Source organism: Pedobacter polysacchareus (genome assembly GCF_019802255.1).
Lineage (GTDB): Bacteria > Bacteroidota > Bacteroidia > Sphingobacteriales > Sphingobacteriaceae > Pedobacter > Pedobacter polysacchareus.
This window is the reverse complement of sequence record NZ_JAHYSS010000003.1, coordinates 634,387-692,057: the sequence shown is the minus strand read 5'-3', so window position 1 is coordinate 692,057 and position 57,671 is coordinate 634,387. Positions and strand designations below refer to the sequence as shown.

General features: G+C 38.3%; 53 protein-coding genes (2 of these 53 only partly in view). 27 read left to right on the top strand and 26 right to left on the bottom strand.

Features of this window, described 5'->3' with window-relative positions; all coding sequences use genetic code 11:
* Window positions 1-180: the final stretch of a phospholipase D-like domain-containing protein gene (locus tag K7X70_RS10580; protein ID WP_222537029.1), read on the top strand. 1,782 nt of this gene lie to the left of the window's left edge; only the last 180 of its 1,962 coding nucleotides appear in the window; the start codon falls outside the window, past its left edge; the stop codon is at window positions 178-180.
* Window positions 170-3,163: a helicase-related protein gene (locus K7X70_RS10575; RefSeq protein ID WP_222537028.1), complete on the top strand. Its 2,994-nt coding sequence runs from the start codon at window positions 170-172 to the stop codon at window positions 3,161-3,163. Before K7X70_RS10580 ends, K7X70_RS10575 begins: the two co-directional genes overlap by 11 nt.
* Window positions 3,164-3,214: 51 nt before the next feature.
* Here K7X70_RS10575 and K7X70_RS10570 read toward each other — a convergent pair whose 3' ends face one another.
* The gene (locus K7X70_RS10570; RefSeq protein ID WP_222537027.1) at window positions 3,215-3,460 is read right to left on the bottom strand and encodes an HAD family hydrolase; all 246 of its coding nucleotides are present in this window, start codon (window positions 3,458-3,460) and stop codon (window positions 3,215-3,217) included.
* 482 nt (window positions 3,461-3,942) lie between these two features.
* On the opposite strand from K7X70_RS10570, the gene K7X70_RS10565 reads away from it, so the two are divergent.
* The 5 genes from K7X70_RS10565 to K7X70_RS10545 all read left to right on the top strand — a co-directional run bounded on the left by K7X70_RS10565 (window position 3,943) and on the right by K7X70_RS10545 (window position 10,245).
* Window positions 3,943-5,211: an AAA family ATPase gene (locus tag K7X70_RS10565; RefSeq protein WP_255607073.1), complete on the top strand. Its 1,269-nt coding sequence runs from the start codon at window positions 3,943-3,945 to the stop codon at window positions 5,209-5,211.
* Window positions 5,192-6,061, top strand: a complete 870-nt coding sequence (locus K7X70_RS10560; protein ID WP_222537025.1) for an HNH endonuclease — start codon at window positions 5,192-5,194, stop codon at window positions 6,059-6,061. Before K7X70_RS10565 ends, K7X70_RS10560 begins: the two co-directional genes overlap by 20 nt.
* Before the next feature lie 239 nt (window positions 6,062-6,300).
* Window positions 6,301-7,485 (top strand): AAA family ATPase, encoded by a 1,185-nt coding sequence (locus K7X70_RS10555; protein WP_222537024.1) that lies wholly within the window; start codon window positions 6,301-6,303, stop codon window positions 7,483-7,485.
* Window positions 7,486-7,491: 6 nt separating this feature from the next.
* A complete protein-coding gene (locus K7X70_RS10550; protein ID WP_222537023.1) occupies window positions 7,492-9,978 on the top strand; it encodes a S8 family peptidase in 2,487 nt (828 codons plus the stop codon).
* 21 nt (window positions 9,979-9,999) lie between these two features.
* Complete coding sequence (locus K7X70_RS10545) at window positions 10,000-10,245, top strand: DUF2188 domain-containing protein (protein WP_222537022.1); 246 nt, start codon at window positions 10,000-10,002, stop codon at window positions 10,243-10,245.
* Between the two features lie 76 nt (window positions 10,246-10,321).
* On the opposite strand, the gene K7X70_RS10540 is transcribed toward K7X70_RS10545, so the two are convergent.
* Entirely contained in the window at window positions 10,322-16,759 is a 6,438-nt protein-coding gene (locus K7X70_RS10540) for an NACHT domain-containing protein (protein ID WP_222537021.1), read from the bottom strand.
* A gap of 793 nt (window positions 16,760-17,552) precedes the next feature.
* On the opposite strand from K7X70_RS10540, the gene K7X70_RS10535 reads away from it, so the two are divergent.
* Window positions 17,553-18,752, top strand: a complete 1,200-nt coding sequence (locus tag K7X70_RS10535; protein ID WP_222537020.1) for a hypothetical protein — start codon at window positions 17,553-17,555, stop codon at window positions 18,750-18,752.
* Window positions 18,753-18,964: 212 nt separating this feature from the next.
* Here the strand turns inward: K7X70_RS10535 and K7X70_RS10530 are convergent, their stop codons facing one another.
* Complete coding sequence (locus K7X70_RS10530) at window positions 18,965-20,227, bottom strand: TonB-dependent siderophore receptor (protein ID WP_222537185.1); 1,263 nt, start codon at window positions 20,225-20,227, stop codon at window positions 18,965-18,967.
* Between the two features lie 75 nt (window positions 20,228-20,302).
* Window positions 20,303-21,439, bottom strand: coding sequence for a hypothetical protein (locus tag K7X70_RS10525; protein ID WP_222537019.1), 1,137 nt, complete (start codon window positions 21,437-21,439; stop codon window positions 20,303-20,305).
* 613 nt (window positions 21,440-22,052) lie between these two features.
* Here K7X70_RS10525 and K7X70_RS10520 point away from each other — a divergent pair.
* The 6 genes from K7X70_RS10520 to K7X70_RS10495 all read left to right on the top strand — a co-directional run bounded on the left by K7X70_RS10520 (window position 22,053) and on the right by K7X70_RS10495 (window position 25,808).
* Window positions 22,053-22,652: a hypothetical protein gene (locus tag K7X70_RS10520; protein ID WP_222537018.1), complete on the top strand. Its 600-nt coding sequence runs from the start codon at window positions 22,053-22,055 to the stop codon at window positions 22,650-22,652.
* Window positions 22,653-22,824: 172 nt separating this feature from the next.
* Entirely contained in the window at window positions 22,825-23,043 is a 219-nt protein-coding gene (locus K7X70_RS10515; RefSeq protein WP_222537017.1) for a hypothetical protein, read from the top strand.
* Entirely contained in the window at window positions 23,040-23,501 is a 462-nt protein-coding gene (locus K7X70_RS10510; RefSeq protein ID WP_222537016.1) for a hypothetical protein, read from the top strand. The genes K7X70_RS10515 and K7X70_RS10510 overlap by 4 nt, the downstream gene beginning before the upstream one ends.
* A gap of 442 nt (window positions 23,502-23,943) precedes the next feature.
* Window positions 23,944-24,327, top strand: coding sequence for an RNA recognition motif domain-containing protein (locus tag K7X70_RS10505; protein WP_222537015.1), 384 nt, complete (start codon window positions 23,944-23,946; stop codon window positions 24,325-24,327).
* 779 nt (window positions 24,328-25,106) lie between these two features.
* Window positions 25,107-25,535, top strand: a complete 429-nt coding sequence (locus K7X70_RS10500) for a hypothetical protein (protein ID WP_222537014.1) — start codon at window positions 25,107-25,109, stop codon at window positions 25,533-25,535.
* 120 nt (window positions 25,536-25,655) lie between these two features.
* Window positions 25,656-25,808, top strand: coding sequence for a hypothetical protein (locus K7X70_RS10495; RefSeq protein WP_222537013.1), 153 nt, complete (start codon window positions 25,656-25,658; stop codon window positions 25,806-25,808).
* 315 nt (window positions 25,809-26,123) lie between these two features.
* Here the strand turns inward: K7X70_RS10495 and K7X70_RS10490 are convergent, their stop codons facing one another.
* Entirely contained in the window at window positions 26,124-26,741 is a 618-nt protein-coding gene (locus tag K7X70_RS10490) for a MarR family winged helix-turn-helix transcriptional regulator (RefSeq protein WP_222537012.1), read from the bottom strand.
* Between the two features lie 164 nt (window positions 26,742-26,905).
* Here K7X70_RS10490 and K7X70_RS10485 point away from each other — a divergent pair, with 164 nt between their 5' ends.
* Window positions 26,906-27,859 (top strand): fasciclin domain-containing protein, encoded by a 954-nt coding sequence (locus K7X70_RS10485; protein WP_222537011.1) that lies wholly within the window; start codon window positions 26,906-26,908, stop codon window positions 27,857-27,859.
* Between the two features lie 230 nt (window positions 27,860-28,089).
* Here K7X70_RS10485 and uraH read toward each other — a convergent pair whose 3' ends face one another.
* From uraH to K7X70_RS10470, 3 genes are all read right to left on the bottom strand, one after another.
* On the bottom strand, window positions 28,090-28,497 hold the full coding sequence (gene uraH, locus K7X70_RS10480) for a hydroxyisourate hydrolase (protein ID WP_222537010.1): 408 nt from the start codon (window positions 28,495-28,497) through the stop codon (window positions 28,090-28,092).
* Window positions 28,498-28,541: 44 nt separating this feature from the next.
* The gene (locus tag K7X70_RS10475; RefSeq protein WP_222537009.1) at window positions 28,542-28,943 is read right to left on the bottom strand and encodes a heme-binding protein; all 402 of its coding nucleotides are present in this window, start codon (window positions 28,941-28,943) and stop codon (window positions 28,542-28,544) included.
* 201 nt (window positions 28,944-29,144) lie between these two features.
* The gene (locus K7X70_RS10470) at window positions 29,145-29,714 is read right to left on the bottom strand and encodes a Crp/Fnr family transcriptional regulator (protein WP_222537008.1); all 570 of its coding nucleotides are present in this window, start codon (window positions 29,712-29,714) and stop codon (window positions 29,145-29,147) included.
* A gap of 502 nt (window positions 29,715-30,216) precedes the next feature.
* Here K7X70_RS10470 and K7X70_RS10465 point away from each other — a divergent pair.
* Entirely contained in the window at window positions 30,217-31,050 is an 834-nt protein-coding gene (locus K7X70_RS10465; protein ID WP_222537007.1) for a universal stress protein, read from the top strand.
* 65 nt (window positions 31,051-31,115) lie between these two features.
* On the opposite strand, the gene K7X70_RS10460 is transcribed toward K7X70_RS10465, so the two are convergent.
* Together K7X70_RS10460 and K7X70_RS10455 are read right to left on the bottom strand one after the other, a co-directional pair.
* On the bottom strand, window positions 31,116-31,805 hold the full coding sequence (locus K7X70_RS10460) for a VIT1/CCC1 transporter family protein (RefSeq protein WP_222537006.1): 690 nt from the start codon (window positions 31,803-31,805) through the stop codon (window positions 31,116-31,118).
* A gap of 25 nt (window positions 31,806-31,830) precedes the next feature.
* The gene (locus K7X70_RS10455; RefSeq protein WP_222537005.1) at window positions 31,831-32,280 is read right to left on the bottom strand and encodes a heme-binding domain-containing protein; all 450 of its coding nucleotides are present in this window, start codon (window positions 32,278-32,280) and stop codon (window positions 31,831-31,833) included.
* 272 nt (window positions 32,281-32,552) lie between these two features.
* On the opposite strand from K7X70_RS10455, the gene K7X70_RS10450 reads away from it, so the two are divergent.
* Window positions 32,553-32,993, top strand: a complete 441-nt coding sequence (locus K7X70_RS10450) for an Hsp20/alpha crystallin family protein (protein ID WP_222537004.1) — start codon at window positions 32,553-32,555, stop codon at window positions 32,991-32,993.
* Window positions 32,994-33,049: 56 nt separating this feature from the next.
* Window positions 33,050-33,349 (top strand): hypothetical protein, encoded by a 300-nt coding sequence (locus K7X70_RS10445; protein ID WP_222537003.1) that lies wholly within the window; start codon window positions 33,050-33,052, stop codon window positions 33,347-33,349.
* 50 nt (window positions 33,350-33,399) lie between these two features.
* On the opposite strand, the gene idi is transcribed toward K7X70_RS10445, so the two are convergent.
* The 7 genes from idi to K7X70_RS10410 all read right to left on the bottom strand — a co-directional run bounded on the left by idi (window position 33,400) and on the right by K7X70_RS10410 (window position 38,820).
* Window positions 33,400-33,933: an isopentenyl-diphosphate Delta-isomerase gene (gene idi, locus K7X70_RS10440; protein ID WP_222537002.1), complete on the bottom strand. Its 534-nt coding sequence runs from the start codon at window positions 33,931-33,933 to the stop codon at window positions 33,400-33,402.
* Between the two features lie 127 nt (window positions 33,934-34,060).
* Window positions 34,061-34,804 (bottom strand): lycopene cyclase domain-containing protein, encoded by a 744-nt coding sequence (locus tag K7X70_RS10435; protein WP_222537001.1) that lies wholly within the window; start codon window positions 34,802-34,804, stop codon window positions 34,061-34,063.
* Window positions 34,804-35,259: a sterol desaturase family protein gene (locus tag K7X70_RS10430; RefSeq protein WP_222537000.1), complete on the bottom strand. Its 456-nt coding sequence runs from the start codon at window positions 35,257-35,259 to the stop codon at window positions 34,804-34,806. The genes K7X70_RS10435 and K7X70_RS10430 overlap by 1 nt, the downstream gene beginning before the upstream one ends.
* Window positions 35,260-35,261: 2 nt before the next feature.
* Complete coding sequence (locus K7X70_RS10425; protein ID WP_222536999.1) at window positions 35,262-35,729, bottom strand: SRPBCC family protein; 468 nt, start codon at window positions 35,727-35,729, stop codon at window positions 35,262-35,264.
* A 64-nt stretch (window positions 35,730-35,793) separates the two neighbouring features.
* Window positions 35,794-36,630: a phytoene/squalene synthase family protein gene (locus K7X70_RS10420; RefSeq protein WP_222536998.1), complete on the bottom strand. Its 837-nt coding sequence runs from the start codon at window positions 36,628-36,630 to the stop codon at window positions 35,794-35,796.
* The gene (gene crtID / locus K7X70_RS10415) at window positions 36,614-38,122 is read right to left on the bottom strand and encodes a bifunctional phytoene desaturase/3,4-desaturase (protein WP_222536997.1); all 1,509 of its coding nucleotides are present in this window, start codon (window positions 38,120-38,122) and stop codon (window positions 36,614-36,616) included. Before crtID ends, K7X70_RS10420 begins: the two co-directional genes overlap by 17 nt.
* Window positions 38,123-38,148: 26 nt before the next feature.
* Window positions 38,149-38,820 (bottom strand): MarR family winged helix-turn-helix transcriptional regulator, encoded by a 672-nt coding sequence (locus tag K7X70_RS10410; protein ID WP_222536996.1) that lies wholly within the window; start codon window positions 38,818-38,820, stop codon window positions 38,149-38,151.
* A gap of 184 nt (window positions 38,821-39,004) precedes the next feature.
* On the opposite strand from K7X70_RS10410, the gene folE reads away from it, so the two are divergent.
* Genes folE through K7X70_RS10380 form a run of 6 tightly spaced genes read left to right on the top strand, consistent with a single transcriptional unit; the run spans window position 39,005 to window position 45,843 of the window.
* Complete coding sequence (gene folE, locus K7X70_RS10405) at window positions 39,005-39,667, top strand: GTP cyclohydrolase I FolE (protein WP_222536995.1); 663 nt, start codon at window positions 39,005-39,007, stop codon at window positions 39,665-39,667.
* Complete coding sequence (locus K7X70_RS10400) at window positions 39,664-40,383, top strand: SDR family NAD(P)-dependent oxidoreductase (protein ID WP_255607069.1); 720 nt, start codon at window positions 39,664-39,666, stop codon at window positions 40,381-40,383. The genes folE and K7X70_RS10400 overlap by 4 nt, the downstream gene beginning before the upstream one ends.
* Window position 40,384: 1 nt before the next feature.
* Window positions 40,385-41,023, top strand: coding sequence for a flavin reductase family protein (locus K7X70_RS10395; RefSeq protein WP_222536994.1), 639 nt, complete (start codon window positions 40,385-40,387; stop codon window positions 41,021-41,023).
* Between the two features lie 4 nt (window positions 41,024-41,027).
* A complete protein-coding gene (locus tag K7X70_RS10390) occupies window positions 41,028-42,278 on the top strand; it encodes an NAD(P)/FAD-dependent oxidoreductase (RefSeq protein ID WP_222536993.1) in 1,251 nt (416 codons plus the stop codon).
* A gap of 2 nt (window positions 42,279-42,280) precedes the next feature.
* The gene (locus K7X70_RS10385) at window positions 42,281-43,351 is read left to right on the top strand and encodes an oxygenase MpaB family protein (RefSeq protein WP_222536992.1); all 1,071 of its coding nucleotides are present in this window, start codon (window positions 42,281-42,283) and stop codon (window positions 43,349-43,351) included.
* Window positions 43,352-43,401: 50 nt separating this feature from the next.
* Window positions 43,402-45,843 carry a TonB-dependent receptor gene (locus K7X70_RS10380; RefSeq protein ID WP_222536991.1) on the top strand — a complete coding sequence of 814 codons (2,442 nt, stop codon included), beginning with the start codon at window positions 43,402-43,404 and terminating at the stop codon, window positions 45,841-45,843.
* 30 nt (window positions 45,844-45,873) lie between these two features.
* Here K7X70_RS10380 and K7X70_RS10375 read toward each other — a convergent pair whose 3' ends face one another.
* Genes K7X70_RS10375 through K7X70_RS10360 form a run of 4 tightly spaced genes read right to left on the bottom strand, consistent with a single transcriptional unit; the run spans window position 45,874 to window position 50,070 of the window.
* Window positions 45,874-47,244, bottom strand: coding sequence for a TolC family protein (locus K7X70_RS10375; protein ID WP_222536990.1), 1,371 nt, complete (start codon window positions 47,242-47,244; stop codon window positions 45,874-45,876).
* An 18-nt stretch (window positions 47,245-47,262) separates the two neighbouring features.
* Window positions 47,263-48,372 (bottom strand): ABC transporter permease, encoded by a 1,110-nt coding sequence (locus K7X70_RS10370; RefSeq protein WP_222536989.1) that lies wholly within the window; start codon window positions 48,370-48,372, stop codon window positions 47,263-47,265.
* 29 nt (window positions 48,373-48,401) lie between these two features.
* Window positions 48,402-49,376: an HlyD family secretion protein gene (locus tag K7X70_RS10365; protein ID WP_222536988.1), complete on the bottom strand. Its 975-nt coding sequence runs from the start codon at window positions 49,374-49,376 to the stop codon at window positions 48,402-48,404.
* Window positions 49,363-50,070, bottom strand: a complete 708-nt coding sequence (locus K7X70_RS10360) for an ABC transporter ATP-binding protein (protein ID WP_222536987.1) — start codon at window positions 50,068-50,070, stop codon at window positions 49,363-49,365. Before K7X70_RS10360 ends, K7X70_RS10365 begins: the two co-directional genes overlap by 14 nt.
* 118 nt (window positions 50,071-50,188) lie before the next feature.
* On the opposite strand from K7X70_RS10360, the gene K7X70_RS10355 reads away from it, so the two are divergent.
* Window positions 50,189-51,622, top strand: a complete 1,434-nt coding sequence (locus K7X70_RS10355) for an SDR family oxidoreductase (RefSeq protein ID WP_222536986.1) — start codon at window positions 50,189-50,191, stop codon at window positions 51,620-51,622.
* On the opposite strand, the gene K7X70_RS10350 is transcribed toward K7X70_RS10355, so the two are convergent.
* Window positions 51,610-52,176, bottom strand: a complete 567-nt coding sequence (locus tag K7X70_RS10350; RefSeq protein ID WP_255607066.1) for a lipocalin family protein — start codon at window positions 52,174-52,176, stop codon at window positions 51,610-51,612. The genes K7X70_RS10355 and K7X70_RS10350 overlap by 13 nt on opposite strands.
* Window positions 52,177-52,324: 148 nt before the next feature.
* Here K7X70_RS10350 and K7X70_RS10345 point away from each other — a divergent pair, with 148 nt between their 5' ends.
* Window positions 52,325-53,800 carry a phage tail sheath family protein gene (locus tag K7X70_RS10345; protein ID WP_222536985.1) on the top strand — a complete coding sequence of 492 codons (1,476 nt, stop codon included), beginning with the start codon at window positions 52,325-52,327 and terminating at the stop codon, window positions 53,798-53,800.
* Window positions 53,801-53,971: 171 nt separating this feature from the next.
* Here the strand turns inward: K7X70_RS10345 and K7X70_RS10340 are convergent, their stop codons facing one another.
* Genes K7X70_RS10340 through K7X70_RS10325 form a run of 4 tightly spaced genes read right to left on the bottom strand, consistent with a single transcriptional unit; the run spans window position 53,972 to window position 57,307 of the window.
* Window positions 53,972-54,658 carry a type 1 glutamine amidotransferase domain-containing protein gene (locus K7X70_RS10340; RefSeq protein ID WP_222536984.1) on the bottom strand — a complete coding sequence of 229 codons (687 nt, stop codon included), beginning with the start codon at window positions 54,656-54,658 and terminating at the stop codon, window positions 53,972-53,974.
* Between the two features lie 17 nt (window positions 54,659-54,675).
* Window positions 54,676-55,836, bottom strand: coding sequence for an iron-containing alcohol dehydrogenase (locus K7X70_RS10335; RefSeq protein WP_222536983.1), 1,161 nt, complete (start codon window positions 55,834-55,836; stop codon window positions 54,676-54,678).
* Window positions 55,837-55,854: 18 nt separating this feature from the next.
* Window positions 55,855-56,850, bottom strand: coding sequence for an NADP-dependent oxidoreductase (locus K7X70_RS10330; RefSeq protein ID WP_222536982.1), 996 nt, complete (start codon window positions 56,848-56,850; stop codon window positions 55,855-55,857).
* 19 nt (window positions 56,851-56,869) lie between these two features.
* Entirely contained in the window at window positions 56,870-57,307 is a 438-nt protein-coding gene (locus K7X70_RS10325) for a MarR family winged helix-turn-helix transcriptional regulator (protein ID WP_222536981.1), read from the bottom strand.
* Window positions 57,308-57,413: 106 nt separating this feature from the next.
* On the opposite strand from K7X70_RS10325, the gene K7X70_RS10320 reads away from it, so the two are divergent.
* Window positions 57,414-57,671: the 5' portion of a hypothetical protein gene (locus K7X70_RS10320; protein WP_222536980.1), read on the top strand. 198 nt of this gene lie beyond the right edge of the window; 258 of the gene's 456 nt are visible here — the first part of the coding sequence; it begins with the start codon at window positions 57,414-57,416; its stop codon lies off the right edge, out of view.

The window sequence follows — 57,671 nt, the reverse complement described above, 5'->3', positions numbered from 1 at the left end:
GCACTGAAGTGGCCATATTGTAAAAGGGGTGGGCAAAACGATAAAGCTTTTAAACAGGCTTTAAAGGGTCAGTGTACTTACATTATGGATCTAGCGGCCCAAGTCCAAATTAACATCCCAGGTTTGGCCGAAAAATCTGAATGGTTCACCGAGCAAATTAGTAAAGAATATGTCAATTGATCAAAATGATATCACTAAGGTTTTAAACTTGAAATCCCATGAGGATATTGCTGATGTCATTGCCCAAAGGCAACTTGCAGTGATTAAAAAAGGATATGAGTATTTGTCTAAACCTGGTAACTGTATCCTGTATATCGCCGATGAGGTAGGTTTAGGGAAAACTTATATTGGTCTTGGCATTGCTGCAATGTTGCGGCATTCGCAGGATTCAGCTGTAGCTTACATTGATGGGATCATTGTACCTAAGAGAAACTTACAGGATAAATGGTTGAAAGAACTGCGTAATTTTGCAAGTAACAATTACCTTGATCGCAGTAGAGGTTACGATGAACTTGCAAACAAGGAGGGGATTGTTCATGATAGAATCAGGCCAATACCATCTGGTAGTTCTTTTAACATTTATAGAATGACCTCATTTAGTAGTTTGATTAGTTCTAGGTCGGAATTACTGAATTATTTTAAACTTGTAGTATTTCAAGAGGATCCTTTTTGTGAGCAGGTGCTGGAAAAGGCGTATCGGCTTGGTTATTTTTACGATAGCGAAGATAATGATAAAAACGCTTTATTGCATTTGATCTCCTGCCTATTAAACGCCGTATCTGAAAGGATAGATTGCCTGATCATAGATGAAGCACACAACTATAAATACGGGGTTAGCGAAAATGGTGAGGCCAATTCTTCTAGAAATAGGGTGACGGCCCGCTTTTTAGGCGCTATACAAGACCAGCAGATTATAACCGCATTTCCTGAAGTTCATGCTAGAATGAAATATCCACTAGCTAATAAGGTGATTTGCCTTTCAGCAACCCCTAAAGACCGGAATTTAGAAGAAATCAAGAGACAACTGGATTGCTTTACTCATAAGCACCTTTTAATTGGCTGTAGGACGAAAGAAGATATTTTATGTCAATTGCCTAATTTTTTAATTCGTGGAAATTTGCAATATGTGTTAGAAGGGGAGACTTTTTCTCGAAATCAGTGTCGGCATGAGCATCGCAGGGGCAATGTTGAAAGGTCAGCTGTTGCATCAGCTATTGAAATGGGTGATAACCTAGATAATGTATTTTGGCAATTATTACAATACCAGTCTATTCGCCAGCTTTCCCAAAAGGCTAATGCTTCTTTTGAAATAGGAATGTTAGCGGGCTTTGAGAGTTATCAAATAGACATTGATAAGCGTTTGCCTGCTCCAGATGGAAAGGAATATGAAATCACTTCCCAAAGAAATAAAAGGGATAGTGAGGACGCTAACATTATAAGGACCATAGTCGAATCCTATAAGCAAACGTTTGGTGGACAGGCGCCACCTCATCCCAAGTTATCGAAACTGGAAAATGAATTGATCTCTCAGATGCAGCGGCAAGAAAAGTCCCTGATTTTTGTCAGAAGGATTGCAACAGTGGACGAATTGATGAAACGCTTGATTCATTTATATGATCAAGATATCGTTGTTGGTCAGTATCTTCAATTTACAGGCAGATGGGCCAAATATTTGAAAGAGAAAAAGATTATCAATTTAATTGCTGAATTTAAGGAAACTAATTTTAGTAACAGGGTGAAGGATGCTTTGGTGGAAATTTCTAACAATAAAAGCGTAGTAAAGTGGTGGAGCAAACAACATGTGAATGAACTGGAACTTAATGATTTTTTATTGTTTTGCTATAGACAGAGGACCAAGGGCTTTGTTGATTTTGTTCATAATTTCATTAAATCGCGTAAATTCAAAAGCCGAGGTAGGGACGAGGTTTTTAAATCTTTAATACCGTTGTTTTCTGATTGGCGAGAAGCTCAGGAGCAGGACTTAGAAGTAGAAGATACTGATGAAGTACAAAACAGATATGATTCTTTTTTTAAACAATATTTTAAAAAGGGTGAGCATGGGCATACGTTTAAACAAAAAATATACAAGCAAAATTGGTTTGACTTAAACCTTTATTTACTGATAAAGAATGATGTGAATTTAGGTGAACAAGCTAGTTGGGCTAAAGATCACGTGGTTTATGAAATTTCTAAAGAGCAAAGGAGTCTGTCGGGCTTTAAAATATATCAACAGACTTTTATAAAGGCGTTAACTCAGACTGTTAAGATAAAAGGGCATGGTCTTGTTATGGGCAAAAAAAATAGATTAGCGGAGTCCAGTTTTATCACGGAATTTTTGTTACAGGTCTGTTTATCTGAATGGCAAATTTGGATAGCAAAATATGGCCAATTGCCTTTAGAAACCTTTATAAAACACTTTGAATGTTTAAGTGCCTTATTACTAGCTGTGTTTCAAAATGGGAGTGGTCTTTTACCCGCTTTCATTGCAGATTCTGGTAAGGGGAACTTTAATAGTTCACTGATTAATTTATTGAAATCAGAGGACGCCCCTTTTCATCACATTGTAGTTGAAATAAAAACGATTATTAAAGATTATGGGTTGATCATTTCAGTGAATTTTCAACACTTGGACGCAGGTAAAATCGCAAAGAGTTTGCAAAATATGTCTCCCATAGTTGGCGCAAGTGGTCAAGATAAAAATAGAAGTGTAATAGCTGCACGATTTAGAATGCCAGGATTTCCTTATGTTCTTGTTGCAACCGATATTTTTCATGAAGGAGAGGACCTTCATACTTATTGTCAGCAGGTTTATCACTATGGTATTGCATGGAACCCAAGTGGTATTGAGCAGCGTACTGGGCGGGTTGATCGAATCAATTCCCTTAGCTATAGGAGCTTAAATCAAACGGGCAAACGTTGTTTTGAAAATAAAATTCAGGTATATTATCCTTATTTGTCACGTTCAGTAGAAGTGAACCAGGTGGTTAAGTTGTTGGGGCATATCAATCGATTTGTGGAGGATTTCAATCAAATCGAAGAAGTTCAAAACTTTGAAAGTGAGGTGTCAATTGAACAAGCAATCACTATAGATGACATTCCCCAAGCAATCGAGCATAGACTATTCTCAAAATATGAGTATGATCAATTCAAAGGCTTGCATTAATACTATTTTTCACCTCATTAATAGCAGGAAAAATTATATTGTGTTATAGCCCTAGTAAGGCAGGATTTCTTTAGGATGATGGATAATATTTGTTGGTTTGGAGATGCTTAAAAGTTCAGCTACATTGTTACCCCAGATGCAGGCAACACTGGTAATACCTGCTGCTTGTGAGGCTTGGATATCGATTGCCCGGTCTCCAATAGAATAAATCCCAGTACAATCACATCCAAGCAGGGCTGCGGCTTTATGGAAGGACTCAGCGATAAATTTGAGGTCTATAGTATCTCTGTTGACCAAACGAAATCGGCATGGCTTAAGGAGTTGAAAAATCAAGACCTACCATTGTTACAAAGCTTGGATACTCCGAAATTGCACTCAGCAATTTCGGAGTATCAGCCGTACCAACTACATTGTTGATTGATCCTGATGGGAAAATTTTGATCAGAGAAATAGGATTTGCTTCCAGTGGGAATAGTCCTCTTGAAAAAAAGTTACAGGAGGTTTTTGGTACAAACTAAATTTAAACACTACTATCGCTGTTGATCGGATTGATGAAATTGCCTATATTTGGTCACCGATCGACAGCTCTTATTTACGCTCTCAGACCATTAGTATATTTCATGGATCGCCTTCCTGGCTTTTAATCCATATTCTTGATGTTTTTTACTGTACGGATTTGCTTTATGTTAGGTTCTTGATTTTCTTTTTATGATTTTATTGTTTTAGATATGTAGTTTTAATAGATTATTGATAATTTTGGATAGATACCCCCTCAACAGATGTATATAAAATCAGTCGAAATTAATAATATTAGATCAATAAGGTCTTTTCGTATGGACTTCCATAACCCTGCGGGCTGGCATGTGCTCATTGGCGATAACGGAGCAGGCAAATCAACGATTATTCGTTCGATTGCCTTAGCATTAGTTGGACCTGAGCAGGCCCTTGGTCTTAGAGCGGACTGGTCTGACTGGTTAAATAATACTTCCACCGAGGGTTCCATTAGCCTTGAAATTTCAAATGATAAATGCGATAAACATTCTGGACGCAGCGCCACACTGAAAAATCGGGTCATTCCTAATATGTTGCAATTTAAACGCGAAGATGAGTTTATAAAATTTTCTGCAAAAAAGACCCAGCCAGATCCATTCCGATTTAATTGGGGACATGGCAATGGATGGTTTTCGGTAGCATACGGACCATACCGGAGATTCGCCGGTGGGAATCAGGAATGGACCAAAGTGTTTTATTCCCAGCCTAAATTGGGAGCGCATCTTTCTGCATTCGGCGAGGATATCGCTTTGACCGAAGCGATCGACTGGCTTGTAAAACTAAACTATCAGATCCTTGAGCAAAAGGAAAACAGGAGTATGATTGATTATCTGAAAGCTCTAATTAATTCAATAGACTTTCTACCACATAAAGCCGAGCTCCATAGTATAGGTTCTGACGGTGTTATTTTTAGGGACGGGAACGGCGCTTTTATCTCAGTAAGTCAAATGAGCGATGGTTACCGTTCTATACTCAGCCTAACTTTTGAGTTACTAAGGCAATTGGTTCGCGTGTATGGACAGACAGCTGTTTTCAAAAACATCAAGAAAGATATAATGAAGATTGATCTTCCTGGAGTTGTGCTTATAGATGAAGTAGATGCACACTTGCATCCAACTTGGCAAACTAGAATTGGCTCTTGGTTCACCAAATATTTTCCAGGTATTCAATTCATAGTTACCTCGCACAGCCCCTTGGTCTGCAGAGCAAGTGAATCAGGTACAATCTGGCGTTTGGTTACCCCGGGTAGCGATATGTTTAGTGGGGAGATTGTAGGAATTGATAAAGAACGACTAATTTATGGCAACGTCCTGGATGCTTACGGAACCGAGTATTTTGGCAAGACACCCGTCCGTTCAGCTAGATCGGATGAGAAATTGGAAAAATTGGGAAGTTTGAACATGTTATCCGCACTTGGGAAAATTTCGAAAGAGGAGGAAAAGGAACGTATACATTTACAGCAAATTTTGAGTACGGATGATCCTATTAGTTTCTAAGACTCTTAATAAATCGGAAGCTGATATCCTACTGGGGCTACAGGGTCGGGTAGATGCTGAGGTAACATTTACTTCTCGTGCATCCAGAGCGCAGTCGCTATGGGATAGCAAGGGCAATGTAGCCGGGAAAGCTGCATTCGTCAAAATCAGAGAAAAATTAGAAGGAATGTGTGTTTTCGTTGGTCTTTGTAATTATTGCGAGCAAAGTGAAGCCAATGACATTGAACATATTCATCCAAAATCTTTTTTTCCGCAATATAGCTTTGACTGGAGCAATTATATTCTAGCATGTAAACAGTGTAATTCAGGTCATAAACTGGATAAAGGGTATGTCATCGACGGTCAGGACGAGCTTGTTGGATTGGTAAGGGGTAACGAGCCTCCGTTTGCTACAATTGGATTTATCAACATCAGAACAGAAGATCCACAATACTTCATGATGTTAAACCCTATCACCTATAAGTTTGAGATTTTCGCTCATCTCTCCAAAGCAGAGAAAAACAAAGCGCAAGGCACTTTAAATATACTGGAGCTAAACGAACGTGACACTTTACTCGCTGCGAGAAAAAGTGCAGCTAGGCATTATTACGAAATGCTCGACCGTCTAGTAAAAATGCTTGGTTCAAAGAGCATGGTTGAATTAGAGCAAATATTAACTCCTTATGACGATCTGTTTGATTTGACCCGTCCACTGAGTGATATTAAAGTAGAGCTCTTAGCCAGCTTCAAAAAGTATATATCTACTTATCAGCATCCATCTGTTTGGCAAACCATAAAATTGATACATTCAAAGACTGATAGCCGATGGAAAAGCTTATTTGAAAAGCTTCCAGATGCCTTGAATTGGTAATCTAAAGTATAAGTTGTTTTTTTAATATCAATACCGATTGTGAATTTGGTGATATGTTTTCATTCGTTTTCGAAAGGGATCATTATGGCCGTTTTCTCCATTTATATGTGAATTAGTTTCTGGTTGATTCTGAATTTAGAATTTTAAATAAAACAAATGGAATATTATGCTTGTATGTGGAATTTAGTTTGCATTTATGGAATTTTATTGCAAACTTTGGAATATATATAAATTCATACATGATCCAGTATTTTAATATTATCCAGGCACTTACCCGTTCGGCTTTAATTAATCCGAGTGGTGCAGTGCTACAGCAAGTTACCAGATTGAAAGAGGCATTAGAGAAAGACGGTTATGCTAAAGAAGCAAAATCCATGGCTGGCTTATTGTCAAGTTCTAAAGGTTCTTCGGAAATGTCACCTAGTAAAATTCAAAAGTCTTTTATTATAAATAAAGGAGAGGAGCTCAAAAAAACTACGCCTTTGCCAGTCGATAAAGAGACTGCCACACCGTTAGCTGAAGTTTATTTTGCTGATGAGTTACCGTTAAAAGAACCACTTTTTGATACCGACATTCAGGAGGCAGTCCAGAGCATAATCACTGAATGGAAAATGTTTGATCAATTGATTGAGGTTGAAGCCTTGCCTGCAAGTTCATGTCTTATTTATGGCGCTCCCGGTACGGGTAAAACACACTTGGCCAAATGGTTGGCTCAGCAAATTGGACTACCAGTGGTTTTGGCGCGTTTGGAGGGGTTAATGTCTTCATTCCTTGGGACTACCTCTAGAAACATTGGTAACTTATTTACATTTGCCAACAGGTATAATTGTGTCCTTTTACTTGATGAATTTGATGCGATTGCTAAACTTAGAAATGATCCGCAAGAAGTTGGAGAAGTGAAAAGAGTGGTAAATACATTGCTGCAATCACTAGATTCACGAAAAGGAAAGGGATTTACCATAGGCATTACTAATCATGAACTGCTATTGGATCCGGCAATTTGGAGACGCTTTGATATTCAGCTTGAAATTCCTGTCCCCTCGCCTGAGGTAATGATGGGCCTATTAAATGACTTCCTAAAACCTTTAACATTTCCAGAAAGTAATGTAAAGTTTTTATCATGGTGCTTGGAAGGTTCTTCTGGTGCGGACGCTGAAATGTTTTCCAAATGGATCAAGAGATCGATTGTTGTTAATGGTGAGAACAGTATGGTATCAGTTGCAAAGAAATTTGCCCTGCTAAATTCAGGTAGGGTGAACGCAACAAAGAGAGAAATCATGCTGAGTAGAGACGAAGATTTTATCAACGCGCTTACCTCCGATCGTACCTACAATTTCAAACAGAAGGAGATAGCGCCATTCTTCGGAATCGCACCCTCCACAGTAAGTAAACAATTGGCTAAAATAAAAGACACAGAAAAATAAAATATTATGGCAAACAGTCCTGTTCAAATCATTTTGAATTCAAATGACTTCATTACGTCACTGGATAATAATCCTGGTGGTGGTGAAAAAGATTTCTTCGCTGGCAATGATGGAGAATTTGTTAAACACAAAGCTCAACTTCAGAATCAGCTTTTAGCAATTAAAGACATTCAGCAAGAAGAAGATTTTGGACAGATTAGTTACGCCAAAGTATCTTTACAGCAATCTGCACTAGCAAAAAGCCATCGTCCCACCGGACAAATTTTTAAAAGAAACACTGCCCCGGTGATCGGTGGGGGAGACCTTGGGGAAATTTATGTAGAACTTACGCAGCGGAGCATCGATAGTCTTGTCGGCAAAGTCGGGGAAGCCGAAGTGGAAACAAGGTATAAACAGCGGGACGGCAAAACGGTCGCGAGTCCAAGTCAGTTGAGAAGCGAGGTTGGTGCTATCAAAGAGATTTTGCCATATGCTAAGAGTGACAAACGTAAGTTTTCTGTAGATGAAGCGGTCTCTTGGTTAGAAAGTCCCGAAACCAATGGAGTTTATCTGGTTGAGCTTTTTCAAAGTATTCCTCACCAAAAAGATTGGGATTTACTGAATTCTCATCGGCTAAAGCTCATTCAAAGTTTCATTGAAGGCTTGAAAAAATTGTCAGTAAAACTCAATTTTTTTAATACGACTACTGGCCTGGGCAATGTTTCGCTCTACGGTATCCGCTTGGAGGAAGGTAAGGGTGAGTCGATTATTCAGCTTCATAAAAATATAGCTTTTGGAAAAGGTGTCGTGGAACGCCCAGTTGATCTCAATTTAAATGCCCATTTGGAATTGTTGAATTTTTTGGATATTCATCCACTTGTGAAGAAAATTATGCTTCCGCCCATAATAACGACTAGTAATACAACTACGGTAGGTAAAAAGATCGATCAAGATTTTATTATGCCTATGTTGGATGATAACTACTCTTTCCCGAAAATTGGAGTTATTGACGGTGGTGTATCAAAAATCTATGGAGACTGGATCGAAGAAAATTGGGGGTATCTAAGCCCATCTGACAGAGATGAAGATCACGGAACTTTTATTTCCGGTTTGCTGCTTTTCGGTAATAGCTTGAACGGTGATGAGATTTGTCAGGAGGTTGATGGATGTAAGATCATCGACCTGGATCTGCTTCCAAAAAAATCAAGATTTGAAACCTATTATCAAAGTCCGTTGCAGTTTTTTGATGAATTGGAGGCAGCAGTACAAGATCTGAAAGCCAGGACTGGAGTTAGGATTTTTAACTTCAGTCTAAATTTTGAAGAACATGCCAGCACCAGCGGCTATAGTGTTGCTGCTCAGCGTCTCGATAAAATTGCAGAGGAAAATGATGTTATATTTGTAATCTCAGCTGGAAATACTACAACAATAGATACCAGAAAAGAATGGCCAACAGATAATTTTGAAGCGTTAAAAATTCTAGCTTCCTCTAGAAATGATACCATAAAAAAGCCTGCGGAAAGTTGTCGCAACTTAAGCGTTTCCGCGTTAAATCCGCCAAACATGACTGGCGTGGTACCGTATGCACTAAGTAATTATAGCTGCCGAGGTCCAGGCTTGCGCGTTGGACTTAAACCAGATCTAGCTCATATTGGAGGGAGCGGTACCAAGTGCTCAAGTAGTGGGGCCTACGGTTTATTATCTTTAGACGCAACTGGCAATGTCATAGATGGCTGCGGTACTAGCTATGCGGCGCCAAACGTTGCCAAAACTCTGGCATGTATTGATAATGCCATTGAAGGTGTGGTTTCCCGGGAAACCCTGATGGCCCTTAGCATACACAATTCCAGACTGCCTGAATGTCTCAGCGATAAAAAATTGAAGAACATTGCAAAAGATTTGATTGGCTTTGGTATCCCGAAAGGATCTCTAGAGATTTTAGAAGGCGACACCAACTCAATCACATTGGTGTTTGCCAACCGGATAACCCATGGCAACAAAATGAGTTTCAACTTTGCCTGGCCAGCAAGTTTGGTTAAGAATGGGAAATGTCTGGGGTTTGCCAAACTCACAGTAATTAGCACACCTCAATTTGATTATCGCTATGGTGCAGAGTTTGTTCGTGTGAATATTGAAGCTTCACTTCGACAGCAACAGAAAGATGGTAATTATAAGGGACAGCTAAAAGCCATTTATACTCCAGAGGGTGCAGATATCAGCAAGTATGAAAAGGACCAAATTGAGCATGGCTTTAAATGGAGTCCGGTTAAGGTTTATGAAAAAGCTTTTCCAAAAGGTGTCGGTCCTACAACCGATTGGCGACTGGAAGTAGAATATCTAACAAGGGACGGTGTTGTACTTCCTGTTTCAGGTGTTCCATTTACCGTAATTCTGACCATATCGGATCCCAAAAAGGAAGCACCGGTTTTCAATGACATGAGGCAAATGTTGCAAACAATAGGAGCCCAGGCGGTTGATATACAAACGGCAGCAAGAGTTACTTCAAGAGTTTAACAATTTAAATTATATAAAACTATGGCAAATTACCATGTTACCCAAAAAAAAGGCCAACAAGGCTGGAATGTACAAAAAGAAAATGGCCAGCGTGCATCAGCTGTAACGGGAACCCAGAAAGAGGCAGAGCAGATTGCAAAAGGTTTCTCCGCAAATAATGGTGGGGGTGAAGTTAGGATTCACAGGCCGAACGGAGGCCCTATCAGAGACAGCGATACTGTTAAGCCAGGGAATGATCCAAGATCTACCCGGGATAAAAAACACTAGTTTTGATGGACCTTTGAAAGATTGGATTTTGTTGAACGTGTTCCTATCGGCTATCAAAATTGATTGATAATTTCTTTCATTCGTTCTGGGATTGTAGTTTTATTTTTCTCAGAAAGCTTGAAGTTCGCCAGTTCATTTCGTTTTGCGGCTTGTATTTATCGGTAGTTCGTCTGAGGTTTATGCGCATGTAAAGGGATTTGTCAATTCCTTTGATGTATTCTGTAAGAGTAGTCCTATTGATCATAAGACTACATCCTTTCGAAACAGGTTCAAACCTTCGTCTATCCATATCTTTGAACTCTCCCTGCCATTCGAGAAAACTGATCGTTTCGACATTTCCACTATTACTGTAACAGAGGCTATTTTGGTTGCGCTGAAATTTCATTTGTTGAGTAATTGCCGGTAGAACAATCGCAATTGCACCTTCATCACGTAACCGGAAGTCGCGTTCAGACATGGCAATCAATGGGCTGATGATGTCGGCGATTGTCGTATCAGATCCATAATCTGAAAAATACTGTTCTATCTCATGCCTGTATAAATTATCACTATGTAGATAGGGAGTATACTCACGGAATAGCTCCCATAATTGTTCCTGTTCAATACCAGGCTCTGTTAGGAATAAACAGATTTCAAAATAGGTTGTAAAATGACTCGGATAACTTTCCACCCGATGAAATCCTTTTTCAAACAGGGTAATTTTATCTGGGTACCTAGATATGAAATCCGTAACCAGTTTGTCGACGTCCTTGAATTCTAGAAATTCCTCCTCGATGGTCGTCATATCGTTCCACCGTATTGAACTAAGCTGTTTCTGGGGAGATATCTGCTGATCGGATGGGTCGTAGATCCTGAATTTATATTTTAATTCCTCAATTGCCTCTTGATCGAAATTCCCTTCTCTGATTTTTTGGGAAAATAACTGGTTTAGCTGCTCTTGAATTAACTGGTAAGCGGGGCCATTAATTTCAACGGAATCCCAGTTGCTGTTTTTATTGTAGTTTTGATGCACCTTTCTCTCAAACTCCAACACGTCTGTCTTTTTATAACCCTTAGCTAATAGTATTGTATTGAGCATTCTCGAAAAGCCAATGTTTCTATTTTGTCTATATTCAATCTCGCTGATAAGATATTCCTGGTAGGGATACATTGAATACAACCTCAAACCAGTTTTTCCAGTATCGTCTTTCAAATTTGCCTGGTTGATAGCACTTGTATTGATTAAGCTTGCTTTTTCAAGTAGGTCTAAATTAATATTTTGGTTTTGATCTGCCAAAAACCTGATCAGATCTGCAAAGGAGTTTTCGATGTTAAAATGTCCAGAATCCAGTAGGTAGCTGTATTGATCTAGAATTTTCGCCACTTTTGCAGGAAGAATTACTGCCAAAGATGAAAATAAAGAGATGATATGTTCTTTCTGGTTAGTCGAGGCAGATCTGGATTTTTCTAAAATAGTGTTTTCAACTATTGATGGATAAGCTTGGTAAAGTTCGTACAAGGCTTCAATAGCGAGTTGTCTGATCTTTACAACCGGATAATCAAAAAGATCAATAATGTAATTGATAGCCATGTTTTCAAATGATCCAGATTCCTTGTAAGTGTTTATAAATGCAAGTTCAACGGCGGGTTCGGAAAGTCCTTCTGCGAGTTTTAGGTTATACTGGTAATTTGCCGTGTAGTAGGCTGCATAAAAGCCCGGGTCATTAAAATTCTCTTGATATGGAACTAAAACTCTGTCTATATCGTACGGAATTTCACTATAAGAGCGTTGATGACCGGAATAGAAAGATTGTAGAACAAATGCGTTGGCTTTTGCTGGGTAGCAGATATAACTCCAGTCCAGTAGTTCTTTTGCGATGTCAGTTGAACCATGATTTATATTTTCCAGGGTCTGAAATGCTACATCCAAGATTTCCCTGGCCTGATCTTCGTCATAGACATGCGCAATTTTTGAAAGATTAACCAAACAGCCGATTATAATTTTTCTATCGAAGAATTCGAATAAGAGCGAAGTCCATTTTTCGATTTGATTGTAGGTGGCAAGTCTGGTCAATTCGGCAACATCTTCATCCGAAATTGCCGCGTATAAACGGGAGGTATATCTTTTTGTGCCAATATAGGCTTGGTTTAGGATTTTATCCAACCAATCAGCTCTGGTCAATTCCTCTGCTGCATTTTTGGTAGGTAGGAGATTTTGGAGTTCTTTTAGCGGCTTTAATAAAAGCTCTTTCAACGAAGCCTTATTCTTAGTTAGCATGCTACCGTATTGACTTTTTCGCCCCAGAAAGGATCGTTTCAATGCAAAATGCTTTGATAACAAAATATTCTGCTCAGGTAGTTGAAGGGTATTAAACCAAGGTTTGATTTCAGTCATCACACCTGAGTATACTTGCGACCAAATAGGTGTGACTTTATTGAATTCTACTGTCGCTACATATGTTTTTATGTATGCCTCGATGTTTTCGATTCCTGAGTCTGCTAATTTTTTGAGCTGTTCTAAATTGAGCTTGGTTTGCGGCAATAGAAATTTTTCCCGCTTTTTGGCTTTTTCACCAAAATGGTTCGCTGGTTTAGGATTTTCTTCCTTATTGATTGGTGGGTAAAGAAGAAAGGGATAGTTGTCTCTTGTTTCAAAAATAGCATTGATCCGATAAATTTTTTCTGGCATTTTTTGTTCAGTATCAAACTCCCAGAACATCTGCCGGTAGACTTTTTCGTTAAATATGGGGTTGCCAATCTGGGCTAATTTCTTTGCAAAGTACTCGTATATGTCGGTTAAATGATTATCACTCGCAGAGCCAAAACCTTCCCATCTTCCCATTGTTTTTATGATTGCCCAGACAAAATCCAGTGACTTCTCGTTTGCTCCGTCGATGAGCTGTTCGATATAAATGCCCATGGCTTCATCACGGTCCATATACATATCATCCTTAAGTGCAATTTCTAGGGCGAGGCCCGGGTAGATTTTGGCTACGTATTTTATCAGTGTAGCCAAACAGATATGAAACATTCTTGGGTTTCCTGCATCTTTAATCTTATAAAGTAGATAATAAAGATCGGCGATTCTGGTAAGGCTACCTTCAGGGTCAGTTTTATGGATTTCTGGTAGCAAAGTAAATATATTTGCAAATTGGTAGTCTTTGCGATAGGAAACTCCGCAGGCTAGGGAAGGAAGTTCCATGTATATCCGGTTATAATCTTCTGAAAAACCTGTAGCCCCAAATTTGAGCCCAACGGCCGTAAGGCTCTGGACAAGCGAGGATGTCGTTTCATCGGCACGGGCAAGCTCTTCCGCTTGTGTGAGAAGTTTTCTTGAGGTATCCTTTAGTCCGTCATCGTGTTTGACAGCATCTACAAGGTACAGGTTACTCTGGAAATCCTTAAAACCGGCTTGGGCATGTGTCTCCAACCAATGATCTGCCAATTCTTTTAGTTCTTCAATGTTGCAGACCTCACTGAATAAAGGAAATATTTTTTTATGAAGGGTATGAAGTTCATATTTGAGGCTACTATCGTCTCGATATCCTCCTATAACATATTGTACATCATAGGGCGATAGAACTAGGAGTTCGATGATTTTTTTTAGTTCTGGAAGTAAATTGGGTATACCTATTCCCATGTTGTGATCAGTCCATATCTTAGCCGCATCGCTGATTGCTTTGTGGAGTTTACCAGAATATCCTCCTATTGCAGCAATTTTTTTGCTAAAAGATGTATAGTTTTTCTCTCCATAGAGATAATGGATTTTAAGCTTGTCGAACAATATGAGGAATTCCGGTTCGAGTTTACTTGGATAACCTTTTTGGATGAGCTTAATACTAATCACCGGACTGGCTTTAAGTTTTGGAAAGTCTTCCTTTACATTCTGGGCTCGAAGCTTGCCAAGTAATCTGATCAGAAAATCAATCTTTTCTAATGGCTTAAGCTGGCTGATAGAAAAATCTTTCTGGTAGATGGCTACATCCTTGCTTTTTTTTCGATGAAGAGCAATGATGAGTTCTGCTCTTGTGAAAGCCTTTAGTAATGGGCTTTTAACTGCATCCAATAGGCAGATTAGGTGAAGGAGCTTGTTTTTTCTGCCAAGAAATTTTAATAGCTCTTTGAGTTCGACTTGGGTCAGATACTGATTCAATTTTCTTAGCTCCTCAAGTAGTTCTTCAGGGTTGGAATACAGTGATTTTGCCATTAAATAATTTGCCAGACGGGGCTTATCAGCCTTAGTTTGCTCGTTCTCTAAATTGTTCTGTGACAAAAAGGTACTGAAGAATTGGATGGCAACGTTTTTTGGAATCAGTATTCCGGTTTTTTCAAGGTACTTTACTGCGTAATAGTTGAAAAAACCTGCATTTTCAAGCATGGAAAATTCGCCATTCCATATCGTCCTAAAAGATTCTTTGGTAAGTCCTGCCTCCAGAAAATACATGCTATCCTCGAAACCGTTGTTTTCCAGGTACCATTCGAATACGTTGACCTGGTATTTTAAAAATGCTATCCTAACGAATTCCGAAATTGATCCTAGTTTCAATGAGGCTATCCAGGCGGTATTAATATTTTCCAGTATATCGGCAGGAGAATGGTAGCGGCCCCAAGCATCGTTAATCCACAGGTCGTTTACCTTAGAAACGAGTTCCTGGTATTTTTCTAAGACCAGTAGGTGGGAAAAATAATTACGGAATGCCTCCTCTCCAAAAATATCATTTTCGTAGTAGCTGATCAGTGCCTGATTAAGCTTCTCGGTAAGATGAAGAGTCTTGGTTATGATAAATTCCCTGAAACTGTTATGGAAAATGTTGTAGTACTTACCTTCTTTGTCTTTCAGCAGATGGCTGAATTTGGCAATCTTTGTGGTAAGTTCCGCGAGGTCTGAATGGTTTCCGGCTGCTGATAATATCTGCTGCAGCACATCAATGGATGTAAATTCTTTTCTGTTTGCAAGCAAAGCTAATGCCCAAACCATTGTTGGGTCGTCTTTGATCTGCTGGTATAGTTGGGTATGATAGGTATTGATTTCTCCATTCAGTAGCGCAGGGAAATTTCCGATTGCACCGGAAATTTCTAAAGGATCGGTTTGTTCCAGAAACGCGCTAATGTAGTACAGGTACAGAGGTATCCCTTCTGATTTTTCATGGAGCTGGGAAATTTGTTCATCATCAATTGAGAGTCCGCGCTTTTGTAAATAGTCCCTAATCTTGGCCTGATCGAACCTGTCTATACGGATGTGCCTGCCGCTCTCTGAGCTTATAATCGCCCGCACTGTTAGAGGAAGTGCATCTATATATTGGGAGCTGATTATAAAATAGATATTGTCCGGAACCTGGCTGAGGATACTACTAGTCAGTGGATTGTTGATGAAGGCCTTGTTTCTGTCAACATGGTCAATACCATCAATAAGAATGATAATCTTTTCATCCTGTTCCGCAAGTTTTTCGATGTACAGCCCGAATTTTTCCCTATAATCTGCTGAATATCGTATCGGTAGATCAAGCTCTGGGAAGCCGGTTTCAATCGTTATACACAAAGATTTTAAAAAATAATCCCCATTAAGCCGATTATCGGCCGTAAGCTTGTCGTCTGGGATAAAGCAGTAATAAGCAAACCTAACGGACTTGTTTCTTGAAAGATATTTTGTGAGGGCGGTCGATTTTCCAGCACCTGGTACCCCTTCAACGAAGATATGACCACTTTTATATTGAGCAATGGCGTGGTCTAGTTTTTCAAAAAGTGCTGAATTTTCCACATAAATCGATTCCTCAATCTTGAATACATGGGATAGCCGGTCTACAAATCTTGAACCGATTCCAAGACCTTCTAGCAGGCTATGCTTGGTGATGTCTTCTCCTGAGATACTCCAATTCACCACCAGGTCCAATAACCTGTCCACATGGGTAGCATCAAGACCAAGCTGCTCTGTTCTACTGTGTAACTGTAGTTGGATATGGTCTTTATCAGGAGCAGAGAGCTCGAAGTTCAGGATTTTTATGAAATCAGAGAATTCCTGTTCTGAAAGTTTACTTTCTGTACGCAGCATTTTTAAAACTTGCTCGAAATCACCATACTCAGGTACTTGATCCAACGGTAAATTTCCTGAAATATACCTCTTTTGGAACTTTATAAGTTCGGATAAGCTTTTATCAATTCCCTTACTTTGTAGCCTGCTTGAGCCCGCGGCCCTAGTAGAGAAAAGGGTGATCTGGGAGGATCCTCCTACATTTGTTTTGTTTTGGTATCCCTTAGCTAGTTTTCTCCAAAGACTGTCCTTCTCGCCTTCAGCTATCTGGTACGCCAGATTGTGGATTGTAAATGCGGCGTTGCTATCTGAAGACCATTTCACTTGGATAAATTCAGTAAGTTTTTTCCCGGTAATGATGATATCATCGATATGAGGACCTTTCTGAAAATTTTCGAGTTGTATTTTCAGTATCTGCGAATCGATCTCTAGCAGCTCGATCACTTTTAGAGCTGCCAAATTGTTCTGATAATAAAATCCTGCTTGGGAAAAAGATCCTGTGCTCATTTCGTTCGTTATGTTTTTTTCTTTATTAAATGTTCCCTCTTGTTGTAATGGAAGATTGCTGTATTAAAATGCTCTTTGAGATGGGGACAATAATGTTATCCGTAAAGCATTCCTTAAGATATTGCTTTCCAATGAAAAAAGCGATTATGCTTAATACCGAAGTAAGTATACCGATTGAAATAAATATAGGATGGTTAAGTGTGTTTTTTATCATTTAAATGACCAATTTTATTTTAATATACTGAATTGTTTAAGCTTAAAAATAAAATCTTAATACTTTGATGCATTTTTTTAAGAATTTAACACCTTTCGGAGATGAATATAATCTCATTAAAAACTGATAATTGTTATTAATTATCAGTTTGTTATAAATATACATATATAAAGTAGATGGATATTTTGCTTAGTATCTTGTTTGCTGGAAGTGTCGTCAAATAGAATGATTTTTTTAGATTTTCTCCGCTAAAGGGGCCATATTACTCACGGTTTCCTTAACGCGCTGCGCAGCATCTTAAAGATGAAAAATTGTCTTGTTTTTTATCATGATTATATTAAACGCAAAGATTTAAACCGTAAATATGCAGTCTATTTATGCCGGGAAAAAGGACAAATTTGATGATGATATAGGCTGATTTTTGTAAGTATACTCTTCATATAATGCAAACTTAAATTGGGTATTTGATCTTCATTTACAGTTATTGAAAAATTGGCATGAGCAACCTAGAGCGAAATATATCGGTAGTCTCTGGATTTTTTGCCAATTTTTACCGAATTAAATATTTTAGTGATTGTTATGTCAGATAAAAACGTTGTGTTATATAAAACCCGTAAGACTCAACTTAAAAAGGTGAGAGAAATTGCTAATCGCCTCTTAAATGAAAATAAAGAGGTGAAGCCGCAAAAGAATACAACTTGGGAAAGGGAGAGAGTGGAAAACAATATAGCAAGGTTAAAGGAAATCATTGCCGGGATCAATAAAAACCTTACCGACGAGGCTGTAAAGGTTTATGTATTTACAAAAATAGCTGATTTGCGAAAAAAAAAGGAAAAGAACGGATCCTCATTTGGCAAAACAATACTCAAAAACTTCAAAGAATCGATACTCTTATTTGAACTTGCCAAATATTCGGTAAGCTATTCGATCGAAAACGATTTCTATTGGAACAAAGACGGCACAATAAACGATCATCTTGAACTAGCCTTGGGAATTCGGCATCCTGATACTTTTGGGGTTTACTGCGAAGGAAAAGTAATATTTATTCAGGAACATGTTATTCCTTATCTTGCCAGTTCATCAACCTATAATTGTGACCTGATTTCAAGTATTATGTCTGATTTCAAACATCAGCAATATGCTAATAGCAATATACTTTTGATGGTAGTGATTGAAGGTATGACCCGTGAAATGTGTAAGCAGCTTTATATTCGGCAAAACCCTACTAAAAGCATAAAGTACGCAGAAGAGTTCGTGAGAAGTTATCAGTCTTTGGAAACACTGGTTAACAAGCCCAACTGGAAAAATGATATTCCACATGATTTCTTTGCGGCCGTTGAGATGGCAAATTTTATTGATAGCCCTCAGTTGGAAGAAGCAAAACAAAAACTAAAGAAATATGAAAGTTCTAGCAGGTCTGCCTTAGTTAGAATGGAAGAACTTTTAAAAATTCTGTCGGACCAGGCCATGAGCGATGTGGAGAGGAACGAAAAGGCTTCTGCGGTAATTGTAGGGTTTTCTGGAGAATTCAAATCATGGATTTCATGCGATAGGGAAAAGGTATATGTTTCGATAAAGGTTGAACTGCAGTTTCTGGTACGCAGGTTCAAAGATGATAGGAATGAGATGATCCATGGCCGATTTGACTCCTATAATAAAAAATGGAAGAGCAATATTTACCTTTCAGCAGTGATCGCTTTGTACAAATTGATGATAAGACTGGATGCTATATATACCAAAAACAATCATATTGTTGCAGAAGGTGATTTGGGCAATTAGAATGACTATGTAATTTACTCCTTTTAATTATGACAGTAATTCAATGCTTCTAGTTTTGCTACTGCTAATTTCTCTTTACATATTTAAATCCTTGGTGAGGATGTTAATATTGTATATGTTTAATACAGCAAGATAATTGAAAAAGGCTGCCCAATATGAGCAGCCTTAACTCAAAGGTTTTTTGTGAGGCGAAATAATTATGGATTAAACACTTAAAATTTAAATGAAAAGTTAGCCACAAAATTCCTCGTAAATTGCGGGTTTCCTACCAAGTCCCAATATTCAACATTTGAAATATTATTTAATTTAAAACCGAATTTCCATTTTTCTTTTTGGTAAGAAATAGTAGCATTAATGATATGGTATGCTGGAATGGTGTATGTATTGCTAGAATTTAAATACGAATCACCTACATAGTTTCCTCCAAAACCTATTCCAATACCTTTGATGTTGGTCAAAGGTAACTGATAGTTTAGCCAGTAGTTAACAATGTGTTTAGGTGCCTGGGTAGCGAACTTACCTTCGTATGCATCTGCCTTAACAAACTTATTTTCATTAAAGCCATATCCGCCGACAATGTTAAGCCCGCTTATCGGGTTTGCCGTAAGTTCTACCTCAACATCCTTACTAACCTGTTTACCATCCTGAAAGCTAAATAGCGCATTATCTGTACGCAAAGCGTTGTCGATATCAATATAATAATAGATGATACTTCCACCGAGTTTGCCTCCTGGCAACTTGGCTTTTACACCACCTTCCAATTGGTTGGCAAAAACTGGTTTTGGTTTAAAAAGACCACCGTCTGGCTGTTCAACTGGACCCTGGTTCTGAAAACCGTTCATAAAGTTTCCAAAAAGCGATACCTTGTCTTTCACAACCTGATAAACAATCCCCAGTTTTGGAGAGAGTGAAGGCTGAACATAACCTCCTTCATAGGTCTGCTTAAAACGGTCGAATCGCAAGCTTAGCATGGTCGATAAGCGGTCAATCCAGTTGATCACATCCGATGCGTACAAGCCAAAAGCATTTCCTCCGTAAGCATCACCAGATGACGGAATGGAATTGTCTGCCAAAAGGCCGGTTATCCTACTCAAACCCGTTTTTTCGAATGGCTTAGTGACATCGATCTTATCAAGGGCAAGTGCTTTATAAGTAAGTGTTTCATCATTAAACTCATAACTGGCACCAATTAACAGGTTATGGTGTATTTTTCCGGTACTGAAACTGCCATTAAAATTTTGTTGGATATTGCCATAGGTTCTTTCCCTTGGGCCAAAGTGCCTGATGCTTGTTGAAGCGGTAGTGGCATTAAGCCATTCTACATAGGGTTGGTAGCTATGGTTTAAAAATTCATTTACATGCGATACACCTGTGGTGGATGTCCAGTTTTTACTGATCTGATATTTGGCCTGGCCAAAATATTTGGTGGCCTCAGCATCACTTAATAGATCACGTTGAAAGAAAGATTTTTTAATTGGTGATGTGCTGAAGTTTTAAAAACATTTTTGTCTTGAAAGGCACTAGTATGGAGTCAGCATATCCATCAGATTTCATTGTGGAGGGTTCAGCTTTGATATATTTTCTGCTTCTTGTATTATAGCAAATCTGGTTTCTGCCATATGATAATTAAAATCATAATCTAATCTCCCAAGATATTCCGGCAAGTCCAGGTCTGGATAACAGGCATTCCAAAACTGGATGGCAACATTCATCGCAATCTTTGAAAATTCTACTGCCCGGTTTAGCCATTCTAGTGGTGTTATCGCAAGGGATGCTTTCATGGGCGAGTAGTGTACAGCAGAGTTCCTAAGTTCTTCGTAGGCAAAAAATGCCTTTGATGCATCATTCATCTGCATTTCATCAGATGTGATCAGGGTTGCTTTTTTATCAGCGCGGATAATCTTTTGATATTGCTCGATTTTGGCTTTTAGTTGGAGATAACGCTTGTTTTTTTTTCCTGTCAAGAGCTCGGCGTCAGCAGCTGATAGTGCAGAGTCATTTCTTCTGAGAAAACTATAAGCAATACTGTTCACAAAGGCTTCAATAAATGCATAAAAAGAAAGTATTGTTAACCTGCTAAAACTGGAAACTTCAAATTTTACGTGTGTGATTTTAGTATATATTTGCTTTTCAAATTCCAAGTTACCCTTAGCTTGTGAAAGTTCCATTTCGAGTTTTCCATATTTGGTGAGCACAACGTGGTAATTTTCTGCCTTCAACAGCATGTTAAATGCATCTTTCAATAAATTTTCTTCCTCAATGTAACAACGGCCTTTGTTCTCAACTAGTCCTAATCGGAAATGATAAGGTACATAGTTATACAAAGGAAATTTTTTTAGATCAAGGTGCTCCTCCAGCCAGCCATATTCCAAACCGTAGGAATAAATATCCTGATCTCCCTTGGATACGTCGTTCCAATTTTTGGCGACGGTATTGATATCTGTTTTTAAGGGGAATTGTTGGAGCAATGGATTGGCATGTTGGTCAAGTGCGTGACGGATATCCGGGAGTTCGGCTACAATGGCCTGATCAGACGCTGTTTTAAAAAATACATCAACCCTGTTGGTGAGGTGATTAATAACCCGCCATTCTACATTTTCTGAAAATGAGGACATCATCTGCAGAAAAACCGCAATATCCTTGATGTCATTGATCCTTTTCTCTAGCGTGTCATCATTGTTAGCCATAGACAAAAATACAGTATTTGAGGATAAATGCTACGCAGCCGCTACCTTTTGAAAATCTTGGTAATTTGTACACAGAGAAGATTTAGTGAGCGATTAATTTCCTGATCGCGGCAAGATGGGCGAAAATTACTAGCTGAACGATAAATGCTGGGAGCCAGCTGCGGGGGAAATCCAGGATGGCAATCTTGGGCCGGTCAAATACAAATTTCTGGAATGGGAATGGCGTGGAGAGTACGACGTTGATGACGATGTTGAGTAGCAGGGAGCGTTTTCCCATCTTACTTTCCCAAAATATTAAACAATATCAAAGAAAACCATAATATATCAGGGTTTTTATGTCATATTCTGCACCCTGTTTTTTAGATGTTGTATTGAGGGACTAGGCCAAGTAAAAAAACTTTCATCTCTGATTAAACCCGTACAATGTGTTGTTTTGTGTCTTATTAATTAAATGCTAGGCTCACTTTCATATTCCTTGTTGTAATTTCTTATCTTCACCAAGATCTTGAAAGAATTACATTTGGTTTAACCGCGTAAATGAGGATCATAAATTCAGGAACTAAAAATCTCCTTGAACTAATCAAGAAGTATATAACAGATAATAAGTAGACTAATGGAACTAAAGACAGTCCTACTAAGATTAGGCATAGCTATAGATGATAATGACGACGTACGAGTAAAGAAAATAAAAACCTATCTTTCGGAACAAGGTCATGAAATTGATTTTGCACAAGAGATCGATAAATTGACGGATCTGGAAGTCTACTATTTAGCTGCTGCTGTACCTCTTTTGGATCTTTCACGGCCAAAATTCTCAACTGATATTGCCGAGCAGGCCCGTGAGAAATTGCAGGAAGCAACTGTTGACATGATGCTTGAACATAGAATCGTTGATCCTAAAGATAATGTCCCTTATTTTGCTATTTATAACTTGAAAGACCAAGATTATGATTTTGATTTAGAATTTTCGGACGCAGCTAATATCAGGGTGCTCCGTACATGTGTTGAAGATTTTCTGCTCAAAAGTGGTCTAAAGCGGACAATGCATATCAAAAAGTATAATGCTCTGCTTACCGATAACCAGATCAGAAAGTCCGAAACCCTTTTGGTGTTGTACTATTTGAAAGACAAAAAAACAAAATTTTATTATTGGCTTACTAATATCGGTACTCCTAGTTACAACTTGTTGCAGAAATACGTAGACAAGGTGTAAAGATTCTCGCTAGATTCATAGCTTGGATGCCAAATGTCAAGTTCTGTAGATAGACAATGTAGAGAATGAAAAAATATTAGTTATATGTCAAAACAAAGGATTTGTGCCTACTGAAATCGGGCTGAAACACTAACCAGAGAAGGATATCTGGCCAAGATGCATCATTAACAGAATGCCGGAACTTAATGCCAGATATATCGGCAGCCAGAATAAGTTCATTGGCGCTGAACTTGTCATGGCCGACGTATGCGCTGAATGCAATAACAAGAAACTGTCTCCATTGGATGCCTATTTCTGTTCACTTTTCGATCAGTATTTTCAGCATTCCATCACTGTAAAACGGATTTTGCTTTTGGGTATGATTATGACATGCTGCTCAGATGCCTGTTGAAAGTTACCTACAATACTTCAAGAACAATTATAAAGGAAAATAACCCTTTCAGTAAATACAGGAAGGTAATTCTTGAAGGAAATATGACAAGAGAGGATATTGTTATTAAATTGGATATTATTCTACCCTCGATAGAGGACGGTGTTATAACGAATTCGAATTCTGTAAGATGTGGCGCAATTGATCTGCAAAAGAATTTGGAGTATTATATTGTCCGATGCATTGCTGTTAATGCGTTCTATTTTTATATTGTTCTTTCAAAATCCGAAATTTTTCCAGAAGTTGCGATTGAGGAGTTGGCATTTGTAATGAACAGCCTTCCTGGAGTCATTGTGCATCCATCCCGGCCTATGGTCAAGGTTGACAATAATTCTGGCAGAAATACCAGATATGTGCACGAAGATTTCATAAAAGCCACGCAGTCCAGTTATGAGGAGTATATAAAAAAAGGTAAATAAGAGTATTTTGCGGAAATGAGATGACGAATTGGGAATGCAAAATAATTGTAGTAAAACCCGGTTATATACATGTCTGGAATTGGCAAAACTAATATTATTTTACTTTTTAGATTAATTTAAAAATTATTATTTAGCTAACTGGTGTAGATTTTCCCAGGGTGATTGGTTATGCTTCTGCTATGTGTTGTACGGGTAATCCCGTATATATCAATTGATGTTTTTTCACTTACACTTTCTGCTCTGCTTGGTTACATTCGGGGATTAATTTTTTGCCTATGATGAATAGTAGTTTTAGTAATTTCTTCTTTTCCATTGATTATTATACATCGTAAAGAAGTTTACCAGCATTCTGTAACTGGCTATCATGGAAATATAAGTAGGTCGCATTTTTCTTTATTGAACTGAATTAAGCTTAAGCTTAAGTTTGAAGACGATAAAAATTATGATTAAACTATTTGTAGTGGGTTATCCACTGGATATTGAGGAGGTGGAATTCATTGAGCTGTTCAGTATCCATGGAATGGTAGACAGCGTTCATTTGCTGACCGATAAAATTACACGTCAGCCTAAAGGCTTTGGATTTGTGGAGATGATAGATCAGCCTGGTGCAGACCGTGCGATTGCTACGTTAAATGGTATCGTTTTAAAAGGCAGGAAAATTACTGTGAAGCTAGCGGATGAAGACCGCGAGAGAAAACCCAGATCATTCAAGGGAAACCGTTTTTCAGTTCCGACAGACCTTACAGGTGACAGTAGGATAGGTGAGAATAAGGGGAAAAAGCCGAGAAAATTGATGTCTAATACTTTCCGGGTGAAGAACAGTTAAGCTGACGATATCTCAGATGAAATGAGATTTGGAGGACTGTTCTTTACAGCGCGGGAGTAGTTTTTTCCTGCAGAAATGAAGCAAGTTTTCAACATAAAAATGGAGTATATAGCGCAAAAAAAAAAGCTGTTTATTATTTGTTCCTTCTGACTTGTAATTATTTGATTTTCTTATTCTTATGTTTATTGTATCGTCGAAATTCCATGATTTAGACCTGATTTTTCTGGAAAAATAGGTGCAGATTATGGCGCTTAATTACCCTTATTTACATCTAAATCAGCATAATAACTATTAAATATACTCAAATGATAATCTATTTTTTTTGTGGGTAAAACAAAAATTAACAGCAAATATTTGATGTTAAATACTGCATAATTATGATAGATAATGACAATTAAATAGTTCAACGTTATTGAGTTTGTTTTGTCAATATTCTTCGTTTTATCCCTTTGCTTTTCTGATATTTTGTAACGCATTTGTAGCTTGTGTATTTTATTTTTACCCTATGGGATGGACATTCCGGAACATACTTGCTTTGTGTTTTTTAGGAGAAATTGGGAATGAAATACTAATAGGGTATCTTTTCAATAATTCTCAATTCGCGAATTGAGAATTATTGAAAAGCATTTGCAGGATGAAACAAATAATGCTACGCTACTAATTAATTGTAACTAGGTCATTAATCCATTTATAAATTACTAACTATGCATGTGAACTATTGCATTTTTTTAGCAAGGTCGTAGTTTGCCGGCTTGCACCTGTTAGGGATGATTTTGCTTATGCCGGTAAACCAGAAGTCAGCTTTAGTAAATATAGACCTGATGTTACCTTGTGTGGGATGTGGGAATGAAAAAAATCTACTTGTTGAAATCGAAGTGTCTCATCTTATGACGTATGAGAAACATCTGGAATACCAGCAGATTGGGGCGGATTGCCTTGTAATAGATCTGACCGACTATCCAAAGGTTTTTCATGTAGCGGATCTGGAACGGGAGTTAATTGAAGAAAGCAGTCGCAAAACTTATTATGGTTGTTTAAATTCTCATTTCAAATCTTTGGGAGATTACAAGAATATAAGAACAGAGAAAGAAGGCAACGCTTTAGCTAAGATTATTACTGGAGCTGTAATCGCAGTTAGTTTAGCTTATATGCTTTCTAGGAGATTTGGAAAAGATCGTTTCTTCAAAAAACGCAAACACAGATATTAGCTAAATTGCTGTAATTGAATACGGCGAACAAGCTATTCAGGATACTGTTTTATATGAATCTATAGTTGATCACCGCTCAAAATTTAACATTAGTCGCGGGATAGATTATAGTAATCAGGAATGGAAAAGATTAACTTCATTCCCCCAGGGGAAGTGATGAATGAATGGGAAGTTGATTATAAAGCCATGCAAATAGATATGATTTATGGTGAATCAAAACCCTTTAAAAAAAATTATCGAGAGATTAACATTGTTACAGGAACGCTTCCGTAAAGTTGAAATTTAGAAATTATTACGGATTCATGAATCTTAGAAAAGCAAGTGTCACAATTCACGACGAGATAATTGAGCTCTATAAGAATAAAACAATTGAAGCTCTAAAAGTCATTAAATTTAAATGGGCATATGGACAGGATGTCGATAAAATTTTAGATCATACTCAAAATCCAGTTGCTAATTTGTACACTATATTCACAGTGAGTACGAGAGAACTAATATTAAATGCAGTGTTTAATGAAGTGACTTGTGAAAGTTTGGAATTGCAATAATTTTTGCTTTTAAGGGATCGATGCACAGGATGGAATTAGTTTAGTCACCATTGGTTTGTATTTCTTGCTTGGTCTTTGATTTATGAAAGTTTTCGAGCTTTGTAAGTAATTTAATCAAATCCATTTTTTCATGATAGAGCAGTGGCTCTGTAACATTAATGGAGGCTTGTCTTATATTTTGCATACTTTCATTTAAAAGCTGTGTACCTTTAGGAGTAATTTGTATCATTCTATTCCTTTTATCAGTATCAATCAGCGTTTGCTCAACTAATCCATTGTTAATTAATCTATTCACGATCTGTATTCCTGCAGATTTTTCATGAACATTTAACTTTATCAAAGCAGCTTTACTCATACTTCCAAATGAAGTTAGACTGATCAAATAAATAAAATCATCAGGAGTCGAAAATTCTGTGTCCGCAATAGCAGCCTTTGCATGTATTTTCGCGTATCTGTACAGATGTACTAGTGAGGTGTTAATTATACTATCAGCTGAGCGACCTTTTGATTTACCTTCCCATTCAGGCTCTATTTCTCCGTGTTGCCCCTGGCTTTTCAAGTATTCAATTAACCACTGTCCAAAAGAATATACATCCTCATTCGCGTCTTTTACCTCATTTTCGTAAATCTTTACTAAGCTTACCAGTTCTGTTATCAAATTGTAATACATTTTCTTTTTTGATTTAATACAAAATTAGAATGAATTAGTATTTTTTTGCACCTTTTTTTTATTATATATTTTGATTTTTTAAAATAAAGGTATTAAAATGTACATTTGGCATGTTGTTTGGGTGTTATTTAGTATAAAAAAATACTAATTTTATGACAAACCTAAGCTTTAATCTTTTTAGAAAATCTGCTTTAATTGTAGCAATAGCAGTTTCTACATTATCTAGTTCCTGTAAAAAGGATAAGACAAACCCAACCCAAGAGAAGACTATTTCGGGTATCGTTATGAGCAGTAACAATTTTTCCCTGCTTAAAGCAGCACTTGCGCAAGCAGGATTGACTGATGTTTTGGCTGGAAAGGGGCCATTTACTGTTTTTGCACCCAATAACGATGCCTTTGTCGCGGCAGGATTGGATACCGAAGCTAAAATTAAGGCTGTGCCGGTAGAAACCTTAAAAAAGATCTTACTTTATCATGTTTTGGGTCAGCGAGTTCCTTCGGCTGAAATTGCAATGGCAAGCAATACTTCGGTTAAAACAGCTGCTGATCTCAATGTTTATGTTACGAAAAATGCTTCAGGTGTTTTTATAAATGGGGCGACGGTAATTCAAGCGGATCTAGCCGCTAGTAACGGAGTTGTTCATGTAATCAATGCTGTATTGATGCCTCCTGGTGGAAATATTGTTGAAGTAGCCCAGGCAAATTCTAACTTTAGCTTTTTAGTAGCTGCAGTGTTAAGAGCGAGTCAAGGTAGTACTAATGTAGCACAAGTGTTATCTGGAGCTGGTCCTTTGACTGTTTTTGCTCCAACTAATCAGGCCTTTATTAACGCAGGATTTGCAAATATTGCTGCAGTTCAAGCTGCCGATCCCGCAGTGCTTACCAGCATACTTACTTACCATGTAATAGCAGGCCGTATTTTTTCAAGCGATTTAACTGAAGGGGCAAAACCTGCGACCGTTAATGGAGGCACAGTTAGTATTACACTCACTGGCGGAGCTAAAGTAAAAGGTAATAAAAATACAACTTCATCGATGATTTCGCCTGCAAACATCATTACAACAAATGGAGTGATTCATGTTGTCGATCAGGTATTATTACCTTAAGTAATCATCAAGTTGGGATAATCTTTCAAACCAATATAACTGTTAACTCTAGTTAACAGTTATATTGGTTTATAGGGTTTTATTATAATTGACAAACTTTTGGTTAGCGCTATATATTCGCTTTATGTTAATTTTATAAAAAAAACAAAATTGTGCCCGGTGGGACCTATAAGGTTTCTGCTAGTCTTGCAGGTAATCAGGCTCAGCTGAAATACAATATAAGTTTATGGTTAATTACCTCTGTATGTACTATAACCATATGGAGATAAGGTTATTGGCACATGGTAATGTTTGTCGTCTTTGATTTGGAATACAACTTCAATGAAAGGATAAAAGCTTTCTGTTTTTTTACTTTTAAAGTAGTCTGCAATCAAAAATGTTAATCTGTATACACCTTTTTCAGTTTTATTTTCTTCTAAAAAGTTGCTAATCCTACCATTTTCGTCTGTTGTCTTTTGGTCTATAGATGTCCACAATTTAGTACCCTCGTTTAATTTTTCCAGTTTAACTGTTACATGTGCTGCGGGAAGTCCGGTAGAAACGTCAAGTATGTGGCTTGATAGGCGGTATACAGGTGCTTGTGCGTAACTTAAGTTTATCGCTAAGCTAAGTATGAAACCTAAAATTAATTTTTTCATATGGATATATATTAATAGGTGAATTTATACAAATTGGAATTACTTTATCTGGCAATAATGTCCGCCTCTGGAATACTGGCTGATCTGCCTATAAGATCGTCATTTTCCGGGCTTCCTCCACCTGCTATACCAATTGCGCCAATTACTTTGCTATCATGATAAAGTGGGATTCCCCCTCCGAGCAATAGGAGTTCTGGTAGATGAGCCAGGTTTTCTGTATCTGGATTAGATCTCGCATTTCTGGCTAGAATTAGCGTTGCAGTTTTTGTTGATGCTGCTGTAAACGCTTTGCGTCTTGCGGCCTCGGTATTGTGTATACCTACTCTGTCACCTCGGCTGAGAACAATGGTTTGTCCATTGGCATCCAATACTGCTACTGAAACATCCTTACCTAATGCGGAAGCTTTTTTTCTCGCCAGGGTAGTAAGCTGAATAGCTGTCTGCAATGTAATTTGGTCGGTTTTTATTAGAAATGGCTCTGATGATATACCCTCATCTTTTTTACTTTTCTCGGCCTGATTAGTCTGGCAGTAGGAGTTAAATGTTATAAAAGAGAATAAGACTATATATATGCTTGATTTCATGATTATCTTTTCTACAAATTTAGCTTGATGTTACTTTAAAAATGTTGATCTAAGTCAACGTTTTTAAAGTTTAGCCTTGATTCTGCTCAAAGTAGAAGGGGATATACCAAGATAAGAGGCCGCCATTTTATTCGAAATTCTCGATAGAAATTTGGGCTGATGTGTTTTTATCCAAATTACTTTTTCCATTGCATTAAAACCTTGAAAGCCATATATTCTTTTCTGCGCTATTATAAATCCTTTTTCCAGTATTCTGCGGTATACAAGGGCGAATTGAGGAATCTGATCGACCAAAAAATAGAAATCTGTTCTGCTGATTGTCAGTAGTTCTGATTTTTCGATGGTCTGGAGATATTCAAATGCAGGTTCTTGGTTAATTAAGCTAGGTAAGGCGGTGCCGAATTCACCCTGAAACGCAAAATAGCGGGTAGTTTCTGCTCCTTCACTATTTATCGTGTAAACTCTGATACAGCCTTTGTTTACAAAGTAATGGTTTTTACAAATTTCATTGTAATCTACCAATATCTGGTTGCGAGTGGTTTTAACCAAGCTGAACTTACTAAAGATAATAGTCAGGCTTGGTTCATCAATCTCTGTTATGCTTTTAATGTAGTGTTCTAAAAGTTTAAACATATCATTATCACTATTTTATTTCTCTTTCGTCCCTTTCTAGTACCTGTATGATCCCATTTGGGCCCAGGCATCCGAACTGGACTTTTTTTGGTTGTTCTGGATAAATAGCTTTATAACTTCTGCTCATTTTTAAAATTTCCGTTTGACATTATTGGGCAGTGTAAGGGACTTCTTAAGAAAGATAAAGTACTAATCTGTCGAATTTTATCAATGTAAAAATTTGCAGCTTTATAACCTAATTAATTGGTCATACTTCTGAAATTAAGCTAACATAATTATGCAATATGAAAAGTATTTATGTTGCATATTATTCTGAAGATTTCCATTTCATATGCGACTTATAGAATTCTTATGCGTAAGATATCATTGTCCAAATCTGAATTTTGTCTGGATATTTTGCGACCTATATCAATTGTTAAAATGATTTAAATCATATCAGATACGGAATGCAATTGTTAGCTTTATGGTTTTCATTATCAGTTTGTTGTAAATAAAATCAAATATGGAAACTATAATTGTCACCACTGACCAGTCAGCTAACTCAAAGTCTGCTATACGTTTTGCGATTAATATGGCAAGAACAAGAAAAGCTAAATTAGTTGTCTTACATGTTTATCATGTCTTGCGACCTTCCATATGGTCTGAAAATGCTTATCAGGTTTACAAGCATTCTTTTGTAAATCAAATCCGGAAAGAAATAACTGTGTTCATAAAAAAGATCGTCAGATCTTTGAATTTGTCGGACATGAGTTTCGAACTGATTACGATTGATCATACTGATGTGACAGAGGGGATTTTAAAATTTACAGCGCAGCATCCTTGTGATTATATCTGTATTAGCACAAGGGGGGCAGGGACTGTTAAGAAAATATTTGGTACACACAGTTCCAAACTGATTACTCATTCAAGAGTACCTGTAATTTGTATCCCTTCTGGGTACCGGAACCGGCCATGCAAGCGTGTGCTTTATGCGACAGATATGAATGACTATGAAACTGAATTCTCCAGATTAATCGATTTTGTAAAACCCTTCAATGCGAAGCTAAGGATGCTTCATGTGGCCTCAAGCAATGAATTTGTTGCTGATAGCGTACTGGCTGAGAAAAGAATTCAGGAGAAGTTAAGTTATAAAGTTGAAGTGATTAATCGTGAATGGAATATATCACATCCTATTTTAAAAGATATTGGTGCGGAAGTGAAACGTTATAAGCCATCATTAATTGCTTTTTTCACGCATCAAAAGCGGTCATTTTTAGCGCAGTTGGTACTTCCTTCAAATGCTGCCGAATATAGTTTTTATGGTCGCGTACCTATGATTTCTTTTAAAAAGGAATGATTCATCTTGTATTATTTGAGCATAATAATTGTTCTTTATTGGATATTAAAGAGTTGCTAAACAAATTATGTTGTTTTAACGCCAAAAAGATAGCCTACAGCAGCAGTCATTAGCATAGCCGCTGTTCCCCAGAAACAAATCCGGATAACAGCCTTGACAATATTTGAACCACCTGCTTTTGCTGCAATAGTTGCCGAAAGTGCTAAAAAAATGATGGAGAAGCCATACTGGTAAACAACCATTAGTTTTATTGGCGCGAATATGGAAACCAGTAAGGGTAGAAGACCACCAATAATGAAAGAAGCTGCGGAGGCTAAAGCAGCTTGCATTGGTTTTGCCTGGGTGATTTCATTAATACCTAGTTCATCCTTAGCGTGGGCTCCTAAAGCATCGTGAGCAGTGAGCTGTATAGCAACTTGCATGGCTAAATTTTCATCCAGGCCTCTGTGCTGATAAATATTGGCCAATTCTTTTAACTCCAGATCTGGCGTATTTTCCGCTTCCATTTTTTCTCTGGTCAAATCAGAAATTTCTATATCTGATTGTGAACTCACAGAAACATATTCTCCGGCTGCCATAGATAGTGCTCCGGCTACCAGTCCAGCAACTGCGGCAAGTACAATTGGTTCGCGTGTGGTGCTTGCCGCTGCAATACCAATGGCTAAACTGGTTGTAGAAAGGATACCGTCATTTGCGCCTAAAACTGCTGCTCTCAGCCAGCCGCTTCTATTGGTATAGTGCTCTTCTGATTCCATATCATAGTTTATTTTATAAATGATCTTAATTAATGTTTTTTTTAAGTTCTTTTGCCCAGGTGATGAGTTTATCTTTATCCTTTGGTGAAAGCACTGCTCCTCTGTGTATCAATGTATAGGAAGTCAGTGGCATTTCATCTTTTTCAATCGTTTCAATTACTTCATCCAGCTTGTGTTTTTTCTTTTTAACATCATAGTTGTTGAATTCATCAAAGTTTAGTTCATGTTTACCTTCGTTTACATGGCTTTGCAGCCACCAGGCAAAGGGTTGGATATTGCTGTACCAGGGATAAGCTGTGGTATTGGAATGGCAATCGTAACAACTCCTTCGTAAAATCACTCCAATCTCATTTGAAACTGGATAGTGAGCTTCAATTGCGTTAGGTGAAATTGAAGCAGAGCTATTTTTAGCTGGCCTGAAGAGCTGTATCACGAGTATCAATATAGCTATAATTACTAGTGCTTTTTTGATCATGATTTTATAGGTTTATGTTAAAAACAAATTAAGATAGTGAAAATTATTTGCTCTGTTTATCCATTGCATTCGCAGGAACGAAATCACATCTATTTCTGAATTTTTGACAGCTTAAAACTGAAGATTTTTCAGCAATCTTGAAATTTTTTCAGCTTCTTTAACTAAAAATCCATTTGGCATTTATCTTGTAATGTTCCTACCGAACGCAAGTTCAAAAGAGTTTAATTAATTATAAGTTTTAATCATTAAATCAAATTAAGGAGGAAAAACCCATGACGTTGGTTAAATTTAATCCAGAAAACAAGAGAAATTCATTAATGCCAGGCTTTAATGATGTTTTTGATTCAATTTTCAATGACACTTTTTTTGCAGACCGTATAGTGACTCGTGTGCCTGCTGCTAACATTAGTGAAAGTGCTGATCACTATCATGTTGAATTAGCTGCGCCAGGACTTAAAAAGGAGGATTTTAAACTTAATCTGGAAAGGAATGTATTGAGTGTTTCTGTAGAGCAACGCGCGCAAGACAAGCAAGAGGACAGGAATTATGCAAAACGTGAATACAGCTATAGTTCTTTTGTTCGCTCTTTTACTTTACCAGAAAGTGCAGACGAAAATGGCATTCAGGCTACTTATAAGGACGGTGTTTTAGCGATTGACATCCCGAAAAGAGAAGAAGCGAAAGCAGTAAGCCGTCAAATAGAGATTAAATAATTTAAAAAACACATCTCTGAGAGCTACCATCAGGTAGCTCTTTTTAATTTGTTATTATGGAAACTACTTTTGAAATTTCGCTTAATATGAAAACCCTTAAAGGTTTGGAAACCTACGCAAGTTTTTATTTAGGTTCTGATCAGAAATTCGCAAAAACCATCTTCGATATGATGCAGGGCGAGCGGGAAATAAAGGAAAACTCAGTGATTAGTATGGATTTAACCAAAAGGCAGCATGGTATTCCTTATCCATTGTCTATTTTGCATTGTAATTGGGCGCATCTGGCTTACAATACACAGATCATTACCAAAGAGATTTTTAAAGAACTTAATCTGGAACAAAAGAAATTACTATGAAATATGGTGTAAAACCTAGCTGATTTCAGTAAAATTAAAGAATGGCACACCTAAAGTTTTACATCGGGATTTAGATAATCTAAAATATTTGAAAAGACCATCTTAAACCAATAGGTGTACTGATCAGGATGCTCTTGTATATCTTTAGACAAAATTGTTGTGTCAATCCATTTAAAAGTTTGTACTTCTTTTGCGTTTGGTCTTGGGACTGCATCAGTATACCCTATAAATACATGGTCAAATTCGTGCTCTATCAGGTTATTTTCGACAGAAGTATTATAGATGAATGAAAAGACTTTCTCGATATTACATTGAATTCCCATTTCAAATTGCAGCCTTTCAATAGCACTTAGTTTAATGTCTTCGCCCAATTGCGGATGAGAGCAGCAGGCATTTGTCCATAAACCAGCCCCATGATATTTATGTTTGGCACGCTGATGAATCAACATTTCACCTTTATTATTAAATAGAAAAATTGAAAATGCTCTGTGCAAGAAGCCTTTTTGATGAGCTTCTATTTTGTCCATCTCCCCAATTGTCTTGTCATGCTGATCTACCAAAACTACTTTGTTTCTGTTCTTCATTCTTTATTTTTATTATTTCAATGCTTTACCATAAATTTCTAAAGCTCTTTCACGGGCCGTTTTGTGTTCAATAATGGGTTTTGGGTAAGATCAGAGTATAATTTGTTTTTTATCAGTGATGAAGCTATCATGAGTTTTTATAAATTGCGTTTTGCGAGTGTGAACTCATGATGGTTTCATAATCACCTACTGGTTTTTGAAACATTTTAAATAAATATATATTGAGTAAAAACTGCGTATAACCATATACAGCATCTTCTATTGGAATAGTAAGGATCCGAATATTTAAGAAACTCTTCGGATTGTAATTCACAATCGGAGAATCCAAACCAGTACCCGTCAAAACACCATTAACAGGGAAAAATCCCAGCATCAGAATAGCAAATACAAAAGATGCCTGACCGATCCAGGCCGCTCTTACTACAAAATGCAGGTAAATTAGCGTTAGCGCTGTTACTATAGCAGTTACAAAAGTGTAGGTTCTGTCGTAATGCAACAATGCGATAACGGTGCATATAATGACACTTAAAAAAACAATGATGTTGTTAAATGCACTTAGCCAGCTAAGATTTAAGAATTTGTCCAGGCAGAAATAGGTAAACACACAGGAAAAAGGGATACAGATGAAAAAAAGCCATTCTTCAATAGGCAGTCCCAAAAGAATTATCCCTGTAGTATAAGCGGTATTGAACCACCATACCTGATGAGCAGTAAACCATACATCCCAGGCAATAAAAGGAATAGCGACTAAAATACTCGCTTTTAAAAAGGCTGGAAAATGCTTGTTGAACCGAATTCTCTTGTCAAAAGAGAAAATAAAGCAAACGCTGATGGTCAGTAAATTAATTAACAAGTAAGTGTAGGGTTTCATTACTTATTTTTTTTATAATACATTTTGAAATATTTCATTGGGACATACAAGAAACCAAAGCATTCACCTTCTTCTTTGCCCAGGTGTTTATGATGTTGTTTGTGCGCCCTGCGAATCGCCAGTAAGTAAGGGTTTTGGGTATTTGCCAGATATTTAATGCGTTGGTGAATAAAAATGTCATGCACAAAGAAATAGGCCATTCCATAAAGTGTAATAGCCAGTCCTATGTAAAACAAGTAATTGAAATGATTTAAGGAACCGAAGTAGATCAAAGCAATAGCCGGTAGAGCAAAAATCACAAAGAAGTAATCATTTTTCTCAAAAGGCCCCTCAGTACTGTGGTCGTGATGGTCATGATGTAATGCCCATAAAAGACCATGCATGATATACTTATGGATAAACCAGGTGGCTCCTTCCATCAATATAAAGGTGATCAGTAGGATAATGAAATTCATGCTTAATGTTTTATCTGTTTAAATAACGCTTCCAAAACCTGATTGCGGTAGTCGAAAATATGTTCCAATTTTTTCTTTACCATCAAACTGTGCACCATCTTGCCAATGATACCAAATGGCAATTCATAGTCCACAGTATCTACCATCAAAACCCCATTTTGGTTTGGGATAAATTCATGATGATGTCTCCATAATTTGTAAGGACCTTTTTTCTGAAAATCGGTAAAGCTTTTTTGGTAGTTAACCTCCGTAATTTCAGTCTGCCATTTCAGTGGAATACCCAGCACAGGGGAAACTGTATAATCGATAATCATTCCTTTATAAATATTCCCCTCCGGTAGATTGCTTAATACAACAAAGCCCATTTCTTTGGGCGTGATACGCGAAAGATTGTGTGGCGAAGAAAAGAAAGCCCAGGCAGTTTGAATATCACAATATAGTTGTTGTTCTCTTTTAAGTTGATAAATCATTTTTTTGCTTTTAGATGAGGTCTTCCAGCATATTTCTCAAATGCATAGATGTAATTTTTTAAAATCATATGATGGCCATCTTATATTGTACATAGCTACTCATTGCCAGAGAGAACTTTTGACTGTTTGGAATACGTATCCTTTGATTCATAATTTTTTCTGCAGGCGTACTCTTTATTTTTTTAAACAATGATAGGTAATATTTGTAGGCCAGGTATACGCCAAATTTGGAAGAAGCCGGTAATTTTTTTATCCCGGTTAATGCCTCTTTAAACTCCGCTTCAATCTCATTTTCAATTTCTAATTTGATTTTGTTGTCGAATGTTTTCATATCAATATTAGGAAAATATGTGCGTCCCAAAACATGGTAATCGTCTTTCAGATCACGTAGAAAGTTTACTTTCTGAAAAGCCGAACCCAATTTCATGGCATAAGGTTTTAGATTATCGAATGTTTCTTTATTACCCTCTACAAATACTTGAAGGCACATCAATCCTACAACTTCGGCCGAACCCAATATATATTCATTATACAAATCAGAATTGTAATCTATCTGCTGCAAATCCATTTGCATGCTATGCAGAAACTGTTCGATTAAGGTTTTGTCAATGGCAAAATGATTGACCGTATCCTGAAAGGATTGTAAAATAGGATTAAGGGAAATACCCTCTTCCAAGGCAGTCCAGGTTTCTATTTTAAAGCGTTGCAGCAAGCATGCCTTATCATAATCATGAAAGCTGTCTACAATTTCGTCGGCCAGACGCACATAACCATAAATCGCATAAATGGCAGGACGAATGGAGGGTTTTAGCGCGAGAATTCCCAATGAAAAACTGGTGCTATATTTTTCCGTAACTGCTTTGCTTACCTTATAAGCCAAATCATCATACAATTTTTTCACGCCTTTTTAGTTTTAGGTTATTCACTTCTTTTGCTACTATTTTACCGGAAATAATTGATGGGGGGACACCAGGGCCAGGTACGGTCAACTGCCCGGTATAAAACAAATTTGACAAATGCTTGTTTTTGATGCTGGGTTTCAATACTGCGGTTTGCGATAATGTATTTGCCAAACCATAGGCATTGCCTCCGTAAGCATTGTAATCGCTAATAAAATCATCCACACAATAGCTTCGTTTGTAATTTAATTTTGATAACAAATCTTTTGCTCCAGTGTGTTTTTCCAAACGTTTAATCATATCCTGAAAATAGTGCTCACGCGTATTTTCCTCATCATTAAGCCCGGTTGCCAGCGGCATGAGCAGGAACACATTTTCATGTCCCTGGGGTGCTACCTCAGGATCTGTTTGGGATGGACAGCAAGCATAGAACAATGGTTTTTCGGGCCATTTTTTTTCTTCGTAAATGCTCTTAATGTGTTCATCCAGATCATTCTCAAAAAATAAGGTATGATGTTTAAGATTAGGAAGCCTTTCTTTAAATCCTAAATAGTAAATCAGGCAGGAGGGAGCAAAGGTTCGGCTTTTCCAATACTTCTGATCATAGTTACGCAATTCGCTGTTGAGCAGTGTTTCGGTATGGTGATAATCCGAAGAGGCAATAATGGCATCAAACTCCTTAAATTCCCCATTTACGACGATTCCCCTGGCAACTCCTTCTTCAGAAACGATCTTTTCTACATTTTGATTAAAATGAAAAACGGCACCTTGTTTCTCTGCTACTTTTTTCATCCCTAATACCAATTGGTAAAATCCGCCCATGGGATACCAGGTACCCAAGGCATAACCGCCATAGTTCATCAGGCTATAGAGTGCCGGAATATTTTTAGGGGAAGCGCCCAGAAAAATAACAGGAAACTCCATCAAGGTTCTTAGTTTGGGGTGTGAAAAATACTTGCTAACGTAGCTTCTGAAATTTGATAGCAGATCCAGTTTTAAAGCGCTGCCGGCAATTTTAGGGGAGACAAACTCCAGCCAGCTGTAACAGGGTTTGTTCACAAAATCCTGCATTCCAACTTCGTATTTGTATTTGGCGGCGCTCATGAAGGCGTCCAGTTTTTTACCCGCTCCGGTTTCTAGCTGCTCAAACAAGTTTTTTAGATCCTGGTAAGATTCTGGGACCGTAAGCAGCCCATCCTCAAAAACCATCTCAAACTGGGGACTAAGGGACACAAGGTCATAAAAGTCACTTGCTTTATGACCAAAATCGAGGAAAAAGTTATCAATAATATCGGGCATCCAATACCAGCTCGGGCCCATATCAAATACATAACCATTTTCTGTGTTGAATTGTCTGGCTCTTCCTCCAGGTTGAGGATGCTTTTCGAAAATATGCACTTCATCACCAGCCTGAGCGGCATATGCTGCAGCCGAAAGACCGGAAATTCCAGCACCAATGATAGCTATCGTCTTTTTTGAATCTGGCGTTTGCATAGAGGAGTTTTATTTATGGACTAGCTTTAATTTTTTTTTAATAAAAAATTATTGTAAGCGATATAGATCAGCTGATTGGGCTCTATATTTTCAGCATAGATAGTTTGATGAAAGTTATCCAATTTCTGAAGTATTTTAATCAATTTTATTTTTTCAGTATCGCTAAGGTTTCCGGTAACAATTTGACTGGCTTGCTTTATTTTTCCCATAATCTCTTCCAATGCTTCAATTCCTTTAGCTGTAATCGAAATGATTTTACTTCGTTTGTCTGCTATAGAATCACTTTGTTGTATCCAGTCTTGCCCAATCAGTCGGTTGATAATCTGCATACCTACAGGTTTGTCCTGGATGTTCTTTTTAATCAACTCTGTTTTTGTCATCGACCCAAAGGCTTTTAGGTTAATTAAATATATAAAATCTTCTTGAGTGCTGAATGCCGAATCGTATATGGCGGATTTGGAGTAGGTTTTTGCGTATCTGTTGAGGTGAACAATTAAGGTATTGATCTCGCTTTCCAGACTTCGGCCATTTTCCTTTCCATCCCAATCCAGCTCATTGTACAAATGCGCTGTTTCTCTTTCATCATCATGAATCCAACGTTTAAATCCAGTCAGGTTTTTTGTATAAGATTTGGAATCTACTGTTGTGTCAAATTTTTCAATAAGGTCAGTAACCTGTTTAATCAGTTGATAGTTCATGATGAAATGGATTTGATTTTAGTTCACAAATATACTATAATATCAAATATTAGTATAATTAAAAACTAAATAATACTTTTGTATACTATTTTTAGTATATAATTGTACTAATATTTATTGCGTTAAAATTTTCAATATCGAGTTGCAACAGATTTCAATATCACACATTAAACTATGATTTTCAATGAATAGTAATAACAATATCCAAATAACAGCTGACCTTGAAGCGGCTGTAAATGCGTCTTTCTACGATACCCCAATGCGGGTTGATGCATTTGAATTAGATGACGATGCTAAAATCGAGTTGATTCAAAAGCACTTTGCAGCTATTATGCATACACTCGGTCTTGATCTGAGCGATGATAGCCTAAAGGATACTCCCAGAAGGGTCGCAAAAATGTATGTCAAAGAAATATTCAGGGGGCTTAATCCGGAAAACAAGCCGGTTGCAACATTGTTTAGCAATCCATTTAGCTACAACCAAATGCTAGTGGAGAGAAATATAAGTGTTTATAGCAATTGTGAACATCATTTTGTACCCATCGTTGGTAAAGCGCATGTTGCTTATTTTAGCAATGGGCAAGTGATTGGCTTGTCTAAATTGAACCGGATTGTACAATATTGCTCACAACGGCCACAAATACAGGAAAGACTCACCAAGCAGATCGCTAACATGATCAAAGAATCGCTCGGAACAGAAGATGTGGCAGTGATTGTTGATGCCCATCACCATTGTGTCTCCAGTCGTGGGATAAGAGATACCGGTAGCAGTACATTGACAGCTGAGTATTGTGGCCGTTTTTTAGATCCTGATGTAAAAAATGATTTTTTAAGACATATAGGATGATGAATTTTGAGAGAAAAAATATATTAGTGGTCGGTGGGAGTTCTGGTATAGGGCTTTCGCTGGTCAGGTTACTGGTTATAAATGGCGCAACTGTGTATAACATATCCAGAACTAAGAATGCCGATTGGCCTGAAGGTATTATGCACCTGTCCCTGGATGTTCTTGGAGATGTTAGGGCTATGGCAGACTTTCTTCCTGAGCAGTTACATGGTTTGGTGTATTCGGTGGGTAGCATTAACCTGAAGCCATTTGCCCGTTTAACCGAGGAAGATTTTTTAAACGATTACAGGATCAACGTCTTGGGCGCGGCTAAGGTAATTCAGCAAGCCATGAAAGCACTTAAAGCAGCAAAAACGGCCTCGGTTGTGCTCATCAGTTCGGTAGCAGCACGCTCGGGCATGAGTTTTCATGGCAGTATAGCGGGGGCAAAGGGGGCAGTTGAAAGTATGGCGCTTTCACTTGCTGCCGAACTTGCACCCAGCCACATCCGCGTCAATGTGGTGGCACCTTCACTCACCGACACACCACTTTCACAAAATCTTTTGAATACCACTGAGCGAAGGGAAGCTGCTAATAAACGCCACCCTCTGGGCAGGCATGGTTTACCGGAAGATATCAGTTCTGCGATTGCTTTCCTGCTAGCCGATGAATCGAGCTGGATGACAGGCCAGATTATCGGTATTGACGGAGGTTTGGTTAAATTAAAGACAAATTAAGATGATAGCAATCAAAAGTAGTCACATTTCTGAAATGGAGAAACACTACAGGATCAGTCTGATCAATAGTTTGATTGGTTATAAATCGCTCAATCTATTGGGGACCATCAGTCACGACGGCATTAGCAATCTGAGTTTAATCAGTTCGGCTTTTCACCTGGGTGCCAACCCGCCTCTGCTGGGCATGGTGATCAGACCCGAGCGCGAACACAACGACACCCTTAGCAACATTAAGTCAACTGGTCAATATACTTTAAACAATGTATTGCCCCAATGGTATAAGCAGGCACATCAAGCCAGTGCAAGCTATCCTTCAGGTGTCTCGGAGTTTGACAAGTGCGGGTTTAAAAAACATTATGTAGCTGGTTTTAAGGCGCCATTTGTCTCTGAATCTACAGTCCGGATTGGCCTTGAACTCGTAGAGATGATCGACATTGAAATCAATGGTACAACGATCGTTATCGGCGAAATTATTCAAATATTAGCTGATGATTTTCTGATTGAAGAAGACGGTAATCTGGATCACGTCAAGGCCGGAACAATGACCGTTTGTGGTTTGGATAGCTACTTTCTTCCCGAGATTGTCGGCCGGTTAGCTTATGCGAAACCAGGAAAGGAACCTCAAGAATTAATAAGGTAAATGCATGAAGAAAAAGGATGCGGATGTGATTATCATTGGCGCGGGATTAGCCGGCCTTACCGCTGCCAAAGTTTTAAAGGCAGCAGGTAAATCGATTAAGGTATTGGAAGCCTCCGATAAGGTAGGTGGGCGGATTAAAACAGACGAAGTGAATGGGTTTTTGCTTGACAGGGGATTCCAGGTTTTGCTTACTGCTTACCCGGAAGCGAAACGTTTTTTAGACTATCAAGCACTTGATCTTTGCAGATTTGATCCTGGTGCACTGATTTTATCCAAAGACGGTATAAGCAGTGTTGGCGATCCGTTTAGGAAACCGTCTGCTTTAATCAGCACTTTATTATCTACATCAGGTAACTTTACAGATAAATTGCGAATGATGAGGCTTAAGGTAAAGCTCAGGAGCAAAAGCATAGATCAGATTTTTTCAGATCCGCAATTCGATACTATTGACTATTTAAAAAATAAAGGCTTTAGCACAAGGGTTATAGGGCAGTTCTTTAAACCCTTTATGACTGGAATTTTTCTGGAAGATCAATTGAGCACATCAAGCCGTATGTTCGAATTTATATTTAAGATGTTTAGTGAAGGGGATGCGGCCATTCCGGCAAAAGGGATGGGCATGATTCCTGCTCAATTGGCTGCACATCTGTCCTGGGATGAGTTATTGTTTAACCAAACTGTGCTCGAAGTTGAAAACAATCAGGTGAAAACAAATACTGGATTGACTTATCGCGCAAATTCTGTTATCATTGCTACAAATCAGCTCCATTTGCCTAAACCTTATGGGCAACAGGTAACAGGATTTCGGTCAGTGACCAATATGTATTTTACCGGGCTAAAAAAGCCATATGAGCAACCACTTATTGCTTTAAATGCAGTACCCGGAAGACTGGTTAACAATGTGGCTATTATGGATCGAATTTCTCCCGACTACGCTAAAAATACTGATGCGTTAATTTCGCTATCACTTATAGGCGATCATTCAAAAAATAGTCAAGCAGAATTGCAGGACAAGGTGATAAATGAAATGAAATTTTGGTATCCTGAGGCTATTAACTGGAAGCATCTTAGGACTTATCACATACCTTACGCCTTACCTAATGATGATACAGTAAACAATAATATAGATCAAAAGTCCATGCGGTTGACGGATAATTGTTTCATTTGTGGTGATCATTTGCTGAATGGTTCCATTAATGCGGCTATGAAAAGTGGCAGACTGGCAGCCGAAGCAATTATAAATCACATGAGTTAAAGATGAGCATGCAAAGGATATATGACAATGAGCTATTAGCTGCTAAAAGGCTAGTGGGCGACCCACCGGCAGATCAATTTGTCCGGCAGGTTTTTTCTGATCCTCAAAAAAAACTGCAATTGCAACAATGGATGACTGCAAAGTCAGAAAATGGTCAATTAAGGCTACTAGAAGAGATTTTTCCCGAAACTCCATTCATCAACAATGCAGGAGTGTTGCCACCTTGGGCAGATTTAAATTTAATGAAAGCAGGGGCAGCTTTTTTTGCAATGCATTCAGAAATCATTATGAGTCTGTTGGGATTGCTCTCCTTGCCCTATTGCTATACAGCAGCAAATGGAGCTATGGTTCTGTACCAGTCAGAACTGATACGGAAGCAAACCACAAAGCGTCTTTATGATACAGCAATTTTTGTATGGGAAGTGATGGGACCCGATGCTTTTGACAAGGAGGGCCATGCTTATGAACAGATTTTAAAAGTACGTATCATGCATGCTGCTGTTCGTTATTATACGCTTCAACGCGGCAACTGGGACGATGCATGGGGGCTACCCATTAATCAGGAAGATATGGCAGGTACCAATCTTTCTTTTTCCCTGATTGTGATAAGAGGTTTGCGAATGCTGGGCTTTAATATTCCCAAGGCAGACCAGAATGCTTTTATGCACACCTGGGCTGTTGTTGGTTATCTCACAGGATTACAAGAAGATATGATTCCCCAAAACACAAAGCTGGCCCAGCAACTGGATCATATGATTAAACAGCGCCAATTCCGTATGTCAACGCATGGGCAAGAGCTCACGCGTTCACTTATCGATCATATTTTGAAAGTGAACAAGAGCAAAGCTTCCGCTAATGATATCCTGGGTTTAATGCGCTATTTGCTCGGGAAAGAAATTTCAGATATGCTCGACATTAAGGTAAGCGAATTACCGGCTTATAAGTTGCTATTGATCAAGGTGATCAGCTTTTTGAAAAGCTTTAAGCCAAACGTCGATAGTAATGGGAAATACCATAAAGCGTATGCAGCTTTCAAAATGCAACAACCAGAATTAATAAACGAAGCCAGCTAGGTGACCAATAACTTATATATTTGAAAACTATTTTAATAACTCTTAAGACTTTGAAATTGACACTTAGATACCTCGTAATCATAGCCGCTTTGTTTACTTTTAACCCTGTGTTTTCCCAGCAAAAGGGTTTAATAACAGGTGCTGTACAAGATCTAAATACGGGTAAAGCCCTTTCCTCGGTCACAATTACCGTTGATGCTTTATCGATTTCAACCCTGAGCGATAGTTCAGGCCGTTTCCGCATGGATGTTCCGGTAGGGACCTATAAAATTTCTGCCAGTCTAGTTGGTTACCTGGCTCAGCTTAAATACAATATAGTAGTGGGTAGTGGTAATCCGCAATTGGTCAACTTTGAGCTTCAGCCTCAATTGAATAATTTAAAAGAAGTTAACATCAGTTTTAGTAGAGCAAAGTCTGCAGTGGCGACTGATATGGTTACGCCTTTATCTGTGCAGCAATTAACAACAGAAGAAATAAAAAGCAGTCCGGGTGGCAATTTTGATGTGTCCAAAGTGGTGCAGACACTTCCGGGAGTCGGCATCAGTAATGGTGTGGGAGAGCGGAATGATATCATTGTAAGGGGCGGAGCACCGAATGAAAATGTATATTACCTGGATGGTATAGAAATCCCGGTATTGAATCATTTTCAAACCCAGGGTAGTTCCGGAGGTGCTCAAGGCATACTCAACGTTTCTTTTATTGAGAGTTTAAAACTGAGTTCCTCGGCTTTTGATTCCAGGTACGACAATCCTCTGGCCTCGACTTTTGTAATTAGGCAAAGAGAGGGGAATTCGGAAAGATTGTCTGGCAATGCCAGAGTCAGTTTTACGGAAACTGCCCTTACCTTAGAAGGTCCCTTGTCGAAAAATACTACTTTTCTAGCTTCGGCCCGAAAATCTTATCTCAGCTTTTTATTCAAATTGATTGATTTACCCATCAGACCTGATTTTGATGATTTTCAATATAAGGTAACGCATAAATTTAACGCTAAAACCAAACTTACGGCTATAGGTCTGGGGGCTATCGATCGTTTTAGTTTTGCCCCAACAAAAAAGTCAACCTTGGAAAATACCTATGTGCTGCGCTCTACACCCTACATCAATCAGTGGAACTATACAGCCGGTTTTAACTTGAACCATCAGATTGAAAATGGCTATTTGAATTTTACGCTCAGTCGAAACGTATTTGACAATACGCTGGATAAATTCGAGGATGAACGGCAGGAGGAAAGCAAAAGGAGTCTAAGGGTTCAGTCTCAGGAAGCTGAAAATAAGTTCAGATTTGACATTAACAAATTCTTAAATGGCTGGAAGTTGTCTGCCGGATTGATGGCTCAACTGGTTGGCTACAAAACAGATTTGTTTAATAAGGTTTCCAATGAAATTACCAATGCACAGGGAGATGTGGTTGTACCAGAAAAAGTAATAAGATTCAATAATGATATAGACTTTTGGAAATATGGTGTGTTTTTTCAGTCTTCGAAGAACCTGTTCAATGAAAAGCTACTGTTTTCTGCTGGCATCCGTTCTGACCTGAATAGTTTCACAGAGGAGGGTAATAATCCCTTAAAAACGCTTTCTCCCCGTTTGTCTTTAGCTTATCACCTGAGCGCTAAATGGGATGTCAGTGCTTCAGTGGGGACTTATTTCAAAATTCCTACCTATACCATGCTGGGCTATCTGGATAATAGTGGAGAAGCCCTGAATAAGAATATGGATTATATCCAATCCACGCACTATGTCCTTGGCACCCAGTTTTTACCTAGAAATGATTTGAGGTTTACCTTGGAGACTTTTTATAAGCGGTATAACAATTATCCGGTTTCCGTAGCCAATGGGACTTCCCTTGCTAACCAGGGCGCGGAATATGCTTCTGTTGGCAGTGAGCAGGTACTGAGTGTAGGTGAGGGGGAAACCTATGGTGTAGAACTATTTGTGCAGCAAAAGCTGGTTCGTAATTTTTTTTATGTGGCCAGTTATTCTTACGTGGTCAGCAAATTTTCCGGATTGAATCAGAAACTGATCTCCTCGTCATGGGATAACAGACATCTATTGTCACTTACTTTGGGCTATAAGTTGAAGCGTAACTGGGATTTGGGTTTGAAATACCGCTATGCGGGAGGATCACCCTATACGCCATTTGATTTACAGGCCTCCCAGCAAAACTATTTGACACTGGGCACAGGAATAGCGGATTACAGTCGGTTAAATACAGAAAGGCTATCTCCATTCAGCCAGTTGGATTTTCGTGTGGATAAACGGATAAATTTCCGCAAAACAGCATTGAATTTATATGTTGACATCCAGAATATCCTGAAAAATGAAAATGATAGTTTTCCAAAATATACCTTTAAAAGAACAGAAGATAATAGTGGTTTTTTAACGACAGACGGGCAGCCTTTACAAAACAATGGTTCAAATGGGATTCCCTTTATCTTAAATACTAAATCAGGAAACCTGATCCCCTCATTTGGCTGTATATTTGAGTTTTAAGGAAGTCGTACTTCGTTTTCTTTCTTCTATTTAATATTTATTTATTTTTTCTGCCGTTAATTTGGCTAAAATGTAATTGTAGGCCATATTGAGGTAGTTGTTTTTTTCTTTCTGGTAATTATAGGCGATTTGCTGTAGTTCAGTGATCAGGATTCTGCCATTGCTAAACTGTTGCTCCGCAAGGTCCAGGTTTTTTTCAGCCAGCCTAAAGTTTTCCTGAACTCTTAAGTAGTTTTTTTCAAGTACAGCAGCTTCTCTCAATGCAGCTAAATAATCAAGCTTATTTTTGTTTCGTTCATCCTGATAACGAAGCAGATTAGCCTGTTTCTGTAACTGAAGTTGCTTTATTTTTTTTTGCCTGTCCAGACCTTCTGTGATGGGGAGTTTAAGTCCCAGATTAACAAAACTGTTTCCGTTCCAGTTTGATGATTTTAAGATGTCGAAGTTATTATCAAAGTAGTTTGCCCCATAATAGGCTTTTAGCGTCAGGGTTGGCAAATAGCCCTTAACTGTACTTGTAATTTGAGTATTCAGAAGTGTCTCATTTTGTTTTAACTGATTAAGAGAAATGCTTGTTGCACTTTCAGTCTCTGCTTTAATTTGATAGCTTTTGAATAAGCTTTCCAAATTGTCCGAAAATTCTATGTCAATATCATCCTCTGGCGGAAAGCCCATGGTATATAACAATTTGGCTTTGCTGTCAATATAGATTTTTGTCGCTTCGTCAAAATTATTTAAAGTATTATTGCGGTCTGCTTTTAACTGGTTTAGGGTGGTTAAGAGTAGTCTACCTTCATCAAATTGTTGTTGACTTATTTTTAAAATCTTGCTTTTAGTTAACGTATCCAAAGCAGCCAATCTTAATTGTTCAGCCGCTATCAAAGTTGCCAGGTAAGCATTTCCTACCTCAAATGAAGTCAGATTGGCTTCATTTTCGTTTTGTAATTTCGTGATCTTTTCCTTGATTAGGGCTTCTTTTAGGTTCTGTTTTTTTGGGGAATTAAAAAGATCTATGTTTGCATTTAATCCTGTATTTGAAGTCCACCTTGTGGTAAATTTCAAAGGCATTAACAACCCATCCGGGGCATTTGGATTAAAGGCATTAGCAGGTACGGGGGTAACAGGAATGATGAGGTTATTTTGCAAATTGGCATCGGCATAAACCTGTGGGATTCTTTTCAGTCTGGCTTCAGCAATAATTTCTTTGTTAATTTTTGCATCTAACTCTCCTGCAGCAATTTTCGGATTCTTTTCTACAGCCAGTGCTCTGGCTTGCGCTAAGGATAGGTTGAGTTTTAACATATTTTGCTGTGCAAAGGATAGTATAGGCAGCAATAAAAAGCCCACTATTATTACCATTCTGTTTTTCATCTTTTTATAATACGCGCTTTTTTTTGTCATGAATTAGAACTTAAGGTATTAGAAAATGGATGCTGGTTCTAGTCGGCTGATTTTTACCACTGCAAACAGAGAACCACCTACCGACATGAATAACGTAACGCCCAATAAAGTCATAATCAGTGGCCAATCTAAATTGATGAGAAGCCCGGCACTGGCAACTCCATTTTTAAATAATAGGAGTAATAAGAAGGCAATGATAAAACCAATTAATGCAAATAGCAATGCCTGAGTAAGGATCAGTCTCGATACAAAACCATTGGAAGCGCCAATAGCTTTTAGCGTCCCATAGTCCACCAATCGGTCCAAAGCAGAAGAGTAGAGGGTTAGTCCGATAATGAAAAAACCGCTAATCATTGCGAATATCACCAGAGATCCAAAACTTACCCCGATGTTTGAAGTAACCAAAATTTCGGACAAGGTAGAATTTTTCAGCTCCTCTACCTTCCAGGCTTTTACACCATAAAATGTTTGATTAATGCGATCTACTAAATTGCCAACATCCACGCCTTTTTTCACCTTTACCACCACAATGCTCAATTTGTCATTCGGGAAGTTTCCATAAAACCTGGCATTACTGATATTTGTATACATAAAATATCCTCCGAAGCCCTGGGCATTTTTGGTCATTACCTTTATAATGGCCGCTTTGTTGTTAATTTCTAAGGTTTTGTTTACTTCCAGCTTAACGCCTAAGTTTTTTGAATTGAAGAATTCGGCTGAAACTGCATCGCTTTGGTATAATTCATTCAAATTACCATTGATAATTTTTGACGGATTTGGTCCGGCGATGAAGAGTGGGCCTTCACTGCCAATCAGGTTTATCGGCGAAGACTTACTTCCTTCAAATGTTGCAGTAGCATTTGCGATTACAACTCCATAGCTATCTGCTACGCCATTTATGCTTTTAACTTCTTGTGCAATTCTCGCATCTATCCTGCTTAAAGCATTTACGTTACCTGTGATATTGTCAATAATCCAAATGTCGCTGCCTGATGAATTGGAGTTTACAATCAGTCCGCTCATTAAGCCAGTTAAAAATCGCAATGTGCCAAGTTGCTGGCCAATTAAAAATATACTGATGACTATACCAACAATAATTCCAATGCTCTTGGGTTTATCATATCTCATGAATTTTAAAGCTGTACCGATCATCTGGCTTATTGAATTTTTATTTTACATTCTACTTTTGCGTTGATCAGCAACTTCTCAGGCGTTGTAAATTTTGCTTTAAACTTTCTAACTCTTCGGTCAGTAGTTTCTCCCGTCTTTTCATAGAAAAGAGATTTATTATCTAATATCGGGGAGATGTATATGATTTTACCTTTAGCGATTGTTGCTTTTGTACCTAAATAATTGATTGTAAGCTCTTGTCCAATTTTTACACGGTCTGCAAACATCTCATCTATTTCACCATAAAGCACAGGGTCATCATTAGTTGCGAGTGTTGCAAAGGGACTAAATGCAGTTATTGCAGTTCCTATTTTGGGATCCAGGCTGACTAAAATACCATTTTCTTTTGCGCTTACGACCCTATTATTGGCATCAAGCTCCGACTGTTGGAGTTTAGTTTTTAATGCTTTTAGTTCACTCAAACCAGCCTGTAATCGAGCGCGCTCAGACTGCAGATTCGCGAATATCACATCTCTCTCTTTCTGTTTGATGGCCAGATTCTGTCGGGTATCGGCACCAGTTTCTGCCAGTTTTCGTGTTATACTGAGGTCCTGTTCTTTTTCCCTCAATGTAGCTTCATACTGATTGATGTCATATTTATTGGCATCAATATTTGATTGTTGCGTAATGATCTGCTGCTTTGCTAAATCGACTTCAATTAATTGATCTTTTTTATCCAATTTAAAAATAGGTTCTCCTTTTTTAACAGAATCGCCTTCTTTCTTATAGATTTCGACTACAAGTCCTGAAACTTCTGCTGAAAGGTCTATTAATCCATTTGCAGGTTCAACTCTGGCTATGGCAGATACCATGCTGATGTTTTCCGGTCTGCTGAGCGAATCCATTTTTACCCTTTCTTCCGCTTCCATTTCCTTCTTGTTTCCTCCACAAGCTGAAAGTAATAAAAGCATTACTATGGTAAGTAAGGGCACATTTCTATGTATTTTTTTATTTATAATCATCTTCATTTTTTAAGTGATCTGATACCATACCTTCTTCAACATATACAATACGGTCTGCAAAGGGCCGTAGGCGCAGATCATGGGTAACAACCACGATAGCTTTGCCCTGCTGCGCCAGGGATTTCAGTTCTTTCATTACCACTGCTGCACTTTTTGCATCTAGAGAAGCGGTTGGCTCGTCACAAAGTATGATTTCCGTATTTGCTACCAAAGCTCTTGCAATGGCAACCCGCTGCTTTTGTCCACCGCTTAGCTTTTTAGGTAGGTTTTTCTGCCGGTCTCCCATGTTTACTTTTTCCAATGCCGAAATGGCTTTAAGCTTAGCGGAGGCAGCGTCTTCTCCTCTTAATAAAAGTGGTTGCATCACATTTTCTAAGGCGTTTAATGGATTTATGAGATTGAAATGCTGAAAAATAAAGCTAATGTTGTTTAACCTAATATTCGCCATTTTTTTTTCAGAATAGTTGCTGATGTCATCTCCTTGAATGATAACTTTTCCTTCTGTTGGATAGATAATACAACCTATTAGTGACAATAGAGTTGTTTTTCCAGAACCCGATGGCCCCATAATTAGGGTGAGTTGCTGATTACGAATGTCTAATGATGTACTGTCCAATGCTACGATACTAGTGTCACCCGTATGATATATTTTTTTTACATCTATTAATGAGGCAACAATTCTATCTTCTCTCATTGCTATGGTGTTCAGTTTTTAATATAAAAGTTAATTGTTAAATAAAATTATCATGTTAATATAATTAAAATAGTTAGATCCAATTGGGATGTTTACCAATATTAGTATATTTAAGTATATGAGAATATTGTTAACAGGTGCTACCGGTTACATCGCTCAGCGATTGCTGCCTGTTTTGCTTGAAAATGGGCACCAGGTGATTTGTTGCGTTCGGGATAAAAGCCGATTTGATAAAAGTAAATATGCCGGGTTTGATTTAGAGGTGGTTGAAGTTAATTTCCTGGACAAGGAAAGTCTTGCTCATATACCTGCCTCTATTGATGTAGCCTATTACCTCATGCATTCCATGTCGGCAGCAAAGGGTGATTTTTCCGAAGCTGAGCTGTCGACTGCAAATAATTTTAAAAGCACCATAGAACGCACATCTACAAAACAAGTTATCTTTTTAAGTGGAATTGTGAATAGTGCGCATTTGTCGAAACATTTAAATTCACGCCTGAGTGTTGAGGAGGCTTTGCAATCGGATAAGTATGCTTTAACTACTTTACGGGCGGGGATTATTGTGGGGTCGGGAAGTGCCAGTTTTGAGATTATCAGGGACCTTGTAGAGAAACTACCTGTAATGATTGCACCTAAGTGGCTCAATACGCGTTGTCAGCCCATAGGTATTCGCGATGTACTTCATTTTCTTGAAGGAGTGCTGATGCAGGAGTATGCTTTCAATAAAGCATATGATATCGGAGGGCCAGAGGTGATTACTTACAAGGCGATGCTTTTGCGTTTCGCTAAAGTGAGGGGATTGAAGCGATGGATTTTTACCATACCCGTAATGACACCAAAGCTTTCTTCCTATTGGCTATATTTTGTGACCTCAGTTTCTTATCCTTTGGCGGGCAGTTTGGTAGAGAGTATGAAGGTTGATGTGGTGGCAAAACCAAATGATCTGCAGGAAAAATTAAACATTCAACCCATTACCTATGAGCAGTCGATCGAATTGGCTTTTGATAAAATAGAACAAAACCAGGTCATTTCAAGCTGGCGGGATGCGATGAATGGCTACGTTTATCCTGATCGGTTTAAAAAACTCATTGAAGTTCCCCAGGAGGGCTGTTTTAAAGATGTGCGATCCATGAAGGTAGCTGATCGGGAACGTGTATTGAAGAATGTTTGGGCTATAGGTGGAGAAACGGGATGGTATTATGCAGATTGGCTTTGGGGTATTCGGGGCTTCCTGGATAAGTTATTTGGCGGAGTAGGATTGCAAAGGGGGAGAACAAATTCCAATACATTATCGACTGGAAGTGTAATTGATTTCTGGAGAGTAATTCTTGCCGATAAAAAGGATGGGCGTCTACTGTTGTATGCAGAAATGAAATTACCTGGTGAAGCCTGGCTCGAATTTAAAATAGATAAGGAAAATAGATTTATACAAACGGCTACTTTTCGGCCTTTAGGCCTCACAGGAAGGTTATACTGGTATGCAGTTTTGCCTTTTCATGCTTTTATTTTTAAAGGAATGATGCGGAATATTACATCTTTCTATTGTGGATGATGTACGGTCCACACCAGGTCCTCTGTCCGATAACCTAATTTTTTAGCTTGCGCGAGATAGTCTTCCTTTACGGACTCAGGTATTGCGCTTGTTCTGGAAAGTATCCAAAGATAATTTAGGTTATTGCCAGCCACCAGTGCATATTGATAATCTGTGTCGATAGCGATTACGTTATAACCTGCATAGAATGGACCGAAAAAGGAAACTTTTAATCTTCCCTGATCTGTTCCTTTTACAAGCTTGGCTTTACCGATGCTTTGTTTCCACTGTTTTTTTACGGTATCATAGCCTCTGTTGTCTACCTGGATTTGACCCTTATCTTTTTCAGTATAGGTTGCGGTTACATTATTGAGGTTCTTTTCATATTTAAAATCAAGTCGTGCAATTTCATACCATTTGCCCAGGTAACGTTTGCTGTCAAATGGTTTTACTGCTTTGGCTCCTTTGGGTATGCTGACTTTGCAGGCGTTGAAAAGTATCGCACAGGTACTTAGTGCTAAGCTTAGGTATAATACGTTTTTTCCGGTATTGTTCATATTAATTATTTGTTTCATCTCGAGAGGCATATGCTCCTGTTAAAAGATTCGTTTACTGAACTAGTAACAATTGCGGATAAATATAGTTTCGGTGCTTAATGTTTTTGGTTTGCTGAAAAGAATTTCATAATGTTACATACCTAAATTCATTACCAAACTTATGGCAATGCGCAAATCACCCGGAGTTTACATTGAAGAACTACCAGCTTTCCCAAATTCAGCTATAGCAGTAGAAACTGCAATTCCCGCATTTGTTGGCTATACTTTTAAGGCCGAAAGTAATGGAAAATCTCTGATTGGTGTTCCAACAAAAATCAATTCATTTGCTGAGTATGTAGCGCATTTCGGGGGAACATTTTCTCCAAACTTCAAAATTGAAGCGGATGAGACTAGTCCGGATACATTTAAGGTTTCGTATGAAGAGGATAATGAACTGTATTTCTATAATAGTATTCGATTGTTCTATACAAATGGAGGAAGTTCCTGCGTTATTTTAGCAGTAGATGTATATGGCGACAAAGTAAATGGACTTGAGGTAAAGGCCTCAGATTTCAACAAGGTTGATGGTGCATTGGAAATATTGAAAAATACTCCGGAACCTACATTAGTTGTAATGCCTGATGTTATAAAGTTAAAGGAAGCTGCGTATGCAATCTATACCGATGTTCTTGCTCATTGCGCCGGAATGCAGAACCGCTTTGCCATATTTGATCTTAAGAACCATGATGACAGCATGAAACCTTCAGCCGTAGTTGATGAGTTTAGAAGCAAAATCGGAAATAGTTTCCTTAACTATGGCGCAGCATATTATCCATGGCTGAATTCAAGTGTAGTTGAAATTGATGAGCTTACATTCGAAAATCTTCCGGATTCATACAATGATTATCTCGAAGATGGTCTGCCACAAAAAATATATGAAAACTACAAGACCAAGTTTGCTGAGTTGGATAAAGCGGGTTTGTTGGATCAGATTCATAACCTAAACAAAAATCATCATCTTGAGCTTAAATCAACGAGTGCCAATTACAGTGCCATATTAAATCAAGCCAGAAATCTGGTAAATCAATTGCCTCCAAGTGCAGCAATAGCAGGACTTTATACAATGGTTGACAATACAAGGGGAGTGTGGAAAGCACCAGCCAATTATTCTTTGAACTTTGTAGACAGTCCAGTCGTTAGTATTTCAAGTCAGGATCAGGAAGATTTTAACGTACATCCGGAAACAGGAAAATCGGTAAATGTCATTCGTCCGTTTCAAGGTCTTGGAACTTTGGTATGGGGCGGCAGGACCTTGGATGGAAATAGTGCTGACTGGAAATATATCAATGTGAGAAGGACCTTGATTATGATTGAGCAATCAATTAAAGCAGCTACAAGGGATTATGTGTTTGAGCTTAATGATGCAAACACATGGATTACGATTAAAGCAATGGTCACAAACTTCTTAACTAATCTTTGGAAACAAGGAGCTTTGGCTGGTGCAGTACCCGAGCAAGCTTTTGATGTTCAGATTGGCCTTGGGGCAACGATGACACCAAACGATATTTTGGACGGAAAGATGCTGATCAACGTAAAGGTGGCCATAGTAAGACCCGCTGAGTTTATCATCATCACTTTCCAACAACAGTTACAACAATCCTAGTCAATTAACAAATAGTAAATGGTCAGCAAAATTGCTTTTTGGAATGAGTAACCAAACCACCTAATTTGTAATCATTTGCTACAAAAAAATAGGGTGTAGATAAACTGTGTCAGTTAGTTATTAACTTAGAGACACAGTTTATTACATTAGATTCCAGCCTTATAAGCGTTCTTATTTACCTGCTTTTAATGTTTCAAGCAGCAGTTTAGCCGTTGCTTCAGATGAACCTGGATTTTGTCCGGTAATCAGTAAGCCGTCTTTCTTTACATGAGCACTCCAATCGGCGCCTTTACTATAAATTGCGCCTAAGTTTTTCAGCTCATCTTCCAAAAGGAAAGGAACGACTTTAGTCAATTGTACAGCCTCTTCTTCAGTATTTGAGAAGCCCGTCACTTGTTTTCCTTTAACCAATGGCTCCCCATTCGACGTTTTTACCTGTACCAGCGCCGCAGGGGCATGACACACAAAAGCAATAGGTTTGTTGTGTTGGTAAAAGCCTTCAATTAAAGAAATGGAACTTTTATCATTTGCTAAATCCCACAGTGGACCATGACCACCCGGATAGAAAACACCATCATAATCACCTTCATTTACTTCACTTAACTTTAAAGACTGAGCCAGCGCTGCTTTCAGCGCCTCATCTGCATGGAAGCGTTTGGTGGCAGGAGTCTGATTTTCCGGACTGTCACTTTTAGGATCTATTGGGGGCTGACCTCCTTTAGGTGAGGCGATACTGAGCTCCACTCCGGCATCAGCCATCACATAGTAAGGCGCGGCAAATTCTTCTATCCAGAAACCGGTTTTGTGTCCCGTGTCACCTAAATCACTGTGGGATGTCAATACGATTAATACTTTCATAACTATTGTTTTTAAGACTAATAACTCATTTTTACTATTTTCTCTGCATCTGCCGGTGTAAGTGTTTTATGTTCACCTAAGCCTATCCAGCCTCTCTCTGTAAAACGTTGTGCTACTTTTTCAGCAGTACCTTCGTAGGCAGGAGTGTAATCAGATAACCTGGTGTCTATACCCAGGGAATGAAAAAATTCGACAGACTTTTCAATTGCGACCTTTGCTATTTCTTCAACGGAGCCTGTTTGTATGTTCCATACCCGTTTACCATATTGGGCTAGTTTTTCTTTTTTAGCTTCAAAATTGTAGTGGTAATGGCTGGGTGCAATTACCGCTAATGTTCTGGCATGATCAATTCCAAACAAGGCTGTAAGTTCATGTCCCATTGCATGCACTGCCCAATCTGTTGGAACACCTTTCTGGATCAGTCCGTTTAAAGCCATTGTACAGCTCCACATGAAGTTGGCTGCAGCTTCATAGTCAGCAGTGTCTTTCATAATTCTTGGCGATATTTCAATTAATGTCTGCAATATACTTTCGGCAATACGGTCCTGTAAAATCGCTCCAACGGGATAAGTCATGTATTGTTCCAGCACATGGGTGTAAGCATCAGTAATACCATTTGCCAGTTGTCGCTGTGGAATGGATTTAACCACCTCCGGGTCCAGGATTGAGAATTCCGGGAATAGTCCTGGCCCACCCATAGCCAGCTTTTCCTGAGTTTCTCTTCTGGTAATCACAGCACCTGAGTTCATTTCAGAGCCTGTAGCAGGTAAAGTGAGTACGGTGCCGAATGGTAATCCTTTTTCTGTTTTAATCGCGTTTTTAAGGATATCCCAAGGGGTATCTCCGGGATAGAAAGCTGCTGCCGATAGAAACTTTACACCATCTATTACCGAACCGCCACCAACAGCTAGCATGTAGGTAATGTTTTCTTTTTTGATGATTTTTAGTGCATCCATCAGAACTTCATATTCCGGATTAGCCGGGATACCCGAAAATTCTACAACTTCAAAGCCGCTCAATGCTTTTTTTACCTGCTCATATATGCCGTTGGTCTTAATCGATCCACCGCCATACAGCATCATTACTTTTGCCTGTTTTGGGATTTCTTGCTCCAGTTTTTCTATTTGACCTTTACCAAAGATAATCTTGGTCGGGTTTTTAAATTCGAAATTTAACATATTTGTTGCTGTGTTGGATTAAATTTTAACAATCATTTTTCCTTCATTTTTTCCTTCAAATAAATCAAGAAAGGCTTGAGGGATATGATCAAAACCATGAACAATGGTTTCTGAATAGGTTAATTTACCTTCCTGGAACCAGGTGGTTAATTGTCTGATGGCTTCAGGGAATTTCGCTGAATAGTTGGATACCACAAATCCCTGCATCAGCACGCTATTTTTTACCAGTGTGGTTTGTACCCTTGGGCCCGTAGGCACCTCAGTTTCATTGTAGCCAGAGATTGCACCGCATACCGGTACGCGAGCCAACTGGTTTACGTTTGCAAGCACGGCATCAGAAATTTCACCACCCACATTATCAAAGTAGATGTCAACGCCATCCGGTGCAGCTTTTGCTATCGCTGATGTCATATCCGTGGTGGTTTTGTAGTTGATGGCTACATCGAAACCAAATTTAGATGTCAATAATGTAGTTTTTTCATCCGATCCAGCCATTCCAATAACCTTGCAGCCCAGGATCTTACCGATTTGCCCTACAACACTACCTACTGCACCCGCTGCGCCTGAAACCACCAATGTTTCGCCAGCTTTAGGTTTTCCAATCTCAGTTAAACCCAGGTATGCCGTTAATCCAGTCATCCCTAAAACACCTAAATAGGCAGATAGGGGAGCGGCATGTCCATCGACCTTGTGAAGGCCTTTTCCATCTGAAAGTTGCAATTCTTTCCAGGATAGCATTCCCGAAACGAAATCACCAGGCTTAAAATCATGGTGTTTGGAGGCTATAACCTCTGCGATAATACCGGACTGGATGGGTTGATTTAACTCAAAAGGAGGGGTGTAAGACTTTGCACTACTCATTCTTCCCCTCAGGTAGGGATCAACAGAAACATAAAGGGTTTTTAGTAAAACTTGTCCTTCTTGTATTACCGGTGTTTCTTCTTCTATAAATTTGAAATCATCCACAGTAGGTTTGCCTACCGGACGATTGTTTAACAGGATTACTTTATTCATGGGTATTTGTTTATTTTTTCTAACTTCTTACTTTTTCGAGTAATTCGTTTAGAATGTCTGCTTCTTTATCCTCTAGATTGATAAGGATACTATCAATTATGGATCGCGCCTTCTGTTTTAAGATTGCACCTTCAGTGGTTAACTTTATATAAACAACACGTTGATCATTAGTGTTTTTCTCTTTTTCAATTAATCCCTTATCCATCAGTTTATTCAGCAGTCTTGAGGTATTTGGCATGCGATCGATTAACCGTTCAGTGATCAGATTTACCGTAGCTGTTTGCTCGGGTTGACCATATAAAATGCTCAGTACGTTGAATTGCTGAAGAGATAGGTTTGTGGGCTTTAAAGCTGAAGCAATACGGTTCAACACCCAGTTAGATGTGAAAATGATGTTTGTTAGTGCACGCTGCTGAGGACTAACAAAAATATGCTTAATCTCTTGCTCTATCTTCATATTGCAAATATATCATCCATGGATGGTATATTTAGTCATTAAACTTTCATCTTTGTTTTGATACACTGACAATTGCGTTTTGACGGTTTTTAATCTCCTCACAGCTTTGATAGAAAAGGAAAAAATTAATTTAGGTAAGCTGTTTAATGTTAATTCTGGTTATCTTTATGGTGCTGTGAAAAAGTTAACCGCAATATTGTTTCTGTTGATTTACCTGTTTTCAACTCCTGATGTCTATCAGTTGTTAAAAATACCGGTTGTTTTTGAGCATTATAGGGAGCATAAAGCCTTGGATCAGCAACTTTCATTTATAGACTATGTTGCCAATCACTATCTCCATGGCAGTCCAACTGACTATGATCAT

Excerpts from the sequence above, each read along its gene's own strand:
- K7X70_RS10515 (WP_222537017.1), top strand. The coding sequence starts at position 22,825 with ATGCCGGAACTTAATGCCAGATATATCGGCAGCCAGAATAAGTTCATT.
- K7X70_RS10410 (WP_222536996.1), bottom strand. The coding sequence starts at position 38,820 with ATGAACTATCAACTGATTAAACAGGTTACTGACCTTATTGAAAAATTT.
- K7X70_RS10445 (WP_222537003.1), top strand. The coding sequence starts at position 33,050 with ATGGAAACTACTTTTGAAATTTCGCTTAATATGAAAACCCTTAAAGGT.
- K7X70_RS10535 (WP_222537020.1), top strand. The coding sequence starts at position 17,553 with ATGTCAGATAAAAACGTTGTGTTATATAAAACCCGTAAGACTCAACTT.
- K7X70_RS10390 (WP_222536993.1), top strand. The coding sequence starts at position 41,028 with ATGAAGAAAAAGGATGCGGATGTGATTATCATTGGCGCGGGATTAGCC.
- K7X70_RS10360 (WP_222536987.1), bottom strand. The coding sequence starts at position 50,070 with ATGAGAGAAGATAGAATTGTTGCCTCATTAATAGATGTAAAAAAAATA.
- K7X70_RS10495 (WP_222537013.1), top strand. The coding sequence starts at position 25,656 with ATGGAAAAGATTAACTTCATTCCCCCAGGGGAAGTGATGAATGAATGG.
- K7X70_RS10465 (WP_222537007.1), top strand. The coding sequence starts at position 30,217 with ATGGAAACTATAATTGTCACCACTGACCAGTCAGCTAACTCAAAGTCT.
- K7X70_RS10335 (WP_222536983.1), bottom strand. The coding sequence starts at position 55,836 with ATGTTAAATTTCGAATTTAAAAACCCGACCAAGATTATCTTTGGTAAA.
- K7X70_RS10425 (WP_222536999.1), bottom strand. The coding sequence starts at position 35,729 with ATGATTTATCAACTTAAAAGAGAACAACAACTATATTGTGATATTCAA.
- K7X70_RS10355 (WP_222536986.1), top strand. The coding sequence starts at position 50,189 with ATGAGAATATTGTTAACAGGTGCTACCGGTTACATCGCTCAGCGATTG.
- K7X70_RS10385 (WP_222536992.1), top strand. The coding sequence starts at position 42,281 with ATGAGCATGCAAAGGATATATGACAATGAGCTATTAGCTGCTAAAAGG.
- uraH (WP_222537010.1), bottom strand. The coding sequence starts at position 28,497 with ATGAAAAAATTAATTTTAGGTTTCATACTTAGCTTAGCGATAAACTTA.
- K7X70_RS10340 (WP_222536984.1), bottom strand. The coding sequence starts at position 54,658 with ATGAAAGTATTAATCGTATTGACATCCCACAGTGATTTAGGTGACACG.
- idi (WP_222537002.1), bottom strand. The coding sequence starts at position 33,933 with ATGAAGAACAGAAACAAAGTAGTTTTGGTAGATCAGCATGACAAGACA.
- K7X70_RS10540 (WP_222537021.1), bottom strand. The coding sequence starts at position 16,759 with ATGAGCACAGGATCTTTTTCCCAAGCAGGATTTTATTATCAGAACAAT.
- K7X70_RS10500 (WP_222537014.1), top strand. The coding sequence starts at position 25,107 with ATGCCGGTAAACCAGAAGTCAGCTTTAGTAAATATAGACCTGATGTTA.
- K7X70_RS10395 (WP_222536994.1), top strand. The coding sequence starts at position 40,385 with ATGATAGCAATCAAAAGTAGTCACATTTCTGAAATGGAGAAACACTAC.
- K7X70_RS10560 (WP_222537025.1), top strand. The coding sequence starts at position 5,192 with ATGATCCTATTAGTTTCTAAGACTCTTAATAAATCGGAAGCTGATATC.
- K7X70_RS10520 (WP_222537018.1), top strand. The coding sequence starts at position 22,053 with ATGGAACTAAAGACAGTCCTACTAAGATTAGGCATAGCTATAGATGAT.
- K7X70_RS10550 (WP_222537023.1), top strand. The coding sequence starts at position 7,492 with ATGGCAAACAGTCCTGTTCAAATCATTTTGAATTCAAATGACTTCATT.
- K7X70_RS10345 (WP_222536985.1), top strand. The coding sequence starts at position 52,325 with ATGCGCAAATCACCCGGAGTTTACATTGAAGAACTACCAGCTTTCCCA.
- K7X70_RS10375 (WP_222536990.1), bottom strand. The coding sequence starts at position 47,244 with ATGACAAAAAAAAGCGCGTATTATAAAAAGATGAAAAACAGAATGGTA.
- K7X70_RS10350 (WP_255607066.1), bottom strand. The coding sequence starts at position 52,176 with ATGAAACAAATAATTAATATGAACAATACCGGAAAAAACGTATTATAC.
- K7X70_RS10365 (WP_222536988.1), bottom strand. The coding sequence starts at position 49,376 with ATGATTATAAATAAAAAAATACATAGAAATGTGCCCTTACTTACCATA.
- K7X70_RS10485 (WP_222537011.1), top strand. The coding sequence starts at position 26,906 with ATGACAAACCTAAGCTTTAATCTTTTTAGAAAATCTGCTTTAATTGTA.
- K7X70_RS10525 (WP_222537019.1), bottom strand. The coding sequence starts at position 21,439 with ATGGCTAACAATGATGACACGCTAGAGAAAAGGATCAATGACATCAAG.
- K7X70_RS10435 (WP_222537001.1), bottom strand. The coding sequence starts at position 34,804 with ATGAAACCCTACACTTACTTGTTAATTAATTTACTGACCATCAGCGTT.
- K7X70_RS10470 (WP_222537008.1), bottom strand. The coding sequence starts at position 29,714 with ATGTTTAAACTTTTAGAACACTACATTAAAAGCATAACAGAGATTGAT.
- K7X70_RS10555 (WP_222537024.1), top strand. The coding sequence starts at position 6,301 with ATGATCCAGTATTTTAATATTATCCAGGCACTTACCCGTTCGGCTTTA.
- K7X70_RS10370 (WP_222536989.1), bottom strand. The coding sequence starts at position 48,372 with ATGAGATATGATAAACCCAAGAGCATTGGAATTATTGTTGGTATAGTC.
- K7X70_RS10565 (WP_255607073.1), top strand. The coding sequence starts at position 3,943 with ATGTATATAAAATCAGTCGAAATTAATAATATTAGATCAATAAGGTCT.
- K7X70_RS10430 (WP_222537000.1), bottom strand. The coding sequence starts at position 35,259 with ATGAATTTCATTATCCTACTGATCACCTTTATATTGATGGAAGGAGCC.
- K7X70_RS10455 (WP_222537005.1), bottom strand. The coding sequence starts at position 32,280 with ATGATCAAAAAAGCACTAGTAATTATAGCTATATTGATACTCGTGATA.
- K7X70_RS10505 (WP_222537015.1), top strand. The coding sequence starts at position 23,944 with ATGATTAAACTATTTGTAGTGGGTTATCCACTGGATATTGAGGAGGTG.
- crtID (WP_222536997.1), bottom strand. The coding sequence starts at position 38,122 with ATGCAAACGCCAGATTCAAAAAAGACGATAGCTATCATTGGTGCTGGA.
- K7X70_RS10460 (WP_222537006.1), bottom strand. The coding sequence starts at position 31,805 with ATGGAATCAGAAGAGCACTATACCAATAGAAGCGGCTGGCTGAGAGCA.
- K7X70_RS10325 (WP_222536981.1), bottom strand. The coding sequence starts at position 57,307 with ATGAAGATAGAGCAAGAGATTAAGCATATTTTTGTTAGTCCTCAGCAG.
- K7X70_RS10330 (WP_222536982.1), bottom strand. The coding sequence starts at position 56,850 with ATGAATAAAGTAATCCTGTTAAACAATCGTCCGGTAGGCAAACCTACT.
- K7X70_RS10400 (WP_255607069.1), top strand. The coding sequence starts at position 39,664 with ATGATGAATTTTGAGAGAAAAAATATATTAGTGGTCGGTGGGAGTTCT.
- K7X70_RS10450 (WP_222537004.1), top strand. The coding sequence starts at position 32,553 with ATGACGTTGGTTAAATTTAATCCAGAAAACAAGAGAAATTCATTAATG.
- folE (WP_222536995.1), top strand. The coding sequence starts at position 39,005 with ATGAATAGTAATAACAATATCCAAATAACAGCTGACCTTGAAGCGGCT.
- K7X70_RS10575 (WP_222537028.1), top strand. The coding sequence starts at position 170 with ATGTCAATTGATCAAAATGATATCACTAAGGTTTTAAACTTGAAATCC.
- K7X70_RS10545 (WP_222537022.1), top strand. The coding sequence starts at position 10,000 with ATGGCAAATTACCATGTTACCCAAAAAAAAGGCCAACAAGGCTGGAAT.